Genomic DNA, 54,808 nt, shown 5'->3' with positions numbered 1-54,808 from the left:
TGATCGAATGGATTTCCTCGGATGAACGCCCCAACTCGGTAATCGTCTCGGACGACGAGGTGACCGCCTCGGCGATACGGTTCATGCCGTCGACCACACCGAGGATGACCTGGCCACCGCTGTCGGCCAGTTGCCCGGAATGAGCGGAAATGCCTTTGGCATCGTGGGCGTGCGTGGAGACCTGGGCGATGTTCTGGATCATCTGCTCCATGGCCGCAGCCATGCTCGTGGCACTGTCCGCCTGCTGGGTCGAGTCCTGCAGAATACGTTGGGCCGTGCCGGTCAGCGCGCGGGCGGTGTGCTGCAACTGCTCGCTGTTCTGGGTGATGCTGCTGATCATCCGGCCGAGGTTGCCCTGCATCTCGGCCAGCGCCTGCAGCAGGTGGCCGGCCTCGTCCTGCCGATCCACATCGATGCGACCGCGCAGGTTACCGCTGGCGATGGCGCGCGCAGCGTCGACGGAACGTTGTAGCGGTCCGAGCACGCTGCGCATCAGGCTCCAGGTGATCAGGCCGAGCAGCAGACTGACCAGCACGATGCCGGTGATCAGATAGACCGAGGCCTGGCTTACGGCAGTCTGACCACTCTGGTGAGCAGCACTCACCTGCTCTTCGATCAGGCTGCTGAGCGCCTCGTTCTTGGCTTCGAGCTCGCTGAAACGCTGCATGAACTCGGACATTCCCGCTTTGGCGGCCTGCGCGTCGCGCAGGGCCGTTTCAGTGATCTGCTCGGCTTCGGCGATGTAGGCGGTGAGCGCTGGTTGCGACTGGGCAATGGCCTGCTGGATGTCGGCCGGTAGCGGCAACTGGGCGTTGGCGGCCAGGGCACGCTTGAACCAGTCGGCATGCTCGCGCAGATCCTTGCGCACCTGCTCGGCAGCGGCCTGATCACCGGCCTCGACGCTGAAAGCGGCTAACACATCGGCGCGCAGCGCGTCGTGCATCATGTCCCCCTCCAGGTGGTTGCGCAGCGCGGCGACGCTCAGCTCGTTCTGCGCCAGCGCGCCATTGAGTTGGGTCTGGCCCCAGAAACCCACCGCGCCCAGGCCCGCGGCAACGGCCACGCTCAGTACTCCGCTGGCGATCATCTTCTGACGAATATTCATGGGCTGCTGTCTGGCTGTGGCCTCGGGAGCTGTAAGTCTAGTTCAGCTGCCAGAGCTGCAAGGGCGGGCCAGAAATACCGGGTCGAGCTAGTCGAACACGGGGCGCAAGAAGCTGCGCTCGTAGCTGAGGATACAGCGCGTCTCTTCGGCATAGCGGAAGGCCGCCTGGCATTCGGCGTCGGCGAAGGAGTCCTGCCGATAGCGTTCGTAGTCAGCCAGGCTGGGGAAGCTGAACAGCGCCAGGGCGACGTTGTTGGCACCTTCCGAGGGCAGGAAGTAGCCATGATGGCTGCCGCCGAAACGCTCCACCAGCGGAATCCACAGCTTGGCGTAGTGCTCGAATTCCTTGAGCTTGTAGGGGTCGACGATATAGCGCAGGTAGCAGGTGATCATGGGCGTCCTTCATTGCGGGTGGATTCGATGAAGCGGGGATATAAACACGACGAAAAATCCACGCGCCATTCTTTTCCCGCATCACGCCAGCAACCGGCGGTGCGCACGGCGCACCCTACCCGGTGACCAGCTTCACGTAGCCCGGATGAAATCCGGGAGACAGGCGATACCGAGTCCCCGGATTGCATCCGGGCTACGCATCACACCCCGACCACCAATTCACGCAAACGCTCGCCATCGATGGCCCGGCACGTCCCTTCGGGCTTCTGCATCGGAGAATCCTCGGCAGCCAGCATGGCGTTGAGCACCGCCTCGTCGGTGGCCTGCACGGCGGCCAGGTACAGGGCGTCGAAGCACTCGTCGTTGAGGTAGTCGAGGTTCAGCCGCGCTTGCGACACCTGTGGCAAGGGCCGTGGGTTGGCCACACTGAAGGCCAGGAAGATATCGCCGGAGTTGTTGCCACCCGGCGTGCCGGCCAGGGCGATGCCGAGGCCGGCGCGCTGGGCCAGGCGCTTGAGCTGGTGCGGCAGCAACGGCGCGTCGGTGGCGAGGATGACGATGATCGAGCCGCGCTCGCGCTCCAGCCCGGCTGGCAGTTCATCTTCCAGGCGCTCGCCGACCGGCACGCCACAGACCTTGAGCCAGGCGCGCTGACCATGGTTGGCCTGCACCAGGGCGCCGAGGGTGTAGGTTTGGCCGTCGATTTCGACCAGGCGCGAAGCGCTGCCGGTGCCGCCCTTGTAGCCGTAGCAAATCATGCCGTTGCCGCCGCCAACGTTGCCTTCGGCGATGGCACCGCCTTGCGCCGCATCCAGCGCAGCCAGGGCATCGGCCTCGCTGACATGCTGGCCGTTGATGTCGTTGATCACCCCGTCGTAGGTCTCGGCCACCACCGGCATGGCCCACAGGTGCTCGCGCTGCCAGGCATCGGCGTACTGCTGGATCGTCCAGCGTGCGGCGGCGTGATGGACGATGCCGACGCTGTGCGAGTTGGTGATGCACAGCGGGCCGACGAAGTAGCCACCATGTTCGATCCAGTGCGTGCCGGTCATCTCGCCATTGCCGTTGAGCGCATGAAAGCCCGCCCATACCGGCTGCGCCTCGCTATCGCGGCCACGCGGCAGGATGGCGGTGACGCCGGTCTGGATGCGCCGGCCGTTGGCGGCCACGCCATCGAGGGTGCGGTAGCCGACCAGCACGCCGGGCACGTCGGTGATGGCGTTGTACGGGCCGGGGGTGCCGGGCAGCGGCAGGCCGAGTTCGCGGGCGCGAGGTTTAGCCATGGGAGTCATCCTGGGAAGTGGCGGGCTTGCGATTGCGCAGGTACAGGCCGAGGGCGGCGATCAGCAGCGAGGCAATCAGCAGCAGGGTGGCGATGGCGTTGATCTCCGGCTTGATGCCGCGGCGGATCATGCCGTAGATGAAGACCGGCAGCGTGGTGGAGTCCACCCCGGCGATGAAGTAGGTGATCACCAGGTCGTCCATCGAGATGATGAACGCCAGCAGAGCGCCACCGACCACGCCGGGCAGGATCTGCGGCAGGGTCACGCGGCGAAAGGTCGTCCAGGGTGAGGCGCCAAGGTCGGCCGAAGCTTCCTCCAGGCGCGTGTCCATGCCGGCCAGGCGCGCGCTGACGATCAGGAACACGTAGCTGATCAGGAAGGTGCAATGGCCGATGATGATCGAGCCCTTGCCCAGCGGCATGCCGACGCCGACGAAGAAGATCAGCAAGGCGATGCCAAGCACGATGTCGGGCATCAGCATCGGCATGAACAGCAGCACCCGGTAGAACGTCTGCAGGCGGAAGCGATAGCGCGCAATCGCCAGCGCGGTGAGCGTGCCGATCACGGTGGAGATCGCCGTGGTCGTCAGCGCCACCACCAGGCTGGTGCGCAGCGCGGCCAGCAACTGGTCGGTGGATTCGACGTACAGCGCGTTCTCGCTGAGGTTGGTGGATAGGCCGAACAACGAGCGATACCAGTCCAGGCTGAAGCCGTCCCAGATCATCATGTTGATCGGGTTGCTGTTGAACGAGTAGGCGACGATCAGGCCGATCGGCAGGTACAGGAAGACGAAGAAGGCCAGGCTGTAGCCGCCCAGCAGACGGCGCCCAAGGTTGGCGAGCAAGGTGTTCATCGGCTGGCCTCCGGTGCGCTGTTGCGCCCTTGCGCCAGCACGTAGAGCACCAGACACACCAGCACCGCGGCCATCAGCAGCATGGCCAGGGCGGCGCCGAACGGCCAGTTGCGCGCGGCGAGAAACTGCTGCTCGACCAGGCTGCCGATCATCAATACGCGCGCGCCGCCGAGCAGTGACGGCACGATGAAGTTACCCAGGCTGGGAATGAACACGATGATCGAGCCGGCGGCGATACCCGGCAGGGTCAGCGGGAAGATCACCTTCCAGAAGCTCTGCCAGCGGCTCGCGCCAAGGTCGGCGGAGGCTTCCAGCAGGCGCTTGTCGAGCTTCTCGACGCTGGCGTAGACGGGCATGAACATGAACGGGATGAAGATGTAGGTCATGCCGATCAGCACCGCGGTCTCGGTGTAGATCAGCTCCACCGGGTTGTGGATGCCCAGCGCCAGCAGCGTGGTGTTGATCACCCCGCTGGGGCGCAGGATCAGCAGCCAGGCGTAGAGGCGCACGATCAGGCTGGTGAAGAACGGCAGGGTGATCAGGAACAGGCAGAAGTTGCGCATCCGCTCCGGCTGACGCGCCACCCAGAAGGCCGCCGGGTAGCACAGCGCCAAGGTCGCCAGCACGGTCAGCCCGGCCAGCTTGAACGAGCGCAGGATGATTTCCAGGTAGACCGGATCGAACTCCTCGTTGACGCCATCGGCCCAGCCCAGCACCCGGCCGAAGTTGTCCGGGTAGAAGCTCCACTCGACGCCGCCGTAAAGCCCCGGCTCGAGCAGGCTGTAGACGGCCATGATGGTCAGCGGGGCGAGGAAGAACACGCCGATGATCAGCGTCACCGGGGTCAGCAGGCCGACCAGGCGCAGGCGCTCGCGCATTGGCATCAGGCACCTCCGGGGATCAGGTGCGCGGCCGTAAGCCCATACCAGAGCTGCACGCTATCGCCGGTGCGCAGGCGTTGCGGCGCGGCGTCACGCAGCACCGCCTTGACCAGGCGGCCGTGGCTGGTGCGCAGCAGCAATTCGAAGTCCTTGCCGATGAACAGCAGTTGCTCCAGGCGTCCTTCCAGCGCGGCGAAACCCTCGCCGGGGCACTGCAGGTGGAACTGCTCGGGGCGTAGCATGAGCTGGGCGTATTGGCCCACTCTCAGGCCGGGATGGCGCACCTGCAGCAGGTCACCCTGGCTGTCGAGCAGGTAGGCGATGCCGTCGTTGACCGAGCCGACGTGCACGTCGAACAGGTTGCTCTCGCCGATGAAGCCGGCGACGAAGGCGTTGGCCGGGCGGTGGTAGATCTCCGCGGGAGCACCGATCTGCTGGATATGGCCGCCATTGAGCACGACGATACGGTCGCTCATGGTCAGCGCTTCTTCCTGATCGTGGGTGACGAAGACGAAGGCGATGCCCAACTCGTGCTGCAGGTTCTTCAGCTCGCGCTGCATGGCCTGCCGTAGCTGGCGGTCGAGCGCCGACAGCGGCTCGTCGAGCAGCAGCAGGGCCGGGCGATCGACGATGGCGCGGGCCAGCGCCACACGTTGCTGCTGACCGCCGGACAGCTGGCCGGGCTTGCGCCGCTCCATGCCGGCCAGGCCGACCATCTCCAGCGCCTCGCCGACGCGCTGGCGTTTCTCGGTCTTGCCGACGCCGCGCACATCCAGCGCATAGCCGACGTTGTCGCCGATGCTCATGTGCGGGAACAGCGCATAGCTCTGGAACACCGTGTGCACCGGGCGGCGGTGCGGCGGCACCAGGTTCATCGGCTGGCCTTGGATCAGCAGCTCGCCGCCATCGAGTTGCTCGAAGCCGCTGATGGTACGCAGCAACGTGGTCTTGCCGCAGCCGGACGGCCCCAGCAGGGTGACGAATTCATTGGCGCCGACAGCCAGGTCGAGGCCGTCGAGGGCACGTACCAGATGCCCTTCCGGCGCACGGTAGTGCTTCACCGCGCCACGGATCTCGACCACCGGCGCGATTTGGGTGAAAGCGGTCATGGAGGACTCCACTGAAGGTCGGAGCGGTCGCGGCTGGAGCCCTGCCCACAGATTGCATGACTTGTGGGAGGGGCTTCAGCCGCGACCTAACTACACAGGCTGACTCAGTTGGCGGTACGCACGCGCGTCCACACCCGGTCGTACTGCTTCAGACCCTTGCCGATATCTTCGAAGATCTGCAGCTTGGCCATCACCTCGGCCGGCGGGTTGACCTGCGGGTTGTCACGCAGCTCGGCCGGCAGCAACTTCAGCGCTTCCTTGTTCGGCGTGCCGTTCATTTGCTGCGCGGTGTTCAGCGCAGCGATCTCCGGCTGCAGGAAGAAGCTCATGAAGCGCTTGGCGTTGGCCTTGTTCGGCGCGCTCTTGAGCACGCACATGTCCTCCTGGTACATCGTCGCGCCTTCCTTGGGGATGACGTAGGCGAGGTTCTGCGGATCCTGCTTCACGTACATCATGGCGCCGACGAAATAGTGCGCGGCGGCGGCATCACCGGACTGCACCATCGGCACGCTGTCGTAGGTGAAGGCGGAGATCAGCGGTTTGCGTTCGATCAGCCAGTCGGCGGCCTGCTTGAGTTCGCCTGGCTCGGTGCTGTTGACCGACTTGCCGTCCTTGATCAGGCCGACGCCGAGGGTTTCGCGCATGTCGTCGAGCATGATCACCTTCTTGCCGGCCTTGGCCTCGGCGAAGAAGTCGTCCCAGCTCTCGATCGGCTTGGAGACCTTGTTCTTGTTGTAGAAGATGCCCACGCTGCCCCAGGCGTAGGGCATGCAGTATTCGCCCTTGGGGTCGGACTTGGAACGCAGGAAGGCGGGGTCGATATTGGCGAAGGCGACGTCCTGGTTGATGTCGGTCTTCTCCAGCAGACCGAGGGCGGCCATGGTGTCGTGCATGTGCACCGAGGGGAAGACGATGTCGTAGCCTTTGGCGCCGGCCTGCAGCTTGGCCAGCATCTCTTCGTTGCTGCCGTAGGTGTCGAGCGACACCTTGATGCCGGTCTCGGCGGTGAAGCGGGTCAGCACCTCGGGGTTGATGTAGTCGCCCCAGTTGTACAGGCGAAGTTCTTCGGCGGCCTGGGCGGCGCCGGTGACGAGGCCGCTGCCAAGCGCGACGCACAGGGCGAGATGACGCAGTATGGGCATGTTCCTGTTCTCCACTGTTGTGGCCGCGCCAGGGCGCGGCATTTGCTTGTTGCGGCAGGAAGCGCGAGCGTCGACTGCGGAGCGGAAAGACTTTTAGCGGCTTTCTTCACTCGGGTAACGGCCAATCGACATCTCTTTGCATTACGGTTGCAGAGTAGAATATATTTCTTCCAAAGATCAATACTCTGACATTTAAATGTCAGAACGATTTGGCATGGCAGGGGAATCGGACATGCTCGATGGCAAGATGGAGCACCTGGAAGGCAAGCTGACGCCGGCCGAGCGCACCCTGTGGGCCTATATCCAGGCCAACCTGGAGACCCTGGCGTTCGAGAACGGCGCCAGCCTGGCAGCCAAGAGCGGGGTCAGCCCCAATACGGTCAGCCGCTTCCTGCGCCGGCTCGGCTACAAGGGCCTGAAAAGCCTGAAGGACGAGCTGCGCGACGAAGTGCGCGTGCAATCGCTGCTCAACCCGGCGCTGATCGAGCGGGTCGAGCAGCCGGAAGACCTGGTGGCCCACCTCAACGAGGAAATCGAAGCGCTGCGCGCCTTCGCCGAGCTGCTCGGCAGCCAGCACTGGCGCGACATCGTGGCGCGCGTGGGGGATGCAGAACGGGTGTTCGTCTGTGGCTTCCAGACCATTCGTGGGCTGGCCGAAGATTTCGCCAACCGCCTGGCCCTGGTGCGCTCGGGCGTGGAATTTCTCGACCTCTACAGCGGCGTGCTCGGCCAGTGGTTGGACAGCCATAACCAGCGTTGCTGCGTGATCCTGATCGACATCGCGCCCTACGCCGATGCCGGCATCGCCTTCGCCAACAACTGCCTGAAGCAGAATACCGACCTGGTGGTGTTCACCGACGAATACGGCATCGCCAAACATATCGACACGCCGCACATCGTCACCATGAAGACCAAGACCGGGCTGATACTCGAATCCACCGGCGGCCTGACCAGCGCCCTGAACGTGCTGCTGCACTGTGTCGCCAGCGACCACAAGGATCAACTCAAGGAACGCCTCGGCGCCTACCGGGCGCGGGTCGAGAGCCTCAAGCTGTACCGCACGTAAAGGGCAGAGCCCTGTCGTTGCTCCCGCAAAGGAGCGGGATCAGATACTGCAGCCTCTCTGGATTCCCGCCTTCGCGGGAATGACGGGCGGGAGTGTGCTGGACTCAACTGACCAGTACTGGATTCATGCCTGCGCAGAAATCGTGTTACTGGAGCCATGCTCACGTCACTCCCGCGAAGGCGGGAGCCCAGATACTACAGCCCCTTTGCATTCTCGCCTTCGCAGGCATGACGGGCAGGAGCGGCAACAGCCAAACTCACCCACTACACTTATGGGCCAGGAACATTCACGTCCAGGAAGGACAACCATGCCCAGGTCACCCGCCGTCTACATCCTCGCCAGCCAACGCAATGGCACGCTCTACATTGGCGTGACCAGCAATCTCTGCAAACGTATCTGGGAACATCGTAACGATTGCGTCGCGGGCTTCACCCAACGCTATGGCGTGCACCAACTGGTCTATTACGAAATGCATGAGAGCATGCTCACCGCCATCACACGCGAAAAACAGTTGAAGAAGTGGCGGCGGGAATGGAAGTTGCGCCTGATCGAGTCGGGTAATCCTGGATGGCAAGACTTGTGGGAAGAAATCGTCGGCTAGATGGACTGGCGCACCATCTACACACTCTGCTGCCGCGCCGCTGGGTTCCCGCCTGCGCGGGAATGACGGGACGGGAATGTACCGAACTCATATGACCAGTACTGGATTCCGCCTGCGCAGGAATAATGGTGCTGAAGCCGTGCTCACGTCATTCCCACGAAGTCGGGAGCCCAACATCAGCAGACCACGAACACCAGGTTCAAACGCCATTCCCGCGCAGGCGGGAATCCAGGCAGGCGGCAGGGTACTTCGCTCAGGCCCGTCAATCGCCCTGCAGCATCCACCCTGCCAGACCCGCCAGCATGGCGTCACAGCGGGCCAGTTGATCGAGACTGACGAATTCGTCCGGCTTGTGCCCCTGCTCCATGCTGCCAGGGCCGCAGACCACGGTGGCCACGCCGGCCTCGTCGAACAGACCGCCTTCGGTGCCGAAGGCGACGGTGGTGAAGTCCTCGCGCTCGGCTATCAGCGCCAGCAGCTGTGCCGCGTCGCTGGCAGCGTCGGTAAGCAGGCCGGGATAGCTGGACAGCTCGCTGAAACGAATGTCGCTGGCCGCGCTCACCGCACGCATGCGCGGCAGCAGCTCGCGCTCGGCGTAGTCGCGCAGCTCGGCGGCGACCTGCTGCGGGTCGTCGGCCGGCAGCGCGCGCATCTCGAAATCGAAGCGGCATTCGGCGGGCACGATGTTCAATGCGCGACCGCCCTGGATCACCCCGGTCTGCACCGTGGAGTACGGCGGATCGAAACGCGGGTCATGGTGCTCGGGCGCGGCCAGGCGCTCACCGATCTCGCCGAGGCGGCCGATCAGTTTCGCCGCGTATTCGATGGCATTCACCCCCTGCGGCGCATAGGCCGAATGGCAGGCGGCGCCGTGCACCTCGCAGCGCATCGCCAGCTTGCCCTTGTGGCCGAGCACCGGACGCATCTCGGTGGGCTCGCCGATCAGGCAGATGGCCGGGCGCTCGGGGCTGGCGCGCAGGCGCTCGACCAGGCTGCGCACGCCGAGGCAGCCGACCTCCTCGTCGTAGGAAATGGCGATGTGCAGCGGCAGGCGCAGCGGCGCGGCGAGAAAGCGCGGCAGCGCCGCCAGCACGCAGGCGATAAAGCCCTTCATATCCGCCGTGCCGCGCCCGTACAGGCGGCCGTCGCGTTCGCTCAGTTGGAACGGTGGCACGCTCCAGTTCTGGCCGTCGACCGGCACCACGTCGCTGTGTCCGGAGAGCATCACCCCGCCCGCCCCTGCCGGGCCGATGCGCGCATAGAGGTTGGCCTTGCTGCGTTCGGCGTTGAACAGCAGCTCGCTGTCGATGCCGAGACCAGCCAGGTAGGCACGCACGTAATCGATCAGTGCCAGGTTGGATTCGCGGCTGGTGGTGTCGAAGGCGATCAGGTCGGCGAGCAGGTCGCGGCTGGTGGGCATGGGTGGTTACCGGTGAAAGGTTGATCGATGCTCCTGTGGGAGGCGCTTTAGCGGCGACAGTTCAAGGTCGCGGCTGAAGCCCCTCCCACGATCTGGGTGCAGTGTGGCGCTTTCATCCCAGGACACATGCGGTGGACGAAAAGAGCGTCGTCCACCCTACGACTGGGTGTGTGGTTGTGGGAGGCGCTCAGCGGCGACGAAGGGTACGCGCCAAGTCGCGGCTGAAGCCCCTCCCACAGGTCGTCCAACCTACTCGTCACCCGGTACGCCATAACTCGGCGCGGCGGTTGGGTCGAGGGCGCGGGTGATGTAATCGTGCAATTGCGGCTCGTAGGCGCGCCAGAGTTTATCCAGCTCGCCGATAGGGTCGTGCTCGGCCCAGTCGACGCGCAGGTCGACCACCGGCCAGACCAGATCACCGACCACCGACAGCGCCGCCGAATGCACCGGCCCGGCCTCGCCACCGGCGGCCATCGCCGCGTGCATGGCTGCCAGCAGGCGATCCGGCAGGCCGCCGTCGGCCTGCTCGAAAGCCTCGACCATGGCGTCGATCACCGCTGTGGAGGCCAGCAGATTGCCGGCTGCCACGCACTGCTCGCCGGCGCGCGCATGGTGCACACCAAGGGCTTCGCTGCCGGAAAAATGCGCGCTGGCGCCATGGCTGTCGATCACCGTCACCTGGCGGTACTGGCCGTAGCCATTGCGCGCCAGCGCCTGCTCCAGCGCACTGGCCGGCGCCTCGCCCGCCTCCAGGCGGTCGAGAATCTGCGGGCCGAGCGCCGGCAGGGTGATGTTCTGCGTCGACACCGCGCCGACCCCGGCACGCAGCCAGGGGCAACGGGCGCCGACGGCGATGCTGGAGGAGCTGATGGCGATGCCGAGGTGCCCGGTTTCCGGGCAGCGGCCGACGATGGAAAAGGTCATGCCTGGCCTCCGGCGCTCGGCCAGTCATCGGGAATCACGGCAATCACGTCGATCTCCATCAGCCATTGCGGCTGGCCGAGCGCCGAGACCACCAGTCCGGTGGAAATCGGGAATACGCCCTTGAGCCATTTGCCGACCTCCTTGTACACCGGCTCGCGGTAGCGCGGGTCGATGATATAGGTGGTGGTCTTGACGATATGCGAGAGGTCGCTGCCAGCTTCTTCCAGCAGTTGCTTGAGGTTCTTCATCGCCTGCTCGGTCTGCGCCTGCGGGTCGCCGAGGCCAACCAGGTTGCCGTCGAAATCGGTGCCGACCTGGCCGCGCACGTACACGGTGTTACCGGCGCGCACGGCCTGGCACAGGTCGTTGTCCAGGGACTGATTGGGGTAGGTGTCCTTGGTGTTGAACATGCGGATGCGGGTATGAGTGGGCATCAGCGGACTCCGGTGAGGCTGACTTTGCCAGCGCTGGATTCGAGGGTCGCGGCGTCACGCTGAGCAGCGTCGCGGTAGGCGGTGTACTTGCGCTGGGTGGCGATGTGGTCGGCGATGTGGCGGGCGTCGTGCCACACGCCCCAGATGAAGGTGGAGCCACGGCGCGACAGCCAGGGTAGGCCGACGAAGTACACCCCCGGCTCGCTGGACACGCCGCGCTGGTGCTTCGGCTTGCCGTTGGCGTCGAAGGCATCGACCTGCAACCAGCTGAAGTCCGTGGCGTAGCCGGTGGCCCAGATGATCGAGGTGACGCCGGCTGCGGCCAGGTCGAGGCTTTGCAACGGCTCGCGGACGCACGCCGGCTCAGGGAAGCGGCGGCGCGCCTCGGGCTCTTGTGGCAGGTCAAGCCCGTTGCGTTCGATATAGGCATCGGCGGCATCGAGCAGCGACAGGTAGTTCTCGTCACCGCGCGCCAGGTTCTCCGCCAGGTCATCGGCGAACTGCGCCACGCCATCCGCGAAGGCGCGGGTCAGGCCTACCAGGGTGATGCCCTGCGCGGCCAGCTCACGAAAATCGATGGTGCGCCCGCCATGGGCGCCGCTGACGGCGATGGTCACATGCTCCTTGCCGGGCTGCACGGTTTCCAGATCCCACAGGCCGAGCACGCCGAGCCACCAGACGAAATCGCGCCCGCGATAGCTGCGCGGCGGCCGGTCGTGGGCGCCGACGGAGAGGTACACCTGGCGCCCGGCGCGGTTCAGCTCGTCGGCGATCTGCACGCCGGAAGAACCGGCGCCGACCACCAGCACCGCGCCTTCGGGCAGTTGCTGCGGATTGCGGTAGTGCGCCGAGTGGATCTGCAGCAGGCTGTCGTCCTGCGGGGCGATGGCCGGGATCACCGGGCGCTGGAACGGGCCGGTGGCGGCGACCACGCGATTGGCGTGGATAGTGCCCTCGGAGGTTTCCACGATAAAGCCGGCGCGGCCGGGCGCGCGTACCACCTGCTTGACCTCGACGCCGGTGCGGATCGGCGCGTCGATCATCTGCGCGTAGGCCTCGAAGTAGTCGGCCACCTGATCCTTGTGGGCGAAGTCGTCCGGGCCGAGATCGGGGAATTCCATGCCGGGGAAGCGGTCATGCCAGACCGGGCCGTTGGTCACCAGCGAATCCCAGCGCACCGTGCGCCAGGCCTCGGCGATGCGGCTCTTCTCCAGCACCAGGTGCGGCACGCCGAGCTTGCCCAGGTGCTCGCTCATGGCCACGCCGGCCTGGCCAGCGCCGACCACCAGGGTGTCGATCGTCAGGGTTGCGGGTACCCGACCTGCGGGTTGGGGAAAGGCGGATTGCTTCAGCTCGGTCATGGGTGCCTGCTCTGATTCTGCTCGTGACTGAATCCGCCGGGGCGGCTCGTTGCGGGCATTCTGTTCAGAGCGGGGGATTAGCGAAATTATGTTTTTTGTAGTCGCTGGCAAGGGAAAAACTGCCCGCAAGCCGTGACGGTGCAGGCACCCGCCGCCACGCACGAAGATCGTGCAGGAAACCATCGCTATATACAAAATTACACAACGATGTAGGATTGCCGCACCTGGCCTGCCCCAAGGCCGCGTGACCGCCCAAGAACAACAAGGAGCCCCCATGCTCAAGCCTCTCAAGCACAGCCTGCTCGCCTTCGGTCTGGTCTTCGCCAGCGGCGCCATCGCCGATGAAGTGAAGGTGGCGGTGGCTGCCAACTTCACCGCGCCAATCCAGGCCATCGCCCCGGCCTTCGAGAAAGCCACCGGGCACAAACTGGTGGCCTCCTTCGGCGCCACCGGGCAGTTCTATGCGCAGATCAAGAACGGCGCGCCCTTCGATGTATTCCTCAGTGCCGACGACAGCACCCCGGCCAAGCTGGAAAGCGAAGGGGCGACGGTGCCCGGCTCACGCTTCACCTACGCCATCGGCAGCCTGGTGCTGTGGTCGGCCGACGCCAACTACCTCGACGGTACGGACGCGGCATTGAAAGCCGGACAGTTCAAGCACCTCTCCATCGCCAACCCGAAAGCCGCGCCCTATGGCCTGGCTGCAACCCAGGTGCTGGCCAAGCTGGGGCTGAGCGAGGCGGTCAAGGGCAAGCTGGTCGAGGGGCAGAACATCACCCAGGCACAGCAGTTCGTCGCCACCGGCAACGCCGAGCTGGGCTTCGTCGCGCTGTCGCAGGTGTACAAAGACGGCAAGGTCAGCAGCGGTTCGGCCTGGATCGTACCGGCCGAGCTGTACGAGCCGATCAAGCAGGATGCGGCGATCCTCAAGCCGGGCGCGAACAACCCGGCTGCCACCGCGCTGGTCGAGTACCTGAAAAGCCCGGAAGCGGCGAAGGTGATCGAGTCGTTCGGCTATAAACTGCCGTAACCCGATGCAGCCCGGGGCCGTGCCGACACGCGCCCCTGGCTGCATCCGTATCGACCTGCTGCGGAACCTTGCATGCCGCTGTCCAAGAACGACCTCGATGCCATCCTGCTGACCCTGGAGCTGGCCTCGCTGACCACCGTGCTGCTGCTGATCATCGGCACGCCCATCGCCCTGTGGCTGACCCGCACCGAGTCCTGGCTCAAGCGCCCGGTTGGCGCGCTGGTGGCGCTGCCGCTGGTGCTGCCGCCGACGGTGATCGGTTTCTACCTGCTGGTGAGCATGGGGCCCAATGGATTCTTCGGCCAACTGACGCAGAGCCTCGGGCTGGGCACTTTCACCTTTACCTTCACCGGCCTGGTGATCGGTTCGATCTTCTATTCCTTGCCCTTCGTCGTGCAGCCACTGCAGAACGCCTTCGAGGCCATCGGCCGCGGCCCGCTGGAGGCCGCCGCCACCCTGCGCGCCAACCCCTGGGATGCCTTCTTCAGCGTGATACTGCCACTGGCGCGGCCAGGCTTCGTCACTGCGGCGATCCTCGCCTTCGCGCATACCATTGGCGAATTCGGCGTGGTGCTGATGATTGGCGGCAACATCCCCGGCAAGACCCAGGTGGTGTCGGTGCAGATCTACAACCACGTCGAGGCCATGGAATACGCCCAGGCGCACTGGCTGGCCGGTGGCATGGTGGTGTTCTCCTTCCTCGTGCTGCTCGCGCTGTACAGCGGCCGTAGCGGCAAGGTGAGGGCCTGGTGATGTTCGGATTCGGTAAACCTTCGATCCCCACGGTGGTGGATGACGGCCGCATTCGCGCGCGCTTTCTGGTACAGCATGCGGGCTTTCGTCTGGATGTCGACCTCGACCTGCCCGGGCGCGGCGTCAGCGCGCTGTTCGGCCATTCCGGGTCGGGCAAGACCAGCTGCCTGCGCTGCTTCGCCGGGCTGGATCGTCCACAGCAGGGCTATCTGCAAATCGCCGGCGAAATCTGGCAGGACAGTGCGCGTGGCCTCTTTCTGCCGACGCACCGGCGCGCCATCGGCTACGTGTTCCAGGACGCCAACCTGTTCCCGCACCTGAGCGTGCGTGGGAATCTGGAGTACGGCCAGCGGCGCATCCCGGCGGCGCAGCGCAAGGTGGCACTGGATCAGGCGCTGGAACTGCTGGGCATCGGTCATCTGCTCGAGCGCATGCCCTCGGCGCTGTCCGGCGGCGAACGCCAGCGTGTCGGTATCGCTCGCGCGCTGGTCACCAGCCCACGCCTGTTGCTGATGGACGAGCCACTGGCCTCGCTGGATCTCAAGCGCAAGCAGGAAGTACTGCCCTACTTGCAACGCCTGCACGAGGAACTGGACATTCCCGTGCTCTACGTCAGCCACGCCCCGGATGAAGTGGCGCGCCTGGCCGATCATCTGGTGCTGCTCGACGAAGGTCAGGTACGTGCCAGCGGCCCACTCAAGGAAACCCTGCTGCGCGCCGACCTGCCCTTCGCGACCGAAGACGATGCCGAGGCGGTGATCGACGGCCAGGTCTGCGGCCACGACGCCGCCTACGGCCTGCTGGAGCTTCGGCTCCCAGGCAGCGACGCACGCCTGCGCCTGCCGCATGCGGCAGTGCCAGACGGACAGGCGGTGCGGGTGAAGATCAAGGCGCGCGACGTCAGCCTGGGGCTCAATCGTGCCGAAGGCAGCAGCCTGCTCAACCTGCTGCCGGCACGGGTGGAAAGCTGGCAGGTGCTCGATGCGCAAGTGCTGCTGACCCTGTGCATCGGTGATCAGCGTTTGCTGGCGCGGGTCACCCGCTACTCCTTCGATCAGTTGGGCATTCATGCCGGCCAGGCGATCTGGGCGCAGATCAAATCGGTATCGCTGCTGGCGCCGTAATGCCTACTTGCCTCGGGAACCCTTGGTGCGCATGGCGCACCCTACGCAAGAGCCGGCACACCCCGTAGGGTGCGCCGCGCGCACCGGTACGTACATCTGTTCGAGCGAGAAACAACCAGTGCGTGCAGCGCACCCTACAGGCGACTCGTAGCCCGGATGAAATCCGGGGCACAAGTGGCTCAGGTTACGCGACGCCTGGCAATTCCAGATGCTCGGGCTCGATCTCACTTTCGCCTGCCAACAGCAGGGCGAAGTGGATGACGTTCTCCAGCTCACGGGTATTACCTGGCCAGCGGTGTGCCTCCAGCACGGCCTGCGCCGCCGGGCTGATCGACGGGATGGCCAGGCCCAGGCGCAAGGCGTGAATACCGAGAAAGTATTCGGCCAGCGGCAGGATATCGCCGACCCGCTGGCGCAATGCCGGGAACAGCAACTGACCGTCGCACAGGTAGGCATATAGACGCTCATCGAAGGTGCCGGCCGCTACCGCCCGGGACAGGTCGATGCTGCTCGCCGCCACCAGGCGTACATCCACCGGCAGCGCCTGGCTGGCACCAACGCGATAGACCTCGCGGGTTTCCAGCGCGCTGAGCAGCTTGCTCTGAAGCGGCCGCGAGAGGTCGGCGATCTCGTCCAGATAGAGCGTGCCGCCATTGGCCGAGCCGAACCAGCCAGCACGACTGCTGCCGGAGCCGACATGGGCGCCGGCCGCGTGGCCGAACAATTCCGCCTCGCCCCACTGCGGACTGATCGCCGCGCAGCTAACCGCCACGAACAACCCACCGCGCTCGCTGTGGCGATGGATATAACGCGCCAGCAACTCCTTGCCCGTACCGGTCTCACCGAGGATCAGCAACGGCAGGCCATTGCCCGCCAGCACCTCAGCACGCTCGCGCAACTGGCGCGAACGCTCGTCGACGAAGACCAGCGCCTTGGCCCGGATGCTCAGCGGACTCTTGTCCGAATCGGCAAAAGTCAGCGGCGCTGGAAAGTGTTGTGAAAAGTCCATGACGTCCAGCTCCATAGCCGCTGCTCTTCAACACGCAGCCTGCTCACGAATAAAAGATTGCCTGGAGCAATTTTTAACCTTGCTCCGCAACGGCCCGAAGGGTGGCCGCCATGGATGGCAGGCCATAAAAAAGAGCGGGTGGCTGCCTGGCCCGATCCCGCCCTGGAAATAGTCGGCTCTGTAGAGGCCGGATCAGGCGCGCAACCGCGCCTGCTGTTCTATCCGCCCTTGCAGGCGATAGAGGTAACCGAAGCCCTGCTCCCAATAGCGGTGCCCGGACTTGACGTTGATATGCCCGGCACCGGTCAGAATCGCCGCTTCGCTGCCCCAGGCGCGTGCCAGCTCCATGGCACGCAGGGCGCTGGCTGCGGAATCGTTATCGGAACCCACCAGCAGACTGGGGAACGGCAATAGATCACGCGGAATCGGCGCGAAATTCTGCAGAGGTTCGGGGCAGCCCGGGCGCTCGACATCGGCCGGTGCAACCAGCAGAGCACCGCGTACACAGCGCAGCAAATCGACTGGCGCCTGCGCGGCCCAGTGCGCCACGGTGACGCAACCAAGACTGTGAGCGATGAGAATCGCAGGGCGCGGGTCAGCCGCCACCGCACGGTTCAGCTCGGCGATCCAGTCACCTCGCTCGGGGTTGAGCCAGTCGGCCTGCTCGACCCGCGCGCTATTGGGCAGGCTGCGCTGCCAATGACTTTGCCAGTGCTCCTCGGGCGAGCCCTGCCAGCCCGGCAGAATCAGATAACGGATTGCTTCGCTGCCCATGACGGCACCTCCTTGAATCGAATGGCGACAGTCTAGGCAGCAGGAATGAATTCGAAAAAGAATAAGAACTTATTTACTTATTCCACATATCAATGGTGGCAGACCCACCCCTCATATACCAAAAAACTATATAAATGTTCTTAAACAGTATTTTTAAGAATATTTCCGTCTCTCTACTATCCGCTCCACGCCAGCGTCGGCAATCCATCCCGCCGCCGTGGCGACCTATTCATAAGGAGCCTGGAAATGACTGCGACGCTGAGAAACCTCGAAGGCCAGGATGAAGCCAGCATCCTGCGCGAGATCCAGACCGCCCTGAATGGCCTGAAATTCGGCTCGGTGGAGATCACCGTGCACAACGGCCAGGTAGTACAGATCGAACGCAAGGAAAAGATTCGCCTGCAACAACCGAGCACCAGGAACAGCTGACACATGATGCAGCCCGACTGGACAACCAGAGGGCTCGAAAAAATTCGCCTCACCTGACACCCAATACGCCAACACAAGAATTTAGCCAGTTAGGAGCTGCACCATGTCCATTCGTCGTTTCGCCCTGGCCGCGCTGGCCAGCACCCTGATCGCCGGCCCTGTCGCCGCGCAGACCCTGCTCAACGTGTCCTACGACCCGACCCGCGAGTTGTACGTCGAGTACAACGCCGCCTTCAACAAGTTCTGGCAGTCCAAGGGCAACCCTGCCATCAGCATCCAGCAGTCCCACGGCGGCTCGGGCAAACAGGCCCGCGCAGTGATCGACGGCTTGCGCGCTGATGTGGTGACCCTGGCCCTGTCCGGCGACATCGACGCGATCAACCTCAACCAGCAGCTGATCGATCCGAACTGGCAGTCGCGCCTGGCCGACAACAGCACCCCTTACACCTCGACCATCGTGTTCCTGGTGCGCAAAGGCAACCCGAAAGGCATCAAGGACTGGGATGACCTGGTGAAAGATGGCGTGGAAGTCATCACCCCGAACCCGAAAACCTCCGGCGGCGCTCGCTGGAACTTCCTCGCCGCCTGGGCCTATGCCCGCGAGAAGTTCGGCAGCGAAGAGAAAGCCCTGGAGTTCGTGACCGAGCTGTACCGTCACGCTCCGGTACTGGATACCGGCGCTCGCGGCTCGACCATCAGCTTCGTCCAGCGTGGCCTGGGTGACGTACTGCTGGCCTGGGAGAACGAGGCCTACCTGTCGCTGGCCGAAGAAGGCGGCGATCAGCTGGAGATCGTCACCCCGTCACTGTCGATCCTCGCCGAGCCACCGGTTGCCGTGGTCGATGCCAACGTCGATCGCAAAGGCACTCGCGCCGTAGCCGAGGCCTATCTGGAGCACCTGTACAGCGAAGAAGGCCAGCGTATCGCCGCCAAGCACTTCTACCGCCCACGTAACGCCACCGTTGCGGCCGAGTTCAAGGATCAGTTCCAGGATCTGAAGCTGGTCACCATCGACAAGGATTTCGGCGGCTGGAAAGAAGCCCAGCCGAAGTACTTCGGTGACGGCGCGGTGTTCGATCAGATCTTCACCAAGATCAACCAGTGATACCGGTTTGATCGCTCAGGCTCTCCATCCTACAGGGTGGAGAGCCTTGTTTAGAGCCTGCTAAAAGGCTTGCGAGCTAGAGCCAGGCAAGGCGGAACTGGGTGAAAGCGCGGAGTTTACGGATTGTAAATGAGCAGCCTGAACCCAGTTCCAACGCAGCGTGGCCGACGCACAGCAGACTTTTAACAGGCTCTTATCGCGGACCTGAGCCAAAGGACACCTTATGTCTCGTCGAACCTCCTCGGTCATACCCGGCTTCGGGCTGACTCTGGGCTACACCATCACTTACCTGGCGTTGATCGTGCTGATTCCGCTGGGTGCGATGTTCCTCTTCTCCTTCCAGCTGACCAGTGAGCAATGGTGGGCACTGCTCAGCAACCGCCAACTGCAGTTCTCGCTGAAACTCTCATTCGGTACCGCGCTGGCCGCAGCGCTACTCAACGGCATTCTCGGCACCATCATCGCCTGGGTACTGGTGCGCTACACCTTCCCCGGCCGACGCATCATCGATGCCATGGTCGACATGCCCTTCGCACTGCCCACCGCCGTGGCGGGTATCGCGCTGACCGCGCTGTACGCACCCAGCGGCCTGATCGGCTCGCTGTTCCCGTTCAAGATCGCCTATACCCCGCTGGGCATCACCCTGGCACTGGTGTTCGTCACCCTGCCGTTCGTGGTGCGCACGCTGCAGCCGGTACTGGCCGACATCCCCAAGGAAGTCGAGGAAGCCGCCGCTTGCCTGGGCGCCAAGCCATTACAGGTATTTCGCCACGTGTTGCTGCCGAGCCTGCTGCCCGCCTGGCTGACCGGTTTCGCCCTGGCCTTCGCCCGTGGCGTCGGCGAGTACGGTTCGGTGGTATTCATCGCCGGCAACATTCCGCTGAAGACCGAGATCCTGCCGCTGCTGATCGTCTCCAAGCTGGATCAGTACGACTACCCGGGCGCCACTGCCATCGGCGTGATCATGCTCGTGGTCTCGTTCATCCTGCTGCTGCTGATCAACATCCTGCAGCGCCGCATCCAGCCGCAACTCTGAGGAGCCTGTCATGAGCCTTGCAACCCTCGGCAAGAACGCGGCTGCGCGTCCGGCCAGTCGCTCCGCCGGCGCCATCGCCCTGATCGTGGTGGCCTGGGCGGTATTCGCGGTGATCCTGCTGCTGCCGCTTTACATCGTGCTGACCCAGGGCCTGAACCGTGGCCTGGAGTTCTTCTGGCAGGCGATCAGCGAGCCGGACGCCATATCCGCCCTCAAGCTGACCCTGATCGCCACCGCCATCTCGGTACCACTGAACCTGGTCTTCGGCGTTGCCGCCGCCTGGGCGGTGACCAAGTTCGAGTTCCGCGGCAAGAGCCTGCTGATCACCCTGATCGACATGCCATTCTCGGTGTCGCCAGTGGTCGCGGGTCTGATCTACGTGCTGCTGTTCGGCTCGCAGAGCTATCTCGCGCCGTATCTCGACAGCCACAACCTGCAGATCGTCTACGCCGTGCCGGGCATCGTCCTGGCGACCATCTTCGTCACCTTTCCCTTCGTCGCTCGCGAGCTGATCCCGCTGATGGAGGAACAGGGCACCACCGAAGAGGAAGCTGCACGTCTGCTCGGCGCCAATGGCTGGCAGATGTTCTGGCATGTCACGCTGCCTAACGTAAAATGGGCGCTGATTTACGGCGTGGTGCTGTGCACCGCGCGGGCGATGGGCGAATTCGGCGCAGTTTCGGTGGTTTCCGGACACATCCGCGGTTACACCAACACACTGCCGCTGCATATCGAGATTCTCTATAACGAGTACAACATGGTCGCTGCCTTCAGCGTGGCGATCCTGCTGCTCGTCATGGCCCTGGTCGTGTTGCTGCTTCGCCAATGGAGCGAGGCGCGTCTGAGCCGCCAGTTGCAAGCCAACCGAGAAGACTGAAGCCGTTGCGCCGCAGCAGTGCGGCCCGGCCCACGGAGCATTAGCCATGAGTATCGAAGTAAAAGGCGTCAACAAGCAGTTCGGCCAGTTCAAGGCGCTGAACGAGATCAACCTGAGCATCCAGAGCGGCGAACTGGTCGCCCTGCTCGGCCCGTCCGGCTGCGGCAAGACCACCCTGCTGCGCATCATCGCCGGCCTGGAAACCCCGGACAGCGGCACCATCGGTTTCCACGGCGAAGACGTTTCCGACCACGACGTGCGTGATCGCAACGTCGGCTTCGTGTTCCAGCACTACGCGCTGTTCCGCCACATGACAGTGTTCGACAACGTCGCCTTCGGCCTGCGCATGAAGCCCAAGCGCGAGCGCCCGAGCGAAGAGGTGATCAAGCAGAAGGTGCACGAGCTGCTCAACCTGGTGCAGCTCGACTGGCTCGGCGACCGTTACCCGGAGCAGCTCTCCGGTGGCCAGCGCCAGCGTATCGCCCTGGCCCGCGCCCTGGCGGTGGAGCCGAAAGTGCTGCTGCTCGACGAGCCCTTCGGCGCCCTCGATGCCAAGGTGCGCAAGGAGCTGCGTCGCTGGCTGGCACGCCTGCACGATGAAGTGCACCTGACCAGCGTGTTCGTGACCCACGACCAGGAAGAAGCCATGGAAGTGGCCGACCGTATCGTGGTGATGAACAAGGGCGTGATCGAGCAGATCGGTACCCCGGCCGAAGTCTACGAGAACCCGGCCAGCGACTTCGTCTACCACTTCCTCGGCGATGCCAACCGCCTGTACGTGGGTAACGATCACCATGTGCTGTTCCGCCCGCACGAGGTCGATCTGACCAGCGAGCCGAGCCCGGAGCACAAGGCTGGCGAGGTGCGTGATATCCGCCTGCTCGGCGCGATCACCCGCATCACCCTGAAGGTCGAAGGCCAGGACGAGCTGATCGAGGCCGAAGTGGCCAAGGATCACCTGAGCCTGAACAACCTGGGCCGTGGCACCACCCTGTACTTCAAGCCCAAGGGCGGCAAGCCGGTCGCCAACCCGGCCAGCTGATCGTCCGGTTGCCCGGAGCTGCCACCCAGCTCCGGGCCGACCCGGCGTTTCCCCTCATACCGCGATCGCACGCGACTGGCGCAAACCGAACCACTGCAGTTCGGCGAGCAGCGCCACCACCACAGCCTGGCCGATGATGAAGACGTAACCGAACAGGTTCGGCTCGATCCAGCCAAGCACCAGCGACAGCCCACTCTCGATCACCCACAGCGTATTCAGGCTGATCACCGCCCATACCGCCTGGCGGTGCAATTGCGGCTGCCGTGACAGCCAGAACAGCAGGCCACCCAGTGGCAGCAGGATCAGTGCGCTGGCCATCAGCAGCAGGCGCGGCAGTTCAAGGAAGCCGGTCAGCCAATTGGCGCCCAGTACCAGCAGCAGGCCGGTGGAGATGCCCAACAGACCGTCGGCCAGCAGGGCGTTACGCAGCAGCGGGGAAGGTTGCACGTGGCTCATGAGGTTTCTCCAGAAAGGCACCGCGATTGGTGCGTGTTCCTAGAATCCGTGCCACGGGAAAGCGCGTCGATTACCTGCCAGGTAATGGCCGCGATGACCTGACTGCACTATCGTGCAAGCCATGAATACCAACTCCCAGACCGCCGGCGCCCTGTTGCGCCAATGGCGCCAGCGGCGCCGCCTGAGCCAGCTCGACCTCGCCTGCGAGGCCGAGATTTCCACGCGCCACCTGAGCTTCGTCGAGACCGGCCGCTCCCATCCCAGCCGGGAGATGCTGCTGCACCTGGCCGAGCAGCTGGAAATCCCCCTGCGCGAACGCAATCGCCTGCTCGGCGCCGCCGGCTACGCACCGCTGTACAGCCAGCACGAACTGACGGATCAGGCGCTGAGCACCGCACGCCAGGCCATCGAGCAGTTGCTCAAGGCCCACGAACCCTACCCGGCGCTGGCCATCGACCGGCAGTGGAACCTGCTGGCGGCCAATGCCTCGGTCGGCCCCTTTCTCGCGGGCGTGCCGGACTTTCTCCTCGGCCCGCCGCTCAACGTGCTGCGCCTGTCGCTGCATCCGGAGGGCCTGGCGCCACGCATCATCAACCTGGGGCAATGGCGCGCGCACCTGCTGATGCGCCTGCAGCGCGATGCGGAAATCAGCGGCGACGCCGGCCTGCATGAATTGCTGGAGGAACTGCGCAGCTACCCGGCGCCGGACGCGCCGAGCGAGCCGGTCAGCGAAGCCGTGCTGATGCCGGTGCTGCTGCAGACCGAAAGCGGCGTGCTGAGCCTGATCAGCACCACCACCGTATTCGGCACGCCCAATGACGTGACGCTCTCCGAACTGGCGCTGGAAACCTTCTTCCCAGCCGATGCATTCAGCACCGACTACCTGCGCGCCCTGGCGCAAAAACCGCAACAGCCGTAGAGCCGTGCAACCGCCCTATCCCGCCAACGAGGCGGGATGACGCGTCCACCAGATGAATGCCAGGTGGCGCAGGATGCGCTGAACGGCGGCGATTTCCGACGAAATCACTCTTTCGGGTCATGCCCCAGACTCCACGACGCAGTAGTCTTGGCCCTGCGTCATCGTTGCGCCTATTCCCTGACTGCTCACAACAATAACAAGGAGCACCCCGGATGCGCTGTAAAGCACTGTTGCGTCATGCTTTTCTCTGGATGCTAGGGCTCTTCGTCGGGCTTTCACCACTGGCCTATGCCGAGGCCGTCAGTCCCCAGGAACAGATCCAGATTCACGCCAGCCGCGCCACCAGCAGCCTCATGCTGTTACGTGGCGAAGGTTTTCAGAAAGCCCATCAACAACGCCTGGAGGCGGATCTGACCGCTCTGGCCGGCGCCATGCAGAGCCTGTCGCAAGGTAGCGCCGAGCTTACCAGCGCTCACCAGGCACTCGTTACCCAACTGCGTAACGGTGTTTCCTATGGCCCCGGCGACGACAACGTACCCTGGCGCTTCCCGGAAGACCTCAGCCGCGCCCTGCGCGACTTTCTCAGCGCCGCACGGGCATTGCCGGCTGGCGAACAACCGAGTGAACTGGCTGCCAAGATCGAATACCTGAGCGTGCAGTACCTCAGCCGCTCCTACCTGGGCACCTTCGAAATCGCCCGCGAGCAACCCGACACCTACCTCGGCCAGGACGAACGCCTGCTGCTGCCGGCCATCGACAACGAGCTCAACGCACTGGATGAAAAGGCTGATCCGCAGGTGACGCGGCTGCAGACCCGCTGGAGCTACCTGCGCGCCGCACTGGCCGACATGAACAGCCAGAGCAACACTCTGCAGAGCGTCTCCGGCCGCCCGTTCGCCCCCATCACCGTGGATCGCCACGCACGCTCGCTGACCACGCAGTGGATGGCGATGTTCTAGTCGTCGCTCAAAGTCTGCTGCGCGTCGGCACTGCGGCGTTAAAAACAGGCTCGGACTGCTCATTTACAGCTCGTAAAGTCGAGCGCGACTCCGACCGCTCCTCGCCTGTTTTTGCGGGGCCGCCATCGGTATTGCATTGCTCTAGCTCGCGAGACTTTGAACAGGCTCTAAGAAAGCAGCGGCACACCGTAGGGTGCGCCGCGCGCACCGGTGGCACACCCGCCCGCGTTTCGGTGCGCATCGTGTTCAGCCGGGGGACATGGTAAACACCTGTCGGGAGACATGGGTAACAGGTTGATGATCATGTTGCCCGTTGCCTCAGGTCTATCTGACGCAGCGTTTTGCGGATGAATACCACATCGTAGACACCCTCTTCGGCAGTTGGTCGGATGGCGACCTTCTCCCCATATAGACCTCCACTTACGAAGACGTTGAGCCCTTTGAAATACACCTGCCCGGTCTGACGTACATTCACCACGTGATCACCCGGTTCATATTCGATGGCTGGCAGTTGCTCCGGGTAGCTTCGTGGACTGGGCCTATAGCGCTCTATAGGGGGCCGTTGATCAAGTGCTTCGTGCGGACGGTAATGGTTGTACTCGTCTCGCCAGCGGCTCATCACTTGCTGACAATGCTGCAAGTCGCTGAACGCGCGATGCAGCACTTCGCGTTTGAGTGTCTGGTGGAAGCGCTCCAGCTTGCCCTGAGTCTGTGGATGATGAGGCCGACTATGGCTGACCTCGATCCCCAGCCGCATCAGCCAAACCTCCAATTTTGATAGTCCACCGGCAATATTAGAACCCCAAGGCGGCCCGTTGTCGGCGGTGATACGCAGCGGCAAACCGTACTGACGGAAAACCTCGATCAGATGCGGTTTGACCAGCTCCAGCCGCTCCCCCTCACAGGCTTGCAGGCAGAGCGAAAAGCGTGAGTGATCGTCCAGCAGGGTCAAGGGATGACAACGAGGCGAACGGCGATCGTTTAGGGGGACGCTACCCTTGAAGTCGATCTGCCAGAGGTCGTTCGGATTGGGATGCTCGAAACGATGGTTAGCCGGCGCTTGCGCCTGCTCATTGTGGTAAAGGACATGACAATCGTGGCGCTTGAGGATGGCGTCGATAGTGCTGTGGTGAGGCGGATCAACAGCCGCAGTCATCAACAAGCTTCGCAGTTTGCGAGCGCCCCAATAGGGATAGCGGTGGTGCAATTGCACAACCGTTTGTTCCAACGTCGGATCGCTGCGCCCTGGACTGCTCAGGGGACGGCGGGATCGATCCTGTAAGCCTGCATCGCCTTGCTCACGGTACCGATCCAGCCATTTGTAGCCAGTTCTGGGACTGATGCCATACCGCCGACAGAGCTCCCGCACATTACTTTGGGGCTGCCCTGCCAGCAGAACAAACTCTCGCCTTATCGACATAGTGCTGCGCTCCAGCCACGGCATCATTCGATCTCCCGATCCGATGAACACCGTAAGCCTAAATGCGTTACCTATGTCTCCCGACACCCGTTACCTATGTCCCCCGGCTGAACACATCGCGCACCCTACGCAAGTTATCCCCTGACGCCTGGCTGCCCCGCATCAAGCCAGCGCCTTCTTCTCGCGAATGCAGGTCGGGCCGGCGATTTCCACCACGGCATGCTCGACCTCCTTGCGCAGGCCAAGCAGGAAAGCCAGTTCGGCGACGACGAACAGCGGGCCGACGATCAGCCCCATGACGTCGTCGACGAATGCCGGCTTGCGGCCCTCGTAGTAGTGGCCGACGAACTGAATGATCCAGCCCACCACGAACAGGCCGATACCCGCCGTCAGCCAGAGCGCGGTGGAGGCGGCCGCCAGCACGGCGCCAGCCCACAGGCACAGGCCCAGCAACGCGGTCATCAACAGACCGAAACGGGTGTCCAGACGCAGGTAGAACACCGCCGCCGCCAGAGCCGTGAGCGTAGCCGGCGCCAACCACAGCCCAGCGACCTCGAATCCCGGCCGCGACAGCAGCACGGCAACGGCCAGCACGATCATCGGGATGCCGATGAAATGACTGGCGATATTGCGCCGGTCGCGATGGTAGGCGGCATACTGCGCCAGGTGATCGACGAGGGTTTTCATTGTTATCGTCCTCATGTGCGGAAATAGGCCAGGCCATCATCACCCCGAGCCCGGCCGCCGCTCTGTCGGCTAGCCGACAATGGCAGGGATCGCCATACAGCCTTCACCACCGCCAGGAGCTGTAATGCCCGATTCCTCCCCTTTTCTCACCCCGCTGCGCCAAGGCCACTGGTTCGCCGGGCTGCCGAACGAACTGCAACAGGCCCTGCTGGACATGGCCCAGGTACAGCAGTTCGATGCTGGTCAGCGTCTGTTCCGCCGCGGCGATAAACCCAGCGGGCTGTATGCGGTGATCGAAGGGGCAGTGCGCGTTGGCGCGGTCAGCGAGAGCGGCAAGGAAGCGCTGCTGACCCTGGTCGAGCCGCCCTACTGGTTTGGCGAGATTTCCCTGTTCGACGGCCTGCCGCGCACCCATGATGCCTTCGCCGAGAGCGCCAGCACCCTACTGCTGTTGCCGCAGGCCGAACTGCTCGCCCTGCTCGAACGCCAGCCACAGCACTGGCGCGACTTCGCCCTGCTGATGAGCCACAAGCTGCGCCTGGCGTTCCTCGCCCTGGAAGACATGAGCCTGCTACCCGCCGCGCCACGCCTGGCCCGGCGCCTGCTGCTGATCGCCGAGAACTACGGCGAAGGCGAACCGCGCCAGGTGCTGCACCTGGCCCAGGAGCAACTCGCGCTGATGCTGTCGCTGTCACGCCAGACCACCAACCAGATCCTCAAGGAACTGGAAGCCCAGGGCATCGTACGCCTGACCTATGGCGAGATCGAGATCCTCGATCTGCAGCGCCTGCGCCAGGCCGCCTCCTGAACCGCTGGCGCCCTGCCACTGTCGAAAGTCAGTCTTTTTGCCCCAGGATTCAGCGCTTCGATGACCAACCATCCGCACATGCCCTTGCCCGATGTCCTCGCCGGCCCGCTGCTGCGGCGCCTGGAGCCCAGCCGCCTGGTACTGTGGCTGGTGGCCAGTCGCGAACTGAGCCTGCAGTTGTGGCTGCGGCCCGAAGGCGAAGCGCCGCGCAGCCTGATGCTCGATGAACACTGCCAGCGCCTGCCGCTGGGGCGCCATGCCGTGCTGCATCTGATCGACCTGCCGCTGGAGCAGGTCCTGCCGCAGGACGTGCGCATCGCCTACGACCTGCAGATCGTCGAGGACAACGCCGCACGCGGCCTGACCGACTGGGCACCGCATCTGCTCTACGATGGCGCCGAACACGCCGACTTCGTCCTGCGCTCGCGGGTCGACCAGTTGCTCCATGGTTCCTGCCGCAAACCGCATCATGCGGCGGCCGATGGCCTGCTCTGCGCTGACCGCTTGCTGGCCGAGCCCCACGACGCTACGCAGCGCCCGGCCCTGCTGCTGATGAGCGGCGACCAGGTGTACGTCGACGACGTCGCCGGGCCGATGCTCTGCGCCATTCACCAGTTGATCGCCCGCCTCGGCCTGTTCGACGAGTGGCTAGAAGGCGCCGTGGTCGAGGACAGCCAGGCACTCTACGCCAACCCGGTCGGCTACTACCAGCGCGCCGATCTGCTGCCGGCGCTCAAAAGCAACCAGACCCTGCGCGACAAGTTCTTCGGCGGCGTGGAGAAACCCATCTTCACCAGCAGCAGCGCCGACAATCACCTGGTGACCTTCGCCGAAATGATCGCCATGTACCTGCTGGTCTGGTCTCCGGTGCCCTGGACGCTGATCGAGGAAAGCCAGCCGCCGCTGAACGACGAACAGCAGCAACGCTACGCCGGCGAGCGCCAGCGCATCGACGCCTTCCGCCAGAACCTCGGCCAGGTTGCCCGCGTACTCGCGCACTTGCCTACGCTGATGATCTTCGACGACCACGACGTCACCGATGACTGGAACCTCTCGGCACGCTGGGAAGAGACCGCTTACGGCCACCCCTTCTCCAAGCGCATCATCGGCAACGCCCTGCTCGCCTACCTGCTGTGTCAGGGCTGGGGCAACCATCCGGATGCATTCGAGGAGCCGCTGCAAACCTGCTCCAAGCTGTTAAAGGAGCGACAGGACAACCACCTGAATGCCAAGGCGCAGGACGAACTGATCGACACCCTGCTGCACTTCGAACACTGGCACTACGTGCTGCCCACCACGCCGGCCTTGTTGGTGCTCGATACCCGCACGCGGCGCTGGCGCAGCGAGCGAAACCTGTCACGGCCATCAGGCCTGATGGATTGGGAGGCGCTGTGCGAATTCCAGCAGGCGCTGCTCGATCACCCCAGCTGCATCATCGTCTCGCCAGCGCCGATGTTCGGCGTGAAGCTGATCGAAGGCATCCAGAAACTCTTCACCCTCGCCGGTCACCCGCTGATGGTCGACGCGGAGAACTGGATGGCCCATCGTGGCGCGGCCAGCGTGATGATGAACATCTTCCGTCACTCACGTACGCCGAGAGACTTCGTCATCCTTTCCGGCGACGTGCACTACTCCTTCGTCTACCGCGTGCGCATCCGCCACCGCCGCGCCAGCCCGACCATCTGGCAGATCACCAGCAGCGGCATCAAGAACGAATTCCCGGCCAAGCTGCTGGACTGGTTCGACCGTCTCAACCGCTGGCTCTACGCGCCCTGGTCGCCGCTCAACTGGCTGACCAAGCGTCGCCGCATGCGCGTCAGCCCAATGATCCCCGACCGCAGCCGCTCGGGTGAACGGCTGTGGAATGGCGCGGGGCTCGGCCAGGTGTTCTTCGACGGTCAGGGCCGGCCCAAGCGCATCCAGCAGCTCAATGCCGATGGCTCTGGGCCTGTGACCTTCGTCGCCGAGCGTGAATCCGGCCCGGCGACGGCACCACTGCTCAGGCATCCGGATCGAAGTGCAACTCCGGCGGACGGCGACGGAAGCCTCCGGTGAGCCAGGCCAGATAGAGGCCGCCGATCACCAACCAGGCGCAACCGAGCATGATCGCCAGACGATCCAGGCTGACCATCAGCCACAGCGTCGCCAGCAGGCCGATCAGCGGGCACAGCAGGTAGCGCAGCACCTGCAACGCCCCGCGCGCCTGTGGCTGGCGAGTGAAATGCACGATCACCGCCAGGTTGACCAGGCTGAAGGCGAGGAAGGCGCCGAAGTTGATGAAGGAGGTCGAGGTGGTGACGTCCAGCTTCAGCGCCAGCAAGGCCACCACCGCGCACACAACGATGGCGCCCACCGGTGTACCGAAACGCGGGCTCAGGGTGCCGAGCAGGGCACGCGGCAGCACGCCGTCGCGGCCCATGGCGTACATCAGACGCGAGGCACTGGCCTGTGCCGACAGGCCCGAGGTGAATTGGCCGACGATCAGGCCGATGAGGAAGAACGACACGAACAGATCGCCGCCGATATTGCGGGCGATCTCGTAGGCCGCCGCATCGCTACTTTCGAAGACGATGGACGGGTGCGCCAACTGCACGAAGTAGGCGGTGACCACGAAGATCAGCCCGCCAATCAGGGTGATCAGCAGGATCGCTCGCGGGATGGTGCGCTGCGGCTCATGGGTTTCCTCGGTCAGGGTGCTGACCGCATCGAAGCCGAGGAAGGAGTAGCAGGCCACTGCCGCGCCGGCCATCACCAGCGAAACGTTCATGCCCTCGCCAATGAAGGGTTCGAGCGACCACAAAGGCTTGCTCGCATCGCCCAGTAAGTAGTGCACGCACAGCGCCACGAAGGCCAGCAGCACGAGGAACTGCACCAGCATCAGCACGCCGTTGATGCCCTTGGCCAGGCGCAAGCCGATCACGTTGATCAGGCTGGTGACCAGGATGAAGGCCAGCACCCACAGCGCCTGCGGCACCTCGGGGAAGGCCGAATGCAGGTAGGCCGCGCCGATCAGCCAGATGGCCATGGGCAGGAACAGGTAGTCGAGCAGCACCGACCAGCCAGCAATGAAGCCCAGGTGATCGTTGATGCTGCGGCGCACGTAGCTGTAGGCCGAGCCGGCCACCGGGAACAACGCGGCCATGCGTGCATAGCTGAGGGCGGTGAAGAGCATAGCCAGCGAGGCGGCGACATAGGCCGCGGGCACCGCGCCACGGCTGATCTCGGCGAGGATGCCGAAGGTGCCGAGGACGATGATGGGGGTCATGTAGGCGATGCCGAAGAGCACCACCGCCCCCAGTGAGAGGGATCGTTGCAGACGAGCCATTACTTGCTACTCCCGTTTTTTAAATTGTTATGGCAGAGCCGAAGTCGGTAAAAAACGCGCGGCCGGGCCGCAGCGGGCACTTCATTGGCGCCCGTCAATAAGAAAAGTCAGGGGATCAGCAGCTCGCGCAGACCGCTGTCGTGCTCGACACGCTGGCCGGGCATCGGCATGCGCCGCTCATCCAGGTAGCGGTAGTCGCGACGCGCCTCGGCCAGGCGCTGGAAGTCCAGCTCGATGGTCTGCCGGCACGGCTCGCGACCAGCCTCCAGCAACAGGGTGCCGGAGGGATCGACCACTGCGCTGCCACCGGCGAACACCAGGCCGCCATCACCCGCGCCGACGCGATTGGTCATCACCGCATAGGCCTGGTTCTCCATGGCCCGCGCCATGATCGCGGTGCGATGGGTCGGCCCGTAGGGATCCATGTTGCCGTTGGTGACGATCAGCAGCTCGGCGCCCAGTTCGCCCAGGGCGCGGGCGCTTTCCGGGAATTCGATGTCGAAGCACACCAGCAAGCCGACGCGCACGTCATCGAGCAGCGCCGTGGCGTAACGGTCACCCGGTTCGAACACACCGCGATCCGATGCCCACAGATGGGTCTTGCGGTACTTGAGCACGAGGTCATCGCCATCGAGCAGCACCGTGGTGTTGTAGAAATGGCCGTTGTCGTTTTCGGCGATGCCGATGGCCACGGCCAGGCCACGTTCGCGGGCGGCGCGGCGGATCGCCTGCAGGCTCGGGCCATCCAGCGGCTCGGCCAGGGCGGCGATGTTCTCGGCAGTGGGGAAGCCGGTCAGGTAGGTTTCCGGGAACACCACCAGACGGGTGCCCGCCGCGCAACCGGCGATGGCCTCCAGCGCGGCAGCGAGGTTGTAGGCGGTATCGCCATCACGGCCAGCGAGCTGGACGAGTTCGACTTGCATGACAGGGCTCCGATTCTTGTTGTTGCACGGCGCGCGGCGGCTAACCAGAATGCCGGCAGCCATCCGCCAGGGTTCGAGTATGGAGACAGGGTCGCCCGGGCGAAATCACGCACGTGGGGTAACCCCCGGGGGGTAGAGGCATGACCATGACCTTGCACGACATCGCCTTTCACCGCAGCGTAGGCGAACTCATCGACGCCCTGCCCAGCCCGCACTTCTGGCGCGCCCTGGTGCGCACACTGGGCCAGTACGTGGCACACGACAGCTGGGTGGCGCTGATCTTCAGCGAAGGGCGACCGCAGGTGCTGGCCGAATGCGCCGGCGACGACGGCGAACCCGACCTGCTGTTCCAGGATTACCTGCGCGGCCTGTACCTGCTCGACCCCTTCTACATCGCCAGCCGCGAAGGTCGCCGCGACGGCCTGGTGCGCCTGGCCGACGTGGCCCCGGAATGCTTCGAGCAGACCGATTACTTCCGCCGCTACTTCAGCCTCAATGTGGTGGCCGACGAAGTGCAGATCAACCTGCCGCTGCCCGGCGAGCGCACCCTGTGCCTGTCGCTGGGCTCGCGTCAGGCCTTCCGCCCAGAACAGATCGCCCTGCTCAGCCTGGTGCAGCCCTGGGTCACCGCGCTGATGCGTCAGCGCCTGGCCTTCGAACCGGAGCCCGGCGAACCCAGCGCCCCACCGCCCTGGCAGGAGCGCCTGGAACAGATGGCCCGGCAAGTGGAAACGGCACTGACCGGGCGCGAACTGGAAGTGGTGCGGCTGATGCTCAGCGGCCACTCCAGCAAGGAAGTGGCGCGCAAGCTGGCGATCTCGGCGGAAACCGTGAAGGTGCACCGCAAGCACGTCTACAGCAAGCTGGGGATCAAGTCGCAGTCGGAGCTGTTTGCCTTGTTCCTGCAGGCGCAGCGCGGCGGATAAGCTGGACAGACGAAACCGGAGCCTGCATGCAGGCTCCGGTTGCGTTTCAGCCGAGGATTACTTGCCGGCGGTCAGCGCGCTGTAGCTGGTGATCAGGTTGCGATAGTCCGGGATGTGATCCGAGCAGATCTTGGCCAGGCCTTCCACGTCGTTGCGCCAGTCGCGGTGCAGCTCGCAGGCCACGGCGAACCAGTTCATCAGCTGTGCGCCGGCCTGGGTCATGCGGCTCCAGGCGGAGTCACGGGTGATCTGGTTGAAGGTGCCCGAGGCATCGGTCACCACGAACACGTCGAAGCCTTCCTCGATGGCCGACAGGGCCGGGAACGCCACGCACACCTCTGTGACCACACCGGCGATGATCAGTTGCTTCTTGCCGGTGGCCTTGATCGCCTTGACGAAGTCTTCGTTGTCCCAGGCGTTGATCTGGCCAGGGCGGGCGATGTACGGCGCGTCCGGGAACATCTCCTTCAGTTCGGGAACCAGCGGGCCGTTGGGGCCGGTTTCGAAGCTGGTGGTAAGGATGGTCGGCAGGTTGAAGAACTTGGCGAGGTCAGCCAGGGCCAGCACGTTGTTCTTGAACTTGTCCGGCTCGATGTCGCGAACCAGGGACAGCAGACCGGCCTGGTGGTCGACCAGCAGTACGACGGCGTTGTCTTTGTCCAGGCGGTTGTAGGTGGCGTTGGTCATGGTGAAGTCCTCGAATTGTTCTCAATGGTGACCGGCGATGCGGTGCGTTGGGTTTCGTTCAGCAGTGCGTCACTGCATGGAATAAAGATTAAATTCGAGACCTTTTACCGACTAGACTGCGAAAACTGCCTCTAGCGTTCTATTTGGAGAACGATCAATGGAAGACCTCAACAGCCTCTACTACTTCACCCAGGTGGTGGAGCATGGCGGCTTCGCCGCGGCGGGGCGTGCGCTGGACATGCCCAAGTCCAAGCTCAGCCGGCGCATTGCCGAGCTCGAGGAACGCCTCGGCGTGCGCCTGCTGCACCGCACCAGCCGACACCTGTCGCTCACCGAGATCGGCCAGGCGTATTACCAGCGCTGCCTGGCCATGCGCGTCGAGGCCGAAGGCGCGGCGGAGGTGATCGAACGCAACCGCGCCGAGCCGCGCGGCCTGGTTCGCCTGGCCTGCCCGACGACGCTGCTCAATTCCTGGGTCGGGCCGATGCTGACCCGCTACATGCTCAAGTACCCGCTGGTGGAGCTGTACATCGAGAGCACCAACCGTCGCGTGGATCTGCTCCACGAAGGCTTCGACGTGGCCCTGCGGGTGCGTTTTCCGCCGCTGGAAAACACCGACATGGTGATGAAGGTGCTCGCCGCCAGCACCCAGTGCCTGGTCGGGCATTCGGATCTGCTGGCCTCGCTGCCGCAGGGTTTTCACCCCGACGAACTGGGCCGCCTGCCAAGCCTGCACTGGGGCGGCGCGCAGCGCGAATACCAGTGGGAACTGCTCGGCCCGGACGATGGCAAGCAGGTGATCACGCACCGGCCAAGGATGATCACCGATGACCTGCGCGCCCTGCGCGACGGTGCGCTGGCAGGGGTCGGCATCGTCCACCTGCCGCGTGTGGCGGTGCGTGACGACCTGGCCGCCGGCAGGCTGGTGGAGATGCTGCCGGGCTGGGCACCCAAGTGCGGCATCGTCCACGCCATCTTCCCCTCCCGCCGCGGCCTGCTGCCGTCGGTACGCACCCTGATCGACTTCCTCGCCGAGGAGTTCAGCCAGAGCGATATGGCCTGATACGCGCACCTTTCAGCGCAACTTCTCCAGCATCTGGTAGTACCACATGCCCGCCGCCAGCATCGGGTTGCCGAGCTGGTCGCCCAGCGGCACCTTGATGTGCTTGCAGGCGGCGAAGGTGTCGAACTGCTCCAGGTCGCCGGTGATTGCCTTGGCCATGATCTCGCCCATGATGTGGGTGGTCGCCACGCCATGGCCGGAATAGCCCTGGCAGTACCAGACGTTGGATGAGAGCTTGCCCAGCTGCGGGATGCGGTTCATCACGATGCCCATGGCGCAGCTCCACTGAAAGTCGATCTGCACGCCCTTGAGCTGCGGGAAGGTGCTCTCGATGCACGGGCGTAGCTCGCCGGCGATGTCGCGTGAATCACGCCCGGAGTAGTTGGCGCCACCGCCGAACAACAGACGGCCATCGCCGGTGAGGCGATAGTAGTCGAGCACGAAGCGGCAGTCGTAAACCGCGAGGTCATAGGGGTTGATCGCTTCGATCAGTTCGGCGCCCAGCGGCGCGGTGGTGACGATGCCGCCCATGGCCGGGAAGATCATGCCCTTGAGCTTGCGCCGCTCCAGCTTGTGGTAGACGTCGCCGGCCAGCAGTACCTGCTTGGCCTCGATGCGCCCGCCCGTGGTGACCACCGCCGGACGCGGGCCGTGGACGATATCCAGCACCTCGGAGTGTTCGAAGATCAGCGCGCCCAGGCTCTCGGCAGCCCTGGCCTCGCCGAGGCACAGGTTGAGCGGGTGCAGGTGCATGTTGCGGGTGTTCTTCAACGCACCGCAGTACAGGTCGCTGCCCAGTTGCGCACGCACGCCGGCAGCGTCGAGCAGGGTGACCTCGTCGCCCATGCCACGGCGCAGCGCTTCGTCGTAGGTCGCCTTGAGCTCGTCCATATGGCTGGCCTTCATCGCCGTATGCAGGTGGCCATGCTTGAGGTCGCAGTCGATGCCGTACTTGGCCACGCGGTTCTTGATGATCTCGTGGCCGCGCCAGCGCAGGTGCCAGATGAAGTCGTCCACCTCGTCGCCGAGGGTGTTGCGCATCTGCTTGCGCATGGCCTCGTCGCCGGACAGGCTGCCGGTGACCTGGCCGCCGTTACGCCCGCTGGCCCCCCAGCCGACCTTGTTGGTCTCCACCACGGCCACCTTGAGGCCACGCTCGGCCAATTCCACCGCCGTGGCGATGCCGGTGAAGCCGCCGCCGATGATGGCCACGTCGACGGTGACACTGCCCTGCAGGGTCGGGTAGTCGCTCTCGAAATTGAGCGAAGCCGAGTAGTAGGACGGCGCGCGCTCGGCGGCGGGTTTGGCATGTTGGTTGATCGCGTTCATTGCAGAATCCTTGTGGCGATTGCCGCCGTAGGGTGCGCCGTGCGCACCGATGAATCACTCGTCGCGGCTGAAGCCCCTCCCACGGAGCGTGGCGTCTCATGTGGGAGGGGCTTCAGCCGCGACTTCTTCAAATAAGGGCCTTCAGGCGTTGCTCAGGTACCAGCGCCAATCCTGCTCGCCGACTTCGCCCATGAACTGGCGATACTCAGCACGCTTGACCGCGAGAAAGACCTTGAGGAAGTCGGCGCCGAAGGCATCACGTGCCCAGTCGGAGCGCTCAAGCGCGTGGATCGCAGCTGACCACTCAGTGGGCAGGCGCTCCTTGGCCTGGGCGTAGCCGTTGCCTTCGATCGGCGCGCCGGGGTCGAGGTGGTCACGAATACCACGGTGAATCCCAGCAAGGATCGCCGCCGCCGCCAGGTAAGGGTTGGCATCGGCGCCGCAGATACGATGCTCGACGTGGCGGGTATTCGCCGGGCCGCCGGGCACGCGCAGGCTGACGGTGCGGTTGTCCACGCCCCAGGTCGGCGCCAGCGGCGCGTAGCTGTTGGCCTGGAAACGTCGGTAGGAGTTGGCGTTGGGGCAGAACAACAGCAGCGAGTCGAGCAAGCTGGCGAGCATGCCGCCGACCGCCTGGCGCAGCAGCGGCGTGCCGGCAGGATCTTCACTGGCAAAGAGGTTGTTGCCCTTCATATCGGCCAGGCTGACGTGCATGTGCATGCCGGTGCCGGCCAGGTGATCGAACGGCTTGGCCATGAAGCAGGCCTGCATGCCGTGGCGGTGCGCCACGCCCTTGACCAGGCGCTTGTAGCGCACCGCCTGATCCATCGCCGCCAGCACCGGGCCGTGCTCCAGGGTGATTTCCACCTGGCCGGGGGCGTATTCGGAAATCGCCGTGCGCGCGGGAATACCCTGCGCCTTGCAGGCGGCATAGAGGTCACGCAGGAAGGGTTCGATCTGCTCCAGCTCGCGCAGGCCGTAGACCTGGGTCTGCCGTGGGCGGCCGCCGTCGGCATCCAGCGCCGGCTGCGGACGGCCCTGGGCATCACGCTTCTGGTCGAGCAGGTAGAACTCCAGCTCGCAAGCCATCACCGGGTAATAACCCTCGGCCTCGAGCTGCTCGATCACGCGGATCAGCAGCTGGCGTGGATCGGCCGGGGTGGCCGGCAAGCCCTCGGTGGGATGCATCGACACCTGCACGGCCGCGGTAGGCATCTGCCGCCAGGGCAGGCGTACCAGGCTGCCGGGCAGCGGGTAGGCGCGGCAGTCGATATCGCCCACCTCCCAGACCAGACCGGAGTCCTCGACATCCTCACCCTGGATGGACAGGCCGAGCATGGTGCTCGGCAGCGGCCGGCCGCTCTGGTACAGCGCCAGCAATTCCTCGCGGTGCAGCAGCTTGCCACGCGGCACGCCATTGGCATCGAGGATGAACAGCTCGATCAATTCGATATCGGGATTGTTCGCCAGGAAGTCCTGAGCTTCCTGCACGGGGGCGAAAGTCGTCATGTTGCGCTCGCTTGCGCCAGTAGGGCGCTCGGTGTCCGCACGGCCCGTTCGATTCTTGAACAGGTTGCACAGGCAGACAAGGTGATAGCAGCGGCTGCGGGCATGGCGCAGCCATCGGTATTCAGCGGGCGGGGACGGCGTCCGGCGGGCGAGCGTGGCGGCAATGCCACAGCGCCCAGAAGGCGAGGATGATGGTCAGCAGCGGGTTTAACCGCTCCAACAGGCGCCTCCACGCAGGAGCGCGGTACGGCAGAACATGGACTTGGCAGGCCAGGGGGATCATGGTTTGGCAGCGTCGCACAGGGCTTGAAGTGCGTTAAATCGGGTTTTTCATACGCTTGGTTATGCCCAGGCTAAACAATCCCGCCCATGCAAACCAAATCGACCCGTAGGGTGTGCCGTGTGTTCAGCCGGGGGACATAGGTAACGGGTGTCGGGAGACATAGGTAACGCATTTAGGCTTACGGTGTTCATCGGATCGGGAGATCGAATGATGCCGTGGCTGGAGCGCAGCACTATGTCGATAAGGCGAGAGTTTGTTCTGCTGGCAGGGCAGCCCCAAAGTAATGTGCGGGAGCTCTGTCGGCGGTATGGCATCAGTCCCAGAACTGGCTACAAATGGCTGGATCGGTACCGTGAGCAAGGCGATGCAGGCTTACAGGATCGATCCCGCCGTCCCCTGAGCAGTCCAGGGCGCAGCGATCCGACGTTGGAACAAACGGTTGTGCAATTGCACCACCGCTATCCCTATTGGGGCGCTCGCAAACTGCGAAGCTTGTTGATGACTGCGGCTGTTGATCCGCCTCACCACAGCACTATCGACGCCATCCTCAAGCGCCACGATTGTCATGTCCTTTACCACAATGAGCAGGCGCAAGCGCCGGCTAACCATCGTTTCGAGCATCCCAATCCGAACGACCTCTGGCAGATCGACTTCAAGGGTAGCGTCCCCCTAAACGATCGCCGTTCGCCTCGTTGTCATCCCTTGACCCTGCTGGACGATCACTCACGCTTTTCGCTCTGCCTGCAAGCCTGTGAGGGGGAGCGGCTGGAGCTGGTCAAACCGCATCTGATCGAGGTTTTCCGTCAGTACGGTTTGCCGCTGCGTATCACCGCCGACAACGGGCCGCCTTGGGGTTCTAATATTGCCGGTGGACTATCAAAATTGGAGGTTTGGCTGATGCGGCTGGGGATCGAGGTCAGCCATAGTCGGCCTCATCATCCACAGACTCAGGGCAAGCTGGAGCGCTTCCACCAGACACTCAAACGCGAAGTGCTGCATCGCGCGTTCAGCGACTTGCAGCATTGTCAGCAAGTGATGAGCCGCTGGCGAGACGAGTACAACCATTACCGTCCGCACGAAGCACTTGATCAACGGCCCCCTATAGAGCGCTATAGGCCCAGTCCACGAAGCTACCCGGAGCAACTGCCAGCCATCGAATATGAACCGGGTGATCACGTGGTGAATGTACGTCAGACCGGGCAGGTGTATTTCAAAGGGCTCAACGTCTTCGTAAGTGGAGGTCTATATGGGGAGAAGGTCGCCATCCGACCAACTGCCGAAGAGGGTGTCTACGATGTGGTATTCATCCGCAAAACGCTGCGTCAGATAGACCTGAGGCAACGGGCAACATGATCATCAACCTGTTACCCATGTCTCCCGACAGGTGTTTACCATGTCCCCCGGCTGAACACCGTGCGCACCATTACCCGCACGACAGACAGCGGTGCGCACAGCGCACCCTACGGCTCCGGCCGATAGCCCAGACGCAAACCGCCCCAATGCTTGCCCTGCACCATGATCGGCACCGACAGGTCGTGCATCAGCTCGCCGGTATCGCGCATGTAGGTCTGCAGCAGTAGCGCCTGCCTGTGGCTGCCGCAACGAATGCCGGTGCGGTCGTTGAACAGGCGCTTGCCGCGGCTGCGGGTCGCGTCCACCGCCGGATCGCCACTGGGCGGATGGTTGAAGGCGGCGTTGTGGGTCGGCACGTAGCCTTCCGGCGTGGTGGAGATGGCGAAGACCAATCCTTCATGGCGCTTGAGCAGCGGCTCCTGCAACGCCGGCAGCACCTGGTCGGCGTACTGGTCGAAGCGGGTACGGTACTTCTGTGGCTGGGTGCCGGCAATCGGCTGGTAACGGCGGTCGAACAGGTCGTCGAGGCTGATGCGTCCGGCTTGCAGATCCTGCTCGAATTGCGCGGCGATGGCAGCGGCGCCTTCGCGAGCCAGGTCATAGGCACGCTGGTGATAGTCGTCCAGGCCCACTTCGGCGAGCTGCTCGCTGACCGTCTCGGCCTGGCCTACCAACTGTTCGGCCGCGTCGGCCAGTTGCCGCGTCTGCCCCTCGCTGCCTTGCACATCATCCTGCAACTGCAGCGCGGCAGCCGACAGACTGGCCAGACGCTGGTGATTGTCCGCAGTACCAGCGCTGATCTGCGCCACCTGCTGTTCGACTTCCTCGGCCTGGTCGGCAATGCCGTGCAAGCGGCTGCCCGCTGTCTCGATCTGCTGCGCGGCCTGTTCCAGTTCGACACTCTGACGCTGGATATGGGCGACCACCGCGGCACTCTGCTGACGGATGTCGGCGACCATCTGGCTGACTTCCCCGGTAGCGCTGGCAGTGCGTGCGGCGAGGTTGCGCACCTCGTCGGCGACCACGGCAAAGCCCCTGCCCATCTCACCGGCACGGGCCGCCTCGATGGCCGCGTTGAGCGCCAGCAGGTTGGTCTGGCTGGCGATGGACTGGATCACCTGGGTGACCTGTTCGATCTGTTCGGTGCGGCTGCCGAGACCATCGATCAGCTCGCGGCTGGCCAGGGTCTGCGCATTGAGTTGCTGCATGCGCTCGATGGCCTGGTTGAGCTCGGCCTGCCCATTGGCACTGGCTTCGCGCACATGCTGCGCAGCGGCCAGAGTGTGCTCGGCGCGCGCGGCACTGTCCTGCTCGGTATGGGTGATGGCCTCGGCCGCCTGGCTGACCTGCTGCACGGCCGCCAGCTGCGACTGCAGGCGCTCGGCGAGGTGCTTGACCGCATGGGCCACCTTGGCCGCGGACAGCGCGTTGTGACAGGTATGCCGCGACAGCCCGCGGCTGAGTTCGACGAAGTCGCCGGCCGCTTTCTGCTGAGTAGCCTGCACCGGCTCGTCACGACGCTGCCACGGCCCCAACCAGGGCCATAACGCCAGCAACAGGTAGGACGGCACGCTCACGTAGAGCGGCAGCTGCATCTGCTGATAGACGAGCATCAGCCCGGCAAGACCAACGGCATGCAATACGAAAGCGATCGGCGAACGGATAAAGGCAGCTTGCATGACCGACCTCAGAGTTCTTGTTCTGGTGCGCGGCGAGGCGCTGTAGGCGGACGGGGTCACGGCGGGTTCTCTCCTTGAATATCCCACGCAACCTGGGCAGCAGGCTACGTGTACGACAGGCCCGACGAAAATCAGCGTATGCAGACCGGGCACGATGACCGGGATTCGAGCAGCTTGGAAGCACCAGCACCATAAAACTTTGGTAGCACACCGCCACGACTCTAGTCCGAACTAGCCCACCACGCGATGACGTTTGACGAAGCGCTGATCCAGCCAGTCCTTGTAACGCCCGTAGAGTTGCCCACCCGCACTCCAGTCATGCCAGCCGAACAGAGCCCCGCCATCGCCGGTGGCCAGCAGTGCCACGCTCTGCCACTGGGCGCGATAGTGCTGCAGAGGCCGGTCGTGCAAGGCCGCGTGCAGGTTGGCAGCCAGCACCGGTGCCTGCCGCACGGCGAAGCGACCACTACGGCGCATGCCATCGAGGCTGGCGCAATCGCCGACGGCGAAGATCTGCGCATGCGACTCACATTGCAGGGTCGGGCGAATGGCGACGAAACCGGCTGCGTCCTTGGCCAGTTGGCTGGCCGTCAGCCAGAGCCAGGGGCGCGCGCCACTGGCCAGCAGCAAACGCCGGCCACGCCATACCGGCTCGTCGCCACTGAGCAACCAGTCGTCCTCAATGCGTCCGATCGGACAGTGCTCACGCACCTGCACGCCACGCTGGCGTAAATGGCCAAGCGCACGCAAACGCAGCCCAGGCGCCAGGCCATCGAGCAGCGAACCACCGCAGAACAGCGCCAGCGCCGGCACCTTGTCGGCAAGCGCCAGGGCCAGCTCCACGCCACCGGCACCACCGCCGAGAATGGCCATGCGTCGTGGCTCGGCCTGCCATTGCTGCCAACCTGCGAGCAGCGCCTCGATCGGCCGCGCCGCGAGCACCTGCATGGCATCGCCCTGCTGCGGTGGAATGGCCATGCCGGCGCCGACATTGAGCGACAGCCATTCGCCTTGCAGGCTACGACCATCGCTGAGCTGCACGCAGCGCATATCGGCATCGAGTGAAGCGATCTGTCCTTCGATCAGATCCACCTTCGCCGCACGGCACAGCGCCAGCAGTTCCACCCGGCAGTCCGCAGCGTTGAAACGGCCACTGATCAGCCCCGGCAGCATGCCCGCATACCAGGCCTCGGGGCCGGGGCTGAGCAGGCCGATGCGCCCTGGCGGGCGCTCCACCAGCGCCCAGCGGCGCAACACACCAAGGTGAGCATGGCCGGCTCCGGCCAGCAGCAGGTCGTACTGGGTCATGCGTTTTTCAATCCATCACGGTACTGGCTCGGCGTCTGGCCGGTCCAACGTTTGAAGGCTCGGCCGAAGCTGCTGCTGTCGCTGAAGCCGAGCAGATAGGCAACTTCACTGATCGAACAGCGCGGGTCGCGCATGTGCCGCAGTGCCAGGGTGTGGCGCGTATCGCCGAGCAGAGCCTCGTAGCTGGTGCCCTCCTCGGCCAGATGCCGCTGCAGGCTGCGCAGGCTCAGGTGCAAGGTCTGGGCAATACGTTCGGCGGAGGGCTCGCCATCGGGCAGTTGCGCCTCCAGGCAGCGGCGCACCCGCTCGCTGCAGTTGGCCGCCTGCAACTGTTCCAGACTGCGTTTGAGCACGGTCTCGTTGTGCTCGGCCAGCTCGGGGTTACCGTCATCCAGACGCTGCTCGAACGCCGCGCGGGGAAAGCGCAACAGACTCTCGTCGGCAGCAAATTCCAGTGGCGCGCGAAACACCGCCTGCCAGGGCTCGGGATCAGCCGGCAAAGGCCGTTGCAGGCGCACCAGCAGCGGTGAGAAGTCACGATTCAGACGATTGCGACAGCTACGCACGTAGATCGCGGCGAAGGCATCCAGTGCCTCGGGGGCCGGTGGCGGACTGCCCGGCGGCACGCGGAAACGGAATTCATAGACGTCCTCCAGCTGGCGCAACTCCAGTTCCAGTACATCGCTGACCACCCGGTGATAACGGACGATGCGCTCGAACATTTCGCGCAGGCTGCTGCTGGCGATCAGTGCGTAACCCAGCGCGTGGAAGGTGGTCGGGCTGACGAACTGCGAAGTCTTCAGTCCCAGCGCCGGATCGCCGCTGGCGGCCACCGCCAATTGCCACAGACGGGTGGTCACCGACAGCGGGCAACGCGCGTTAGGGTCATCGAGCAGCACCGGATCAAGGCCCGCCTCGAGGCACAGCGCAGCGCTATCCAGGCCAAGCGCATCGAGCTGTTTGCGCAGCGCGCGCGTCCAGCTGGCCAGGGTGGAAGGTTCGACAGTCATGCAGATTGGCGTATCCGGTAGGCAGGTTGGCGTGCAGGGTCGGGCAATCAGACGTTCGTCACGGCACAGTGAAGTCACAGACCGAGAACAAGAGGATGTCGGCATGTCCCCCTCCCCCGCAAGCCTTAATGACCAGCAACGCGCCGCGTATATCCGCGAACAGGTGATGGCGCACGGCAACGCCCTGCGCCAGCGCTATCCGATCCTGCAGCATCAGGACGCACTCGGCGCCGGCATCCTGGCCTTGGCCCTATGCGGCATGATCGGCTCCGCGGCGCTGTACATAGGCGGCCATATGCCCTGGTGGGCGTGCCTGCTGCTCAATGCCTTCTTCGCCTCGCTGACCCACGAGCTGGAGCACGACCTGATCCACTCGATGTATTTCCGCAAGCGGGCGCTGCCGCACAATCTGATGATGACGCTGGTCTGGCTGGCGCGACCGAGCACCATCAACCCCTGGGTACGCCGTCACCTGCACCTCAACCACCACAAGGTTTCCGGCAGCGAAGCCGACATGGAAGAACGCGCCATCACCAATGGCGAGCCCTGGGGCTTCGCCCGCCTGCTGATGGTCGGCGACAACATGATGAGCTCCTTCATCCGCTGGCTGCGGGCGAAGAATCCGGCGCATCGGCGGATGATCCTGAGCCGCACGCTGAAGGTCTATGCGCCACTGGGACTGCTCAACTGGGCGACCTGGTACCTGTTCCTCGGCTTTCATCTGCTCGACTGGGCCAGCGCGGCCCTGGGTGCCCCTATCAGCTGGTCGGCCGGTACGCTGGCGACCATGCAGGTGGTGAACATCGCCGTGGTGGTACTGGTCGGCCCCAACGTGCTGCGGACCTTCTGCCTGCATTTCGTCAGCTCCAACATGCATTACTACGGCGATGTCGAGCCGGGCAACGTGATCCAGCAGACCCAGGTGCTCAACCCCTGGTGGCTGTGGCCATTGCAGGCGTTCTGCTTCAACTTCGGCAGCAGCCATGCGATCCACCACTTCGTGGTCAAGGAACCCTTCTACCTTCGCCAGTTGACCGTGCCCTTCGCCCATCGGGTGATGCGCGAAATGGGCGTGCGCTTCAACGACTTCGGCACCTTCACCCGCGCCAACCGCTGGACACGCCGCCCGCAGGCGCAAGCGGACGAGCATACCCAGACCGCATGAGCGACGATCCACTGCCGTGGCGCATCGGGCGGCACGGCAGTGGCGGCAGAGCACTTGCGACCGGTCATTCGTCGCACCATCCCGGCGGATGAGACCCGCAGCGCAATCATCGCGCCAGTAGTCGGCTAGAATTCACCAGCGCCCGACCGCTCCTGCGTCACCGGACTTCGGCGCCCTCGTAGTAGCCATGAGGCCGCCCTGGATGGTTCACCCGCTCCGCTCATTGATCGTTCTGCTCTGCCTGGTCTTTGCCCTGACGGCACGGGCCGGTGATGCGCTGCCGTTGCTGCAGCTCAGCGCCGCCGATCTGGCCAGCCCGGTGGCCATCGAGCACAGCCTGCTGCTGGAAGATCCCAGCGCCCAGCTGACCGCCAGCGAAGTGCTGCAACGCATCGCCAGCGAGGGCCACGCCGTTCAGGGCACGGCACGCATCGGCTATTCGCGCAGTGCCTGGTGGCTGGCGGTGCGCATCCAGCCCCCGCCTGCCGAACGCATGCAACTGATCATCGGCCAGACTTTTCTCGACGATCTGGAAGTCTGGCTGTTCGACGGCGACACGCCGCTCGGTTCTCTTTACAGCGGTGCACAACGTCCCTTCGCCGAACGCGGCGAGCCTTATCCACAGTTCCTGCTCAACCTGCCGCGCCTGGGCGAGGGACCTTACAGCCTGCTGCTGCGCGTGCAAAGCGACTCGGCGATCAACCTGCCCCTGCAACTGGTCGGCGCCGAGCAGGGCCAGCAACTGATCGCCCACAGCTGGCTGCAGAGCGGCCTGCTGATCGGCGTACTACTGGCCCTGGCGCTGTTCTATCTGGTCAAGTACAGCACCCTGCGCGAACCGCAGCTGGCCTACTTCAGCCTCACCGCGCTGTGCGTGGCGCTGTACAACACCAGCCTGTACAACCTGGCCGGGCTGCTCTGGCCAGAGTGGACGGTGCTGCCCAAGCTGCTGATCAACCTGCCAACGGCGGGGATGATGATCTTCAGTTCGTTGTTCATCGCCAGCGCCCTGAACCTGCGGCTGGGGCACCTGCGCTGGCTGCGCGACGCGCTATTCGCCGCGACCCTGCTGGTCTGCGTTGGCGGGTTGCTGGTCGAACATCCCGCCGCCTACCAGACGCTGAATCTGCTGACCCTGGCGACCGGCCTGTACCAGTTGCTGCTGATGGTGCTTGGCGTCTACCAGCGCCGGCCCTACGCCCCCGGTTATCTGCTGTGCTGGAGCGCCGCCCTGGTGCTGATGCTGCTGGTACCGCTGAGCCGTGCCGGGGTAATTCCGCTACCCGCGGGGTTCTACGCGCTGTACGCCTACCTGCCGGCATTGAGCATGCTGCTGTTCGGCGCCCTGCTCGACAAACAGCTGGAGCGCGTGCGGCGCGTGCTGCTGAGCAGTCAGGAACAGGCCATCGACAATCTGGAGCAGTACCAGGCGCTGTTTCGCCACAGCGGTGAAGGCATCTTTCGCTGCCGACGTGATGGCAGCCTGCTGGAGGCCAACCCGAGCCTGGAGCGTCTGCTCGGTGGCGATGCTCCCGTAACCGATCTCAACGGCTTGCCGTTGCAGCGCCTGCTCGGCGAACAGCAATGGAGCACCCTCCTGCATCAACTCGACGCCGAGAACGGTGCGGTCAGCTGCGAGTGCCAGCTGTATGACCTGCAACAGCATGCTCACTGGATCTATCTATCGCTGCATACACGACCGCAGCAGGATTGCATCGAAGGCATCGTGGTCGACCTCAGCGAACGCCGGGCGCTGGAAGAACGCCTGCAACACCTGGCCGCGCATGATGCCCTGACCGGCCTGCTCAACCGTCGCGAACTGGAAAGGCTGCTGTCCGATACCCTCAATGGCACGAGCAAGCAGCGCTTCAGCCATCTGCTGCATCTGGGTCTGGATCGCTTCAAACAGGTAAACGATCTGTGCGGCCATTCCGCTGGGGATCAACTGCTGCGCCAGTTGGCGAGCCAACTCAGCCACCAGTTGCCACGCCATGCCGAACTGGCGCGTGTCGGCGGCGACGAATTCGCCATCCTGCTGCGTGAAGTAGACGACGAAGCCGCACTGAACCAGGCCGAGCAATTTCGCCGTGCAGTCGAGCAATTCGTCTTCACCTGGCAAGGCCGGCCGTTCCGCCTGCACGCCAGTATCGGACTGCTCGCCCTCAGCTCCGGCGTACGCGACTGGGAAACCGCGCTGAACTGGGCCAACAGTGCCAGCCAGCTGGCCAAGCACCAGGGCCGCAACCGCGTACAGCAGTTCAATCCGGCCGACGGTGCACTGCTCGAACATCAGCGCCAACTGCAGTGGATCACCCGCCTGCGCGAAGCCACCGAGCGAGGACACTTCGAGCTGTTCTTCCAGCCGGTGCAGGCTCTGCAAAGCGCCGCCAGCGGCCTGCACTACGAAGTGCTGCTGCGCTACCGCGACCCACAGAGCGGCGACTGGATCAGCCCGGCACAATTCCTCGACGCCGCCGCACGCTACGATTTCCTCGGTGCCATCGACCGCTGGGTGATCCAGAACCTGTGCGCCTGGCTGGCCGCCAACCCTCGTCACCTGGCGCAACTGGCCCAGGTCAACGTCAACCTCAGCGCCAGGTCACTGCTCGACTGCAGCTTCCATCGCCTGCTGCAGGACGAACTGCAGCGCCATGGTCTGCCGCCCAGCAAACTGTGCATCGAGGTCACGGAAATGGTCGCCCTCGGCGAGCTAGGCGTTTCCGCACAGTGGATCGAGGAGCTGCGCAGCAAGGGCCTGAAAGTCGCCCTGGATGACTTCGGCAGCGGCTTCGCCTCCTACGCCTACCTGCGTCACCTGCCGTTGGACATTCTGAAGATCGACGGCAGCTTCATCAGCGGCATCGAGCACGATCCGATCAACCAGGCCATGGTTGGCTCGATGCGGCAGATCGCCGGGCAGCTCGGCCTGCTGACCGTCGCCGAGTTCGTCGAAACCCAGGCCAGCCTGGATTGCCTGCGCCGCCTCGGCATCGACTACGCGCAGGGCTATTTCGTCGGCCGCCCGCAGCCGTTGCGACAACTGGCCGACGATGCGCGTCGCCACGGCACTCAGGAAGCCTGATAGAGCTCCGCCGGCACACGCTCCAGCAAACCCGGATCGAGCCTTAACATACGTACGCAGCGCGCTTCGGCCAGACTGGCTGGCGGTTCGCTGTTCGGCAGGGCCAGCAGCAGACCGCTGAGATTGAGCACCAGAGCCTCGCGCGAGAACACTCCACTGCCCAGTCCGTAGAACGCCGCGATCAACTCGCGTAGGCCGAAGGGCAAGCGCCAGCGAATACGCAACGCAGAACCGAAACTCGCCGAGCGGCGCAGCATGGCATCCTCGATCTGCTCGTTGCTCAGTTCCCCCCCGGCCTCCTGCCAGTCCTGCAGGCTGCGCAGCAGGGCCAGTTCGCCCAGGTTGTGCAGCAGACCGGCGGTGTAGCAAAGCTCGGCGTCCAGCTTCAGCTCGACGGCCAACCAGCGCGCTAGTTCGGCGCTGCGCCGTGCTCGCTGCCAGGCGTGCGCGGCCAACTCAGCCAATCGCGGGTCGCGCAACTGGGCATTACGCTGCAAGGCCAGGCCCAGCACCAGGTTGAGCGTGCGCGCCACACCCAGGCGTGGCAAAGCCTGAGCCAACGTCTGACAGGGCGTACCCTGGTGCTGCGCGGCGCTACTGGCAGCGGCGATCAGCAGCGCGGTGATCTGCGGATCACTGCCGAATACCGCCTCCAGCTCACCCAGATCCTGCTCGCCGGTCTGCAAGCCCTGGCTGACGGCGTTGCGCACATCGCTGAGCAAAGGCGCGCCCTGCCCCTCCTCGCGCACCGTATCGAGGAAATCGCGCAGCTCACTGAGCAGCAAGGCCGGGCGCGCCTGCACCGTCTCATCCGCCGACGGCAACAGACCACGCAAACGCTGACGCAGGCTCTCGGCATTGAAGGGTTTGGCCAGGTAGGCACTGGGCGCCAGCGGGCGGGCGGCACGCACGCTGCGGGCATCGAGGCGCCCACTGATCAGCACGAAAGGCAGCGCTGGCGTTCGCGGGTGACGGCGCAGCTGACGCAGCAGTTCGACACCGTCGAGCCCAGGCAACTCACCGTCAGCGATCACCAGATCAGGCAAGCGCCGCTTGCAGCGTGCCAGTGCCGCCTGGCCATCGCTGACCCGCAGTACGCGAGCATCGCCGCGTATATCCAGCACCAGTTGCTGAAGCAGATTGGCTGTCCAGGGATCGGCTTCGGCGATCAGGACTTCCACGGAATGAGCTGAAGCGGTCATGCGTGCCTCTGGCGAACGACGAAGAATGGTGCCCGAACCCGCATGCGCCCGCATTCAATACAAACCTGAGGGATGAGTCAGTTCCATGGCAACGCCGCAGTCTAAACCCAGGCTTTGCACCACGTCAGCTTATGCGATAGAGCTGCGCAAGAAATTGCTCGGTGTCAGTTGAGTAGAGAGCGGCTCCCGCCGTTGCGCAGCGACGGTTCATCCAGAATGCCAGGCACAAAAAAGCCCGCCGGTGAGGGCGGGCTTCTTCGACGGCAGCCGATCAATTACTTGATCTTGGCTTCCTTGTACATCACGTGCTTACGTACGACCGGATCGAATTTCTTGATTTCGATCTTGTCGGGGGTGGTGCGCTTGTTCTTGTCGGTGGTGTAGAAGTGGCCGGTACCGGCGCTGGACACCAAACGGATCAGTTCACGCATGACTCTCTCCTTAAACCTTTTCGCCGCGAGCGCGCAGCTCAGCCAGCACTACGTCGATGCCACGCTTGTCGATAACGCGCATGCCTTTGGCAGATACGCGCAGACGCACGAAGCGCTTCTCGGACTCGACCCAGAAGCGATGGTGCTGCAGGTTCGGCAGGAAACGACGACGGGTTTTGTTGTTTGCGTGGGAAATGTTGTTCCCTGTTACCGGACCCTTACCGGTAACTTGACAGACTCTCGACATGCCTCAGCCCTCTAAAACCACATGCCCAACCCGGCATGGGTTGGCCGCTTAAACTCAATGTCATTGGCGCTCGGCGCCGCGTTTCTCGAGGGTCTTACCGGGCGCACTACAAAGCACAAGAACCGGGCCCCTAGAAAAGAGCGCTGCTTTATACCAGAAAGCCCTGGGTGCAACAAGGGAAAGCGCAGGATAAAACACTCGGGCAAAACCGCAGACCCAGTAGAGCCCAAGGCTTGAGGCCGCCAACGAGAATCGACCGCTCGTCGCCTAGCCCCGGTATTCAGCGCCCGACAAATCGACTAGGGTTAGAGGCTTGCCGCCGGCGTACCGGCCCCCGGATATAAGGAGCTCTCCATGCGCCTGCTACTCGCCACTCTCTTGTGCACCCCGATCCTGGCCCAGGCTGCCACCCTCAGTGTTTGCACCGAAGCCAGCCCTGAGGGCTTCGACGTGGTGCAGTACAACTCGCTGACTACCACCAATGCCTCGGCCGACATGTTGATGAATCGCCTGGTGGAGTTCGATGCCGAACAGGGCAAGCTGCTGCCAAGCCTGGCGAGCAGTTGGTCGGTCTCCGAAGATGGCCTGGTCTACGACTTCCAGTTGCGTGACGACGTGCCGTTCCACCAGAGCGCCGACTTCAAGCCCAGCCGCAAGCTGGCCGCCGAAGACGTGCTGTTCAGCTTCCAACGCATGCTCGACCCGCAACATCCCTGGCACCAGGTCGCCGCCAGCGGCTATCCCCACGCCCAGTCGATGCAGTGGCCAAGCCTGATCGCCAAGATCGAAGCCCCGGATGCACACAGCGTGCGCATCACCCTGAACCGCCGCGACGCCACCTTCCTCGCCACGCTGAGCATGGGCTTCGCCTCGATCTATCCGGCCGAATACGCCGCCCAGCTACTCGCCGCTGGTACGCCGCAGAAGCTCAACAGTGCGCCAGTGGGCAGCGGCCCGTTCGTCTTCGAGCGTTACCAGAAGGACGCCGCCGTGCGCTACCGCGCCAACCCGGATTACTTCGCTGGCAAACCAGGCGTGGATCGCGTGATCTTCGCCATTACCCCGGACAGCAACGTACGCCTGCAGCGCCTGCGCCGCGGCGAATGCCAGATTGCCCTGTCGCCAAAACCGCAGGACGTGCAGGCCATCGCCGGCGACGCCAAGCTCAAGAGCGAGCAGACTGCAGCCTTCATGACCGCCTTCGTCGGCATCAACAGCCAGCATGCGCCGCTCGACAAACCGCAGGTACGCCAGGCGATCAACCTGGCCTTCGACAAGGCCAGCTACGTCAAGGCCGTGTTCGAGGGCAGCGCCGAGCCGGCGCAAGGCCCCTACCCGGCCAATACCTGGAGCTACGCCAAGGATCTGCCCGGCTATGCCCATGATCCCGCAAAAGCCCGCGCCCTGCTCGCCGAAGCAGGCCTGCCCGACGGTTTTAAGACCACCATCTGGACACGTCCGTCCGGCAGCCTGCTCAACCCCAACCCCAACCTTGGCGCACAACTGCTGCAAGCCGACCTGGCGAAGATCGGGGTCGCTGCCGAAATCCGCGTGATCGAGTGGGGTGAGCTGATCCGCCGCGCCAAGGCCGGCGAGCACGACCTGCTGTTCATGGGCTGGGCCGGTGACAACGGCGACCCGGACAACTTCCTCACGCCGCAATTCTCTTGCGCGTCGGTGGAGTCCGGCCTCAACTTCGCCCGTTACTGCGATGAAACGCTGGACAAACTCATCGCCGACGGCAAGGCCAGCAGCGACCAGGCAGAGCGCATCCGCCTGTATCACGAAGCGCAGAAGATCATTCAGGAACAGGCGCTGTGGCTGCCGCTGGCCCACCCCACCGCCTTCGCGCTGCTCAGCGACAAGGTGCAGGGCTACAAGGTCAGCCCGTTCGGCCGCCAGGACTTCTCACGGGTGGCATTCTGAGCCTCGCCGCACGGCTGCTGCCCGAGTATCAGTTCAGCGAGCGCCATCAGTTGGACATCGGCGCAACGCCGGGCGCCATCCTCGATACCGTCGCCACGCTGGACGCCGAGGACGACCCGCTGATCCGCCGCTGCCTGCAACTGCGTGAGGCACCGGCCCGCCTGGCGCTCAAGCTGGGGCTGCGTAACGCCCTGCAGCACACGCCCAGGTTCGGCATGCATTCGTTCAGCCTGTTGGCACGCGATGCCGACCAGGCGGCCTACGGCTTGATCGGCCGTTTCTGGCGCAGCGACTTCGGCCTGCTGCCGTGTGCGGATGGTGAGACCTTTCGTGGATTCAACGAACCCGGCGTGGCCCGACTGCTGCTGGGCTTCCGATGCGAACCGGCCACCGACGGCAACACCCGACTGATCACGGAAACCCGCGTGCATTGTCCGGATCGCGCCAGTCGCCTGGCATTCACACCTTACTGGCTGGCCATCCGCCCAGTCAGCGGATTGATCCGTCGGCGCATACTCAGCAACATCAAGGCGCGAGCCGAGCACCTCTGACGGCTACATCCACCCCAGCTCGGCCATGGACAGCGGCTCACCATCACCGACGATGAAGTGATCGAGCACCCGCACCTCCACCAACGCCAGCGCATCCTTGAGCCGCTGGGTCAGTACGCGGTCGGCCTGGCTGGGCTCCGAGACACCCGATGGGTGGTTATGGGTAAGGATGACGGCTGCCGCATTGTTGGCCAGCGAACGTTTGACCACCTGCCGCGGATAAACGCTGGCGCTGTCGATGCTGCCGCGAAACAGCACCTCGAAGGCCAGCACGCGATGCTTGGCATCCATAAACAGACAACCGAATACCTCGTGCGGCTCGTGACGCAGCTGCGCCTTGAGGTAATCACGCACGGCCTGCGGGCTTTCCAGCGCCGAATCACGGCGCAGGCGTTCGGCCAGATGCCGCCGCGACATCTCCAGCACCGCCTGCAGTTGTGCGTACTTGGCTGGCCCCAGGCCCAGGTGCTGGCTGAAGCCTGCCAGATCGGCCTCCAGCAGGGTTCGCAGGCTACCGAACTCGCCCAGCAGGTGCCGCGCCAAATCCACCGCGCTCTTGCCGGTCACCCCGGTACGCAGGAAGATCGCCAGCAACTCGGCATCGGTCAGCGACGCCGCACCTTGCTCCAACAGTTTCTCCCGCGGACGCTCCGCCGCGGGCCAATCGCGAATGCTCATGTGTCACCTCCATGTCGAGCCATACGCCCGCTGATCCGCTGCGGGCGCTGTGCTATCGTAGCCCATCTTTTTACACGGGGCCGGCCTGGGGAGGCGTTGGTCACGTGGCGCACATCCACCGGTATATAAAAGGCAGGCCTATGCAGCGGCTGTATCGCAAACGCATCATCGTCGGCGTCGGGGGCGGTATTGCTGCCTACAAGAGCGCCGAACTGGTTCGCCGACTCAAGGATCAAGGCGCCGAAGTCCGTGTGGTGATGACCCAGGGCGGACGCGAGTTCATCACCCCGCTGACCCTGCAGGCGCTTTCCGGCCACCCCGTGCACCTCGACCTGCTCGACCCGGCCGCCGAAGCGGCGATGGGGCATATCGAGCTGGCGCGCTGGGCTGACCTGATCCTCATCGCCCCTGCCACCGCCGACCTGATCGCGCGTCTGGCCCAGGGTGTGGCCAACGACCTGCTGACCACTCTGGTACTGGCCACCGACGCCCCCGTCGCCCTGGCTCCGGCAATGAACCAGGCGATGTGGCGCGACGAGGCCACGCAAGCCAACCTGGAACTATTGCAGCAGCGCGGCATGCGCCTGTTCGGCCCGGCATCCGGCAGCCAGGCCTGCGGCGACGTCGGCCTCGGCCGCATGCTCGAACCCAACGACCTGGCTCACCTGGCCGCCGATTGCTTCCAGCGCCAGGCGCTGGACGGCCTGCATATCCTGATTACCGCCGGCCCGACCCAGGAAAACATCGACCCGGTGCGTTACATCACCAACCACAGCTCCGGCAAGATGGGTTTCGCCCTGGCCGAGGCCGCCGCCGAAGCAGGCGCCAAGGTCACTCTGGTCAGTGGCCCGGTACACCTGCCGACCCCGGATCGGGTTGACCGCATCGATGTGGTCAGTGCCCGCGACATGCTCGCCGCCTGCGAAGCGGCCATGCCCTGCGACGTGCTGATCGCCGCCGCCGCGGTGGCCGACTACCGCCCGGAAGTGGTCGCCCAGCACAAATTGAAGAAAGACCCCACCAACGGTGAAGGGATGCTCCTGCAAATGGTGCGCAACCCGGATATCCTCGCCACCATCGCCGGCCGCGAGGATCGCCCGTTCAGCGTGGGCTTCGCCGCCGAAACCGAGAACCTGCTGGAATACGCCTCGCGCAAACTGCGCGACAAGAATCTCGATCTGATCGTGGCCAATGATGTGGCCAACCCCAGCATCGGCTTCAATAGTGAAGAGAACGCCATCACCGTGATCGACCGTGGGCTGCAGCAAACCAGCTTCGCCCAGACCAGCAAGGGCAAGATCGCCCGCCAGTTGATCACCCTTATCGCCGAACGACTGAACAAGAACTGACCATGCACGCTCTGCAAGCCAAGATCCTCGACCCCCGCCTCGGCCAGGAATTCCCGCTGCCGCAATACGCCACGCCCGGTTCGGCCGGCCTCGACCTGCGCGCCATGCTCAAGGAAGAGATCGTCCTCGAGCCGGGTCAGACGGTACTGATTCCAACTGGCCTGTCGATCTACATCGGCGACCCCGGCCTGGCCGCGCTGATCCTGCCGCGCTCGGGCCTGGGCCACAAACACGGCATCGTCCTCGGCAACCTGGTCGGCCTGATCGACTCGGACTACCAGGGCGAGCTGATGGTGTCGTGCTGGAATCGCGGCCAGACGCCTTTCACTATCGCCATCGGCGAGCGCATCGCGCAGTTGGTGCTGGTGCCCGTGGTGCAGGCGCATTTCGAGCTGGTCGAACAGTTCGACGAGACCCAACGCGGCGCTGGCGGCTTCGGCCATTCCGGTAGCCACTGATTCATCCCACCACAGGACGACCCGCCGAGGAGCACCGACGTGAAACTCTTCAAGCGTAGCGCCAAGGAAGCCGACCCCGCCGCCAGCCTGGTGCAGAGCAAACCCAAGAGCCCGGCCGCCAAACCCTCGCTGGGCCCGCTCCTGCCTGGCCTGCTGGCCGCACTGCTCGGCGTCGGCGCAGGCGGCGCGCTGCTGTGGTTCATCGATAGCAGCGGCAATCAGGCGCGCCAGGCGCAGCTGACCCAGGCCATCGGCAGCAACCAGGCCGCCGCGGTGCAACAAGCACTCAAGCAACTGCAGGCCGACAGTCTCGCGGCGGCGCGCAACCCGGAACTGCTGCAGGCGCTGCAGAGCGGCGACAGCCTGCAGGTCAGCGAGGCCGAACGGCGCCTGGGCTATTGGGATGGAGTGATTGATGCCCACCTCAACCGCCGCGGTGAAGCCGTGCAGAACACCACTCGCGCCGCGCCGATGAACTTCGCCGGCTTGGACATGCTGCGCCGCGCCGAAAGCGGCCAGCAACCGGCGGTCGAAGCCTATCGCGTCGGTCAGCGCTGGCTGGCCTACAACGCCGTGGTGCTGCGCGTCAGCGACAGCCAGCCGGCCCAGGGCACGCTCATGCTGGCCTTCGACCTGCAACGCCTGCTGGCGGCCCTGCCAGCGCTTCCTGACGAGTACGGCCAGGTGCAACTGGTGCAACAGTTCGCCAACACCCCGGCGCAGGTGCTGCTGCAACGCGGTCAGCCTGGCGACGGCGCGGCGCAAACCTTTGCCACCGGCAACCCCTACTGGAAGGTGAGTTTCACCCCTGGCCCCGGTCTGGCACAGGACAGCATTCCGCTGCCGATGCTTGGCCTCGCGGCGCTGCTGGCATTCGGCGGCGCCCTGATCGGCCTGATTCTGGTGCAGGGCGCTCTGCAACGGCGGGTCAATGGCGATGCCCAGCAGCTTGGGCAAATGCTCAAAGAACTCTCCGCCGGTAAGAACGTCAAAGCCTTCAGCCTCAGCGTACCGGCGCTTGATGCCCTGGCCCAGAGCCTGGCGCGACTGCCACGTCGCAGCAGCCCTGAAGGCAGCAGTACCCCCGTTAAAGGAACAGCCGCGGCCCCCGCCGCTCAGCCGGCAGCCAAACCGGCGGAGCTGGTCGACCCGCTGTTTCAGGACACCGATATCCTCGATATCGACATTCTCGATGAAGACCAGGATCTCCTGGGACTGGAGCAGAGCCCCGCAATGAGCAACCGCCAAAGCGCCCCGAAACTTCCCGCCGATATTTTCCGCGCCTACGATATTCGTGGCGTGGTCGGCGACACCCTGACCGCCG

52 protein-coding genes (2 of these 52 only partly in view) are annotated in these 54,808 nt (G+C 64.4%); 24 read left to right on the top strand and 28 right to left on the bottom strand.

Features of this window, described 5'->3' with window-relative positions; genetic code table 11:
- From C7A17_RS12060 to C7A17_RS12030, 7 genes are all read right to left on the bottom strand, one after another.
- On the bottom strand, window positions 1–1,105 hold the 5' portion of the coding sequence (locus C7A17_RS12060) for a methyl-accepting chemotaxis protein (protein ID WP_106738255.1). Its footprint begins 503 nt before the window's first position; the window shows 1,105 of its 1,608 coding nt (coding positions 1–1,105); the start codon lies at window positions 1,103–1,105; its stop codon lies off the left edge, out of view.
- A gap of 87 nt (window positions 1,106–1,192) precedes the next feature.
- Complete coding sequence (locus C7A17_RS12055; protein WP_106738254.1) at window positions 1,193–1,498, bottom strand: NIPSNAP family protein; 306 nt, start codon at window positions 1,496–1,498, stop codon at window positions 1,193–1,195.
- Between the two features lie 200 nt (window positions 1,499–1,698).
- Window positions 1,699–2,781 carry a DmpA family aminopeptidase gene (locus C7A17_RS12050; RefSeq protein ID WP_106738253.1) on the bottom strand — a complete coding sequence of 361 codons (1,083 nt, stop codon included), beginning with the start codon at window positions 2,779–2,781 and terminating at the stop codon, window positions 1,699–1,701.
- Window positions 2,774–3,634: an ABC transporter permease gene (locus C7A17_RS12045; protein WP_106738252.1), complete on the bottom strand. Its 861-nt coding sequence runs from the start codon at window positions 3,632–3,634 to the stop codon at window positions 2,774–2,776. Before C7A17_RS12045 ends, C7A17_RS12050 begins: the two co-directional genes overlap by 8 nt.
- Window positions 3,631–4,518, bottom strand: coding sequence for an ABC transporter permease (locus C7A17_RS12040; protein ID WP_106738251.1), 888 nt, complete (start codon window positions 4,516–4,518; stop codon window positions 3,631–3,633). The genes C7A17_RS12045 and C7A17_RS12040 overlap by 4 nt, the downstream gene beginning before the upstream one ends.
- Window positions 4,518–5,624 carry an ABC transporter ATP-binding protein gene (locus C7A17_RS12035; RefSeq protein ID WP_106738250.1) on the bottom strand — a complete coding sequence of 369 codons (1,107 nt, stop codon included), beginning with the start codon at window positions 5,622–5,624 and terminating at the stop codon, window positions 4,518–4,520. The genes C7A17_RS12040 and C7A17_RS12035 overlap by 1 nt, the downstream gene beginning before the upstream one ends.
- A 104-nt stretch (window positions 5,625–5,728) precedes the next feature.
- Window positions 5,729–6,766, bottom strand: a complete 1,038-nt coding sequence (locus C7A17_RS12030; RefSeq protein ID WP_106738249.1) for a polyamine ABC transporter substrate-binding protein — start codon at window positions 6,764–6,766, stop codon at window positions 5,729–5,731.
- 214 nt (window positions 6,767–6,980) lie between these two features.
- Here C7A17_RS12030 and C7A17_RS12025 point away from each other — a divergent pair, with 214 nt between their 5' ends.
- Window positions 6,981–7,832, top strand: a complete 852-nt coding sequence (locus C7A17_RS12025; protein ID WP_234035913.1) for a MurR/RpiR family transcriptional regulator — start codon at window positions 6,981–6,983, stop codon at window positions 7,830–7,832.
- Between the two features lie 307 nt (window positions 7,833–8,139).
- Window positions 8,140–8,433: a GIY-YIG nuclease family protein gene (locus C7A17_RS12020; RefSeq protein WP_106738248.1), complete on the top strand. Its 294-nt coding sequence runs from the start codon at window positions 8,140–8,142 to the stop codon at window positions 8,431–8,433.
- Window positions 8,434–8,695: 262 nt separating this feature from the next.
- On the opposite strand, the gene argE is transcribed toward C7A17_RS12020, so the two are convergent.
- The 4 genes from argE to C7A17_RS12000 form a co-directional block, all read right to left on the bottom strand.
- On the bottom strand, window positions 8,696–9,853 hold the full coding sequence (gene argE / locus C7A17_RS12015) for an acetylornithine deacetylase (RefSeq protein WP_106738247.1): 1,158 nt from the start codon (window positions 9,851–9,853) through the stop codon (window positions 8,696–8,698).
- Window positions 9,854–10,102: 249 nt separating this feature from the next.
- On the bottom strand, window positions 10,103–10,777 hold the full coding sequence (locus C7A17_RS12010; RefSeq protein WP_106738246.1) for a DUF1028 domain-containing protein: 675 nt from the start codon (window positions 10,775–10,777) through the stop codon (window positions 10,103–10,105).
- The gene (locus tag C7A17_RS12005) at window positions 10,774–11,211 is read right to left on the bottom strand and encodes a RidA family protein (protein WP_106738245.1); all 438 of its coding nucleotides are present in this window, start codon (window positions 11,209–11,211) and stop codon (window positions 10,774–10,776) included. Before C7A17_RS12005 ends, C7A17_RS12010 begins: the two co-directional genes overlap by 4 nt.
- Window positions 11,211–12,572, bottom strand: a complete 1,362-nt coding sequence (locus tag C7A17_RS12000) for a flavin-containing monooxygenase (RefSeq protein WP_106738244.1) — start codon at window positions 12,570–12,572, stop codon at window positions 11,211–11,213. The genes C7A17_RS12005 and C7A17_RS12000 overlap by 1 nt, the downstream gene beginning before the upstream one ends.
- Window positions 12,573–12,846: 274 nt before the next feature.
- On the opposite strand from C7A17_RS12000, the gene modA reads away from it, so the two are divergent.
- The 3 genes from modA to modC all read left to right on the top strand — a co-directional run bounded on the left by modA (window position 12,847) and on the right by modC (window position 15,479).
- A complete protein-coding gene (modA, locus tag C7A17_RS11995) occupies window positions 12,847–13,602 on the top strand; it encodes a molybdate ABC transporter substrate-binding protein (protein ID WP_106738243.1) in 756 nt (251 codons plus the stop codon).
- A gap of 72 nt (window positions 13,603–13,674) precedes the next feature.
- The gene (modB, locus tag C7A17_RS11990) at window positions 13,675–14,355 is read left to right on the top strand and encodes a molybdate ABC transporter permease subunit (protein WP_106738242.1); all 681 of its coding nucleotides are present in this window, start codon (window positions 13,675–13,677) and stop codon (window positions 14,353–14,355) included.
- Complete coding sequence (gene modC, locus C7A17_RS11985; protein ID WP_106738241.1) at window positions 14,355–15,479, top strand: molybdenum ABC transporter ATP-binding protein; 1,125 nt, start codon at window positions 14,355–14,357, stop codon at window positions 15,477–15,479. Before modB ends, modC begins: the two co-directional genes overlap by 1 nt.
- Before the next feature lie 184 nt (window positions 15,480–15,663).
- Here modC and C7A17_RS11980 read toward each other — a convergent pair whose 3' ends face one another.
- Window positions 15,664–16,488 carry a sigma 54-interacting transcriptional regulator gene (locus C7A17_RS11980; RefSeq protein ID WP_106742890.1) on the bottom strand — a complete coding sequence of 275 codons (825 nt, stop codon included), beginning with the start codon at window positions 16,486–16,488 and terminating at the stop codon, window positions 15,664–15,666.
- Window positions 16,489–16,680: 192 nt separating this feature from the next.
- Window positions 16,681–17,262, bottom strand: coding sequence for an RBBP9/YdeN family alpha/beta hydrolase (locus C7A17_RS11975; protein ID WP_106738240.1), 582 nt, complete (start codon window positions 17,260–17,262; stop codon window positions 16,681–16,683).
- A 246-nt stretch (window positions 17,263–17,508) separates the two neighbouring features.
- Here C7A17_RS11975 and oscA point away from each other — a divergent pair, with 246 nt between their 5' ends.
- From oscA to C7A17_RS11950, 5 genes are all read left to right on the top strand, one after another.
- Entirely contained in the window at window positions 17,509–17,691 is a 183-nt protein-coding gene (oscA, locus tag C7A17_RS11970; RefSeq protein WP_106738239.1) for a sulfur starvation response protein OscA, read from the top strand.
- A gap of 103 nt (window positions 17,692–17,794) precedes the next feature.
- Complete coding sequence (locus C7A17_RS11965; protein ID WP_106738238.1) at window positions 17,795–18,796, top strand: sulfate ABC transporter substrate-binding protein; 1,002 nt, start codon at window positions 17,795–17,797, stop codon at window positions 18,794–18,796.
- A gap of 223 nt (window positions 18,797–19,019) precedes the next feature.
- Window positions 19,020–19,832, top strand: a complete 813-nt coding sequence (gene cysT, locus C7A17_RS11960; RefSeq protein WP_106738237.1) for a sulfate ABC transporter permease subunit CysT — start codon at window positions 19,020–19,022, stop codon at window positions 19,830–19,832.
- 10 nt (window positions 19,833–19,842) lie between these two features.
- Entirely contained in the window at window positions 19,843–20,709 is an 867-nt protein-coding gene (gene cysW / locus C7A17_RS11955) for a sulfate ABC transporter permease subunit CysW (RefSeq protein ID WP_106738236.1), read from the top strand.
- A gap of 46 nt (window positions 20,710–20,755) precedes the next feature.
- A complete protein-coding gene (locus tag C7A17_RS11950; RefSeq protein ID WP_106738235.1) occupies window positions 20,756–21,751 on the top strand; it encodes a sulfate/molybdate ABC transporter ATP-binding protein in 996 nt (331 codons plus the stop codon).
- A gap of 54 nt (window positions 21,752–21,805) precedes the next feature.
- Here the strand turns inward: C7A17_RS11950 and C7A17_RS11945 are convergent, their stop codons facing one another.
- Window positions 21,806–22,207 carry a hypothetical protein gene (locus C7A17_RS11945; protein WP_106738234.1) on the bottom strand — a complete coding sequence of 134 codons (402 nt, stop codon included), beginning with the start codon at window positions 22,205–22,207 and terminating at the stop codon, window positions 21,806–21,808.
- Between the two features lie 121 nt (window positions 22,208–22,328).
- Between C7A17_RS11945 and C7A17_RS11940 the strand changes: the two genes are divergently transcribed.
- Window positions 22,329–23,126, top strand: coding sequence for an MmyB family transcriptional regulator (locus C7A17_RS11940; RefSeq protein WP_106738233.1), 798 nt, complete (start codon window positions 22,329–22,331; stop codon window positions 23,124–23,126).
- Window positions 23,127–23,338: 212 nt separating this feature from the next.
- Window positions 23,339–24,085 (top strand): hypothetical protein, encoded by a 747-nt coding sequence (locus C7A17_RS11935; protein WP_106738232.1) that lies wholly within the window; start codon window positions 23,339–23,341, stop codon window positions 24,083–24,085.
- 301 nt (window positions 24,086–24,386) lie between these two features.
- Here C7A17_RS11935 and C7A17_RS11930 read toward each other — a convergent pair whose 3' ends face one another.
- Both C7A17_RS11930 and C7A17_RS11925 read right to left on the bottom strand, forming a co-directional pair.
- A complete protein-coding gene (locus tag C7A17_RS11930) occupies window positions 24,387–25,529 on the bottom strand; it encodes an IS481 family transposase (RefSeq protein WP_106742723.1) in 1,143 nt (380 codons plus the stop codon).
- A 138-nt stretch (window positions 25,530–25,667) separates the two neighbouring features.
- On the bottom strand, window positions 25,668–26,192 hold the full coding sequence (locus C7A17_RS11925; RefSeq protein WP_106738231.1) for an Mpo1 family 2-hydroxy fatty acid dioxygenase: 525 nt from the start codon (window positions 26,190–26,192) through the stop codon (window positions 25,668–25,670).
- Between the two features lie 124 nt (window positions 26,193–26,316).
- Here C7A17_RS11925 and C7A17_RS11920 point away from each other — a divergent pair, with 124 nt between their 5' ends.
- Together C7A17_RS11920 and C7A17_RS11915 are read left to right on the top strand one after the other, a co-directional pair.
- Window positions 26,317–27,000, top strand: coding sequence for a Crp/Fnr family transcriptional regulator (locus C7A17_RS11920; RefSeq protein ID WP_106738230.1), 684 nt, complete (start codon window positions 26,317–26,319; stop codon window positions 26,998–27,000).
- Window positions 27,001–27,060: 60 nt separating this feature from the next.
- Window positions 27,061–29,055, top strand: coding sequence for a metallophosphoesterase family protein (locus C7A17_RS11915; RefSeq protein WP_234035912.1), 1,995 nt, complete (start codon window positions 27,061–27,063; stop codon window positions 29,053–29,055).
- Here C7A17_RS11915 and C7A17_RS11910 read toward each other — a convergent pair.
- Both C7A17_RS11910 and C7A17_RS11905 read right to left on the bottom strand, forming a co-directional pair.
- Window positions 29,000–30,325 (bottom strand): APC family permease, encoded by a 1,326-nt coding sequence (locus tag C7A17_RS11910; protein ID WP_106738229.1) that lies wholly within the window; start codon window positions 30,323–30,325, stop codon window positions 29,000–29,002. The two genes, C7A17_RS11915 and C7A17_RS11910, sit on opposite strands and share 56 nt — an antisense overlap.
- 107 nt (window positions 30,326–30,432) lie before the next feature.
- On the bottom strand, window positions 30,433–31,248 hold the full coding sequence (locus tag C7A17_RS11905) for a carbon-nitrogen hydrolase family protein (protein ID WP_106738228.1): 816 nt from the start codon (window positions 31,246–31,248) through the stop codon (window positions 30,433–30,435).
- Between the two features lie 140 nt (window positions 31,249–31,388).
- On the opposite strand from C7A17_RS11905, the gene C7A17_RS11900 reads away from it, so the two are divergent.
- A complete protein-coding gene (locus C7A17_RS11900; protein WP_106738227.1) occupies window positions 31,389–32,174 on the top strand; it encodes a helix-turn-helix transcriptional regulator in 786 nt (261 codons plus the stop codon).
- 57 nt (window positions 32,175–32,231) lie between these two features.
- Here C7A17_RS11900 and ycaC read toward each other — a convergent pair whose 3' ends face one another.
- Window positions 32,232–32,861, bottom strand: coding sequence for an isochorismate family cysteine hydrolase YcaC (gene ycaC, locus C7A17_RS11895; RefSeq protein ID WP_013717727.1), 630 nt, complete (start codon window positions 32,859–32,861; stop codon window positions 32,232–32,234).
- A gap of 157 nt (window positions 32,862–33,018) precedes the next feature.
- On the opposite strand from ycaC, the gene C7A17_RS11890 reads away from it, so the two are divergent.
- Window positions 33,019–33,924, top strand: a complete 906-nt coding sequence (locus C7A17_RS11890) for a LysR substrate-binding domain-containing protein (protein WP_106738226.1) — start codon at window positions 33,019–33,021, stop codon at window positions 33,922–33,924.
- Window positions 33,925–33,936: 12 nt separating this feature from the next.
- Here the strand turns inward: C7A17_RS11890 and C7A17_RS11885 are convergent, their stop codons facing one another.
- Window positions 33,937–35,253: an NAD(P)/FAD-dependent oxidoreductase gene (locus C7A17_RS11885; protein ID WP_106738225.1), complete on the bottom strand. Its 1,317-nt coding sequence runs from the start codon at window positions 35,251–35,253 to the stop codon at window positions 33,937–33,939.
- Window positions 35,254–35,394: 141 nt separating this feature from the next.
- Window positions 35,395–36,762 carry a glutamine synthetase family protein gene (locus tag C7A17_RS11880; protein WP_106738224.1) on the bottom strand — a complete coding sequence of 456 codons (1,368 nt, stop codon included), beginning with the start codon at window positions 36,760–36,762 and terminating at the stop codon, window positions 35,395–35,397.
- A gap of 493 nt (window positions 36,763–37,255) precedes the next feature.
- Here C7A17_RS11880 and C7A17_RS11875 point away from each other — a divergent pair, with 493 nt between their 5' ends.
- Window positions 37,256–38,398, top strand: a complete 1,143-nt coding sequence (locus C7A17_RS11875; protein WP_106742723.1) for an IS481 family transposase — start codon at window positions 37,256–37,258, stop codon at window positions 38,396–38,398.
- Between the two features lie 107 nt (window positions 38,399–38,505).
- On the opposite strand, the gene C7A17_RS11870 is transcribed toward C7A17_RS11875, so the two are convergent.
- The 3 genes from C7A17_RS11870 to C7A17_RS11860 form a co-directional block, all read right to left on the bottom strand.
- A complete protein-coding gene (locus C7A17_RS11870; RefSeq protein WP_199796423.1) occupies window positions 38,506–40,077 on the bottom strand; it encodes a methyl-accepting chemotaxis protein in 1,572 nt (523 codons plus the stop codon).
- A gap of 231 nt (window positions 40,078–40,308) precedes the next feature.
- Window positions 40,309–41,385 (bottom strand): FAD-dependent oxidoreductase, encoded by a 1,077-nt coding sequence (locus tag C7A17_RS11865; protein WP_106738223.1) that lies wholly within the window; start codon window positions 41,383–41,385, stop codon window positions 40,309–40,311.
- Window positions 41,382–42,395 carry an AraC family transcriptional regulator gene (locus tag C7A17_RS11860; protein ID WP_106738222.1) on the bottom strand — a complete coding sequence of 338 codons (1,014 nt, stop codon included), beginning with the start codon at window positions 42,393–42,395 and terminating at the stop codon, window positions 41,382–41,384. The genes C7A17_RS11865 and C7A17_RS11860 overlap by 4 nt, the downstream gene beginning before the upstream one ends.
- A 103-nt stretch (window positions 42,396–42,498) precedes the next feature.
- Between C7A17_RS11860 and C7A17_RS11855 the strand changes: the two genes are divergently transcribed.
- Both C7A17_RS11855 and C7A17_RS11850 read left to right on the top strand, forming a co-directional pair.
- On the top strand, window positions 42,499–43,560 hold the full coding sequence (locus C7A17_RS11855) for a fatty acid desaturase (protein ID WP_106738221.1): 1,062 nt from the start codon (window positions 42,499–42,501) through the stop codon (window positions 43,558–43,560).
- Window positions 43,561–43,762: 202 nt separating this feature from the next.
- Window positions 43,763–46,642, top strand: a complete 2,880-nt coding sequence (locus C7A17_RS11850) for an EAL domain-containing protein (RefSeq protein WP_106738220.1) — start codon at window positions 43,763–43,765, stop codon at window positions 46,640–46,642.
- Here the strand turns inward: C7A17_RS11850 and C7A17_RS11845 are convergent.
- From C7A17_RS11845 to rpmB, 3 genes are all read right to left on the bottom strand, one after another.
- On the bottom strand, window positions 46,630–47,844 hold the full coding sequence (locus tag C7A17_RS11845) for an HDOD domain-containing protein (protein ID WP_106738219.1): 1,215 nt from the start codon (window positions 47,842–47,844) through the stop codon (window positions 46,630–46,632). The two genes, C7A17_RS11850 and C7A17_RS11845, sit on opposite strands and share 13 nt — an antisense overlap.
- 275 nt (window positions 47,845–48,119) lie before the next feature.
- Window positions 48,120–48,275: a 50S ribosomal protein L33 gene (gene rpmG / locus C7A17_RS11840; protein ID WP_003464575.1), complete on the bottom strand. Its 156-nt coding sequence runs from the start codon at window positions 48,273–48,275 to the stop codon at window positions 48,120–48,122.
- Between the two features lie 10 nt (window positions 48,276–48,285).
- Complete coding sequence (rpmB, locus tag C7A17_RS11835; RefSeq protein ID WP_003242523.1) at window positions 48,286–48,522, bottom strand: 50S ribosomal protein L28; 237 nt, start codon at window positions 48,520–48,522, stop codon at window positions 48,286–48,288.
- Between the two features lie 354 nt (window positions 48,523–48,876).
- On the opposite strand from rpmB, the gene C7A17_RS11830 reads away from it, so the two are divergent.
- Window positions 48,877–50,448, top strand: coding sequence for an ABC transporter substrate-binding protein (locus C7A17_RS11830; protein WP_106738218.1), 1,572 nt, complete (start codon window positions 48,877–48,879; stop codon window positions 50,446–50,448).
- Between the two features lie 50 nt (window positions 50,449–50,498).
- Complete coding sequence (locus C7A17_RS11825) at window positions 50,499–50,999, top strand: hypothetical protein (RefSeq protein WP_234035911.1); 501 nt, start codon at window positions 50,499–50,501, stop codon at window positions 50,997–50,999.
- A 3-nt stretch (window positions 51,000–51,002) separates the two neighbouring features.
- Here the strand turns inward: C7A17_RS11825 and radC are convergent, their stop codons facing one another.
- Window positions 51,003–51,677, bottom strand: coding sequence for a RadC family protein (gene radC / locus C7A17_RS11820; protein WP_106738217.1), 675 nt, complete (start codon window positions 51,675–51,677; stop codon window positions 51,003–51,005).
- A 140-nt stretch (window positions 51,678–51,817) separates the two neighbouring features.
- Here radC and coaBC point away from each other — a divergent pair, with 140 nt between their 5' ends.
- The 3 genes from coaBC to algC form a co-directional block, all read left to right on the top strand.
- Window positions 51,818–53,026, top strand: coding sequence for a bifunctional phosphopantothenoylcysteine decarboxylase/phosphopantothenate--cysteine ligase CoaBC (coaBC, locus tag C7A17_RS11815; protein WP_106738216.1), 1,209 nt, complete (start codon window positions 51,818–51,820; stop codon window positions 53,024–53,026).
- 2 nt (window positions 53,027–53,028) lie between these two features.
- Window positions 53,029–53,484, top strand: coding sequence for a dUTP diphosphatase (dut, locus tag C7A17_RS11810; RefSeq protein ID WP_106738215.1), 456 nt, complete (start codon window positions 53,029–53,031; stop codon window positions 53,482–53,484).
- A 1,233-nt stretch (window positions 53,485–54,717) separates the two neighbouring features.
- A protein-coding gene (gene algC, locus C7A17_RS26915) for a phosphomannomutase/phosphoglucomutase (RefSeq protein ID WP_199796448.1) crosses the window boundary here: on the top strand, window positions 54,718–54,808 show its beginning. It continues 1,304 nt past the right edge of the window; 91 of the gene's 1,395 nt are visible here — the first part of the coding sequence; it begins with the start codon at window positions 54,718–54,720; its stop codon lies beyond the right edge, outside the window.

Source organism: Pseudomonas mendocina, assembly GCF_003008615.1.
GTDB lineage: Bacteria > Pseudomonadota > Gammaproteobacteria > Pseudomonadales > Pseudomonadaceae > Aquipseudomonas > Aquipseudomonas mendocina_C.
The sequence above is the reverse complement of the archived record's forward strand: the minus strand, read 5'-3'. Positions and strand labels throughout refer to the sequence as shown.

What these genes read in the sequence shown, in the direction of transcription:
- C7A17_RS12055 (WP_106738254.1), bottom strand. Translation starts at nt 1,498, where the DNA reads ATGATCACCTGCTACCTGCGCTATATCGTCGACCCCTACAAGCTCAAG.
- C7A17_RS12050 (WP_106738253.1), bottom strand. Translation starts at nt 2,781, where the DNA reads ATGGCTAAACCTCGCGCCCGCGAACTCGGCCTGCCGCTGCCCGGCACC.
- C7A17_RS12045 (WP_106738252.1), bottom strand. Translation starts at nt 3,634, where the DNA reads ATGAACACCTTGCTCGCCAACCTTGGGCGCCGTCTGCTGGGCGGCTAC.
- C7A17_RS12040 (WP_106738251.1), bottom strand. Translation starts at nt 4,518, where the DNA reads ATGCCAATGCGCGAGCGCCTGCGCCTGGTCGGCCTGCTGACCCCGGTG.
- C7A17_RS12035 (WP_106738250.1), bottom strand. Translation starts at nt 5,624, where the DNA reads ATGACCGCTTTCACCCAAATCGCGCCGGTGGTCGAGATCCGTGGCGCG.
- C7A17_RS12030 (WP_106738249.1), bottom strand. Translation starts at nt 6,766, where the DNA reads ATGCCCATACTGCGTCATCTCGCCCTGTGCGTCGCGCTTGGCAGCGGC.
- C7A17_RS12025 (WP_234035913.1), top strand. Translation starts at nt 6,981, where the DNA reads ATGGCAGGGGAATCGGACATGCTCGATGGCAAGATGGAGCACCTGGAA.
- C7A17_RS12020 (WP_106738248.1), top strand. Translation starts at nt 8,140, where the DNA reads ATGCCCAGGTCACCCGCCGTCTACATCCTCGCCAGCCAACGCAATGGC.
- argE (WP_106738247.1), bottom strand. Translation starts at nt 9,853, where the DNA reads ATGCCCACCAGCCGCGACCTGCTCGCCGACCTGATCGCCTTCGACACC.
- C7A17_RS12010 (WP_106738246.1), bottom strand. Translation starts at nt 10,777, where the DNA reads ATGACCTTTTCCATCGTCGGCCGCTGCCCGGAAACCGGGCACCTCGGC.
- C7A17_RS12005 (WP_106738245.1), bottom strand. Translation starts at nt 11,211, where the DNA reads ATGCCCACTCATACCCGCATCCGCATGTTCAACACCAAGGACACCTAC.
- C7A17_RS12000 (WP_106738244.1), bottom strand. Translation starts at nt 12,572, where the DNA reads ATGACCGAGCTGAAGCAATCCGCCTTTCCCCAACCCGCAGGTCGGGTA.
- modA (WP_106738243.1), top strand. Translation starts at nt 12,847, where the DNA reads ATGCTCAAGCCTCTCAAGCACAGCCTGCTCGCCTTCGGTCTGGTCTTC.
- modB (WP_106738242.1), top strand. Translation starts at nt 13,675, where the DNA reads ATGCCGCTGTCCAAGAACGACCTCGATGCCATCCTGCTGACCCTGGAG.
- modC (WP_106738241.1), top strand. Translation starts at nt 14,355, where the DNA reads ATGTTCGGATTCGGTAAACCTTCGATCCCCACGGTGGTGGATGACGGC.
- C7A17_RS11980 (WP_106742890.1), bottom strand. Translation starts at nt 16,488, where the DNA reads ATGGACTTTTCACAACACTTTCCAGCGCCGCTGACTTTTGCCGATTCG.
- C7A17_RS11975 (WP_106738240.1), bottom strand. Translation starts at nt 17,262, where the DNA reads ATGGGCAGCGAAGCAATCCGTTATCTGATTCTGCCGGGCTGGCAGGGC.
- oscA (WP_106738239.1), top strand. Translation starts at nt 17,509, where the DNA reads ATGACTGCGACGCTGAGAAACCTCGAAGGCCAGGATGAAGCCAGCATC.
- C7A17_RS11965 (WP_106738238.1), top strand. Translation starts at nt 17,795, where the DNA reads ATGTCCATTCGTCGTTTCGCCCTGGCCGCGCTGGCCAGCACCCTGATC.
- cysT (WP_106738237.1), top strand. Translation starts at nt 19,020, where the DNA reads ATGTCTCGTCGAACCTCCTCGGTCATACCCGGCTTCGGGCTGACTCTG.
- cysW (WP_106738236.1), top strand. Translation starts at nt 19,843, where the DNA reads ATGAGCCTTGCAACCCTCGGCAAGAACGCGGCTGCGCGTCCGGCCAGT.
- C7A17_RS11950 (WP_106738235.1), top strand. Translation starts at nt 20,756, where the DNA reads ATGAGTATCGAAGTAAAAGGCGTCAACAAGCAGTTCGGCCAGTTCAAG.
- C7A17_RS11945 (WP_106738234.1), bottom strand. Translation starts at nt 22,207, where the DNA reads ATGAGCCACGTGCAACCTTCCCCGCTGCTGCGTAACGCCCTGCTGGCC.
- C7A17_RS11940 (WP_106738233.1), top strand. Translation starts at nt 22,329, where the DNA reads ATGAATACCAACTCCCAGACCGCCGGCGCCCTGTTGCGCCAATGGCGC.
- C7A17_RS11935 (WP_106738232.1), top strand. Translation starts at nt 23,339, where the DNA reads ATGCGCTGTAAAGCACTGTTGCGTCATGCTTTTCTCTGGATGCTAGGG.
- C7A17_RS11930 (WP_106742723.1), bottom strand. Translation starts at nt 25,529, where the DNA reads ATGCCGTGGCTGGAGCGCAGCACTATGTCGATAAGGCGAGAGTTTGTT.
- C7A17_RS11925 (WP_106738231.1), bottom strand. Translation starts at nt 26,192, where the DNA reads ATGAAAACCCTCGTCGATCACCTGGCGCAGTATGCCGCCTACCATCGC.
- C7A17_RS11920 (WP_106738230.1), top strand. Translation starts at nt 26,317, where the DNA reads ATGCCCGATTCCTCCCCTTTTCTCACCCCGCTGCGCCAAGGCCACTGG.
- C7A17_RS11915 (WP_234035912.1), top strand. Translation starts at nt 27,061, where the DNA reads ATGACCAACCATCCGCACATGCCCTTGCCCGATGTCCTCGCCGGCCCG.
- C7A17_RS11910 (WP_106738229.1), bottom strand. Translation starts at nt 30,325, where the DNA reads ATGGCTCGTCTGCAACGATCCCTCTCACTGGGGGCGGTGGTGCTCTTC.
- C7A17_RS11905 (WP_106738228.1), bottom strand. Translation starts at nt 31,248, where the DNA reads ATGCAAGTCGAACTCGTCCAGCTCGCTGGCCGTGATGGCGATACCGCC.
- C7A17_RS11900 (WP_106738227.1), top strand. Translation starts at nt 31,389, where the DNA reads ATGACCATGACCTTGCACGACATCGCCTTTCACCGCAGCGTAGGCGAA.
- ycaC (WP_013717727.1), bottom strand. Translation starts at nt 32,861, where the DNA reads ATGACCAACGCCACCTACAACCGCCTGGACAAAGACAACGCCGTCGTA.
- C7A17_RS11890 (WP_106738226.1), top strand. Translation starts at nt 33,019, where the DNA reads ATGGAAGACCTCAACAGCCTCTACTACTTCACCCAGGTGGTGGAGCAT.
- C7A17_RS11885 (WP_106738225.1), bottom strand. Translation starts at nt 35,253, where the DNA reads ATGAACGCGATCAACCAACATGCCAAACCCGCCGCCGAGCGCGCGCCG.
- C7A17_RS11880 (WP_106738224.1), bottom strand. Translation starts at nt 36,762, where the DNA reads ATGACGACTTTCGCCCCCGTGCAGGAAGCTCAGGACTTCCTGGCGAAC.
- C7A17_RS11875 (WP_106742723.1), top strand. Translation starts at nt 37,256, where the DNA reads ATGCCGTGGCTGGAGCGCAGCACTATGTCGATAAGGCGAGAGTTTGTT.
- C7A17_RS11870 (WP_199796423.1), bottom strand. Translation starts at nt 40,077, where the DNA reads ATGCAAGCTGCCTTTATCCGTTCGCCGATCGCTTTCGTATTGCATGCC.
- C7A17_RS11865 (WP_106738223.1), bottom strand. Translation starts at nt 41,385, where the DNA reads ATGACCCAGTACGACCTGCTGCTGGCCGGAGCCGGCCATGCTCACCTT.
- C7A17_RS11860 (WP_106738222.1), bottom strand. Translation starts at nt 42,395, where the DNA reads ATGACTGTCGAACCTTCCACCCTGGCCAGCTGGACGCGCGCGCTGCGC.
- C7A17_RS11855 (WP_106738221.1), top strand. Translation starts at nt 42,499, where the DNA reads ATGTCCCCCTCCCCCGCAAGCCTTAATGACCAGCAACGCGCCGCGTAT.
- C7A17_RS11850 (WP_106738220.1), top strand. Translation starts at nt 43,763, where the DNA reads ATGGTTCACCCGCTCCGCTCATTGATCGTTCTGCTCTGCCTGGTCTTT.
- C7A17_RS11845 (WP_106738219.1), bottom strand. Translation starts at nt 47,844, where the DNA reads ATGACCGCTTCAGCTCATTCCGTGGAAGTCCTGATCGCCGAAGCCGAT.
- rpmG (WP_003464575.1), bottom strand. Translation starts at nt 48,275, where the DNA reads ATGCGTGAACTGATCCGTTTGGTGTCCAGCGCCGGTACCGGCCACTTC.
- rpmB (WP_003242523.1), bottom strand. Translation starts at nt 48,522, where the DNA reads ATGTCGAGAGTCTGTCAAGTTACCGGTAAGGGTCCGGTAACAGGGAAC.
- C7A17_RS11830 (WP_106738218.1), top strand. Translation starts at nt 48,877, where the DNA reads ATGCGCCTGCTACTCGCCACTCTCTTGTGCACCCCGATCCTGGCCCAG.
- radC (WP_106738217.1), bottom strand. Translation starts at nt 51,677, where the DNA reads ATGAGCATTCGCGATTGGCCCGCGGCGGAGCGTCCGCGGGAGAAACTG.
- coaBC (WP_106738216.1), top strand. Translation starts at nt 51,818, where the DNA reads ATGCAGCGGCTGTATCGCAAACGCATCATCGTCGGCGTCGGGGGCGGT.
- dut (WP_106738215.1), top strand. Translation starts at nt 53,029, where the DNA reads ATGCACGCTCTGCAAGCCAAGATCCTCGACCCCCGCCTCGGCCAGGAA.